The 57,671-nt window shown below is 65.0% G+C and carries 46 protein-coding genes (1 of these 46 only partly in view); 26 read left to right on the top strand and 20 right to left on the bottom strand.

Annotation, left to right across the window (positions count from 1 at the left end):
* Positions 1 to 701 carry the 5' portion of a rod shape-determining protein MreC gene (mreC, locus tag CAG31_RS05220; protein WP_085578564.1) on the bottom strand. 442 nt of this gene lie to the left of the window's left edge, so 701 of the gene's 1,143 nt are visible here — the first part of the coding sequence; it begins with the start codon at positions 699 to 701; the stop codon falls past the left edge of the window.
* A 141-nt stretch (positions 702 to 842) separates the two neighbouring features.
* Positions 843 to 1,880, bottom strand: coding sequence for a rod shape-determining protein MreB (gene mreB / locus CAG31_RS05215; protein ID WP_002555108.1), 1,038 nt, complete (start codon positions 1,878 to 1,880; stop codon positions 843 to 845).
* A gap of 211 nt (positions 1,881 to 2,091) precedes the next feature.
* Between mreB and gatC the strand changes: the two genes are divergently transcribed.
* The 6 genes from gatC (at position 2,092) to CAG31_RS05185 (ending at position 7,312) form a co-directional block, all read left to right on the top strand.
* Complete coding sequence (gene gatC, locus CAG31_RS05210) at positions 2,092 to 2,379, top strand: Asp-tRNA(Asn)/Glu-tRNA(Gln) amidotransferase subunit GatC (protein WP_020297123.1); 288 nt, start codon at positions 2,092 to 2,094, stop codon at positions 2,377 to 2,379.
* Positions 2,380 to 2,395: 16 nt separating this feature from the next.
* Complete coding sequence (gene gatA, locus CAG31_RS05205; protein ID WP_085578562.1) at positions 2,396 to 3,847, top strand: Asp-tRNA(Asn)/Glu-tRNA(Gln) amidotransferase subunit GatA; 1,452 nt, start codon at positions 2,396 to 2,398, stop codon at positions 3,845 to 3,847.
* A 10-nt stretch (positions 3,848 to 3,857) separates the two neighbouring features.
* Positions 3,858 to 5,303, top strand: a complete 1,446-nt coding sequence (gatB, locus tag CAG31_RS05200; protein WP_085578560.1) for an Asp-tRNA(Asn)/Glu-tRNA(Gln) amidotransferase subunit GatB — start codon at positions 3,858 to 3,860, stop codon at positions 5,301 to 5,303.
* A 149-nt stretch (positions 5,304 to 5,452) separates the two neighbouring features.
* Positions 5,453 to 5,827, top strand: a complete 375-nt coding sequence (locus CAG31_RS05195) for a septal ring lytic transglycosylase RlpA family protein (protein WP_085578558.1) — start codon at positions 5,453 to 5,455, stop codon at positions 5,825 to 5,827.
* Between the two features lie 46 nt (positions 5,828 to 5,873).
* Positions 5,874 to 6,935, top strand: a complete 1,062-nt coding sequence (locus tag CAG31_RS05190) for a calcium/sodium antiporter (RefSeq protein ID WP_085578556.1) — start codon at positions 5,874 to 5,876, stop codon at positions 6,933 to 6,935.
* Positions 6,932 to 7,312 (top strand): carboxymuconolactone decarboxylase family protein, encoded by a 381-nt coding sequence (locus CAG31_RS05185; RefSeq protein WP_085578554.1) that lies wholly within the window; start codon positions 6,932 to 6,934, stop codon positions 7,310 to 7,312. The genes CAG31_RS05190 and CAG31_RS05185 overlap by 4 nt, the downstream gene beginning before the upstream one ends.
* 163 nt (positions 7,313 to 7,475) lie before the next feature.
* Here CAG31_RS05185 and CAG31_RS05180 read toward each other — a convergent pair whose 3' ends face one another.
* The 5 genes from CAG31_RS05180 to kdgD all read right to left on the bottom strand — a co-directional run bounded on the left by CAG31_RS05180 (position 7,476) and on the right by kdgD (position 14,111).
* The gene (locus CAG31_RS05180; protein WP_085578552.1) at positions 7,476 to 8,417 is read right to left on the bottom strand and encodes an AEC family transporter; all 942 of its coding nucleotides are present in this window, start codon (positions 8,415 to 8,417) and stop codon (positions 7,476 to 7,478) included.
* 250 nt (positions 8,418 to 8,667) lie between these two features.
* Positions 8,668 to 10,221: a galactarate dehydratase gene (gene garD, locus CAG31_RS05175; RefSeq protein ID WP_085578550.1), complete on the bottom strand. Its 1,554-nt coding sequence runs from the start codon at positions 10,219 to 10,221 to the stop codon at positions 8,668 to 8,670.
* Between the two features lie 11 nt (positions 10,222 to 10,232).
* Positions 10,233 to 11,597 (bottom strand): MFS transporter, encoded by a 1,365-nt coding sequence (locus CAG31_RS05170; protein WP_085578548.1) that lies wholly within the window; start codon positions 11,595 to 11,597, stop codon positions 10,233 to 10,235.
* 100 nt (positions 11,598 to 11,697) lie between these two features.
* Positions 11,698 to 13,137, bottom strand: a complete 1,440-nt coding sequence (locus CAG31_RS05165; protein ID WP_085578546.1) for an aldehyde dehydrogenase family protein — start codon at positions 13,135 to 13,137, stop codon at positions 11,698 to 11,700.
* A gap of 62 nt (positions 13,138 to 13,199) precedes the next feature.
* Positions 13,200 to 14,111, bottom strand: coding sequence for a 5-dehydro-4-deoxyglucarate dehydratase (kdgD, locus tag CAG31_RS05160; protein ID WP_085578543.1), 912 nt, complete (start codon positions 14,109 to 14,111; stop codon positions 13,200 to 13,202).
* A 234-nt stretch (positions 14,112 to 14,345) separates the two neighbouring features.
* Between kdgD and CAG31_RS05155 the strand changes: the two genes are divergently transcribed.
* Positions 14,346 to 15,650 carry a phospholipase gene (locus CAG31_RS05155; RefSeq protein ID WP_085578541.1) on the top strand — a complete coding sequence of 435 codons (1,305 nt, stop codon included), beginning with the start codon at positions 14,346 to 14,348 and terminating at the stop codon, positions 15,648 to 15,650.
* An 11-nt stretch (positions 15,651 to 15,661) separates the two neighbouring features.
* Positions 15,662 to 15,853, top strand: coding sequence for a hypothetical protein (locus tag CAG31_RS05150; protein WP_085578539.1), 192 nt, complete (start codon positions 15,662 to 15,664; stop codon positions 15,851 to 15,853).
* Between the two features lie 248 nt (positions 15,854 to 16,101).
* Here CAG31_RS05150 and CAG31_RS05145 read toward each other — a convergent pair whose 3' ends face one another.
* The 4 genes from CAG31_RS05145 to CAG31_RS05130 form a co-directional block, all read right to left on the bottom strand.
* Positions 16,102 to 16,851, bottom strand: coding sequence for a FadR/GntR family transcriptional regulator (locus CAG31_RS05145; RefSeq protein WP_085578890.1), 750 nt, complete (start codon positions 16,849 to 16,851; stop codon positions 16,102 to 16,104).
* Positions 16,852 to 16,991: 140 nt separating this feature from the next.
* Positions 16,992 to 18,719 carry an ABC transporter ATP-binding protein/permease gene (locus tag CAG31_RS05140; RefSeq protein ID WP_085578537.1) on the bottom strand — a complete coding sequence of 576 codons (1,728 nt, stop codon included), beginning with the start codon at positions 18,717 to 18,719 and terminating at the stop codon, positions 16,992 to 16,994.
* A 96-nt stretch (positions 18,720 to 18,815) separates the two neighbouring features.
* On the bottom strand, positions 18,816 to 19,379 hold the full coding sequence (locus tag CAG31_RS05135) for a response regulator transcription factor (RefSeq protein WP_085578535.1): 564 nt from the start codon (positions 19,377 to 19,379) through the stop codon (positions 18,816 to 18,818).
* Positions 19,376 to 20,635, bottom strand: a complete 1,260-nt coding sequence (locus CAG31_RS05130; protein ID WP_085578533.1) for an ATP-binding protein — start codon at positions 20,633 to 20,635, stop codon at positions 19,376 to 19,378. Before CAG31_RS05130 ends, CAG31_RS05135 begins: the two co-directional genes overlap by 4 nt.
* Positions 20,636 to 20,871: 236 nt before the next feature.
* Here CAG31_RS05130 and CAG31_RS05125 point away from each other — a divergent pair, with 236 nt between their 5' ends.
* From CAG31_RS05125 to CAG31_RS05085, 9 genes are all read left to right on the top strand, one after another.
* Positions 20,872 to 21,588, top strand: coding sequence for an SIMPL domain-containing protein (locus CAG31_RS05125; protein WP_085578530.1), 717 nt, complete (start codon positions 20,872 to 20,874; stop codon positions 21,586 to 21,588).
* Positions 21,589 to 22,195: 607 nt separating this feature from the next.
* Entirely contained in the window at positions 22,196 to 23,821 is a 1,626-nt protein-coding gene (locus CAG31_RS05120; RefSeq protein WP_085578528.1) for an ABC transporter substrate-binding protein, read from the top strand.
* Positions 23,822 to 24,122: 301 nt separating this feature from the next.
* Entirely contained in the window at positions 24,123 to 25,721 is a 1,599-nt protein-coding gene (locus CAG31_RS05115; protein WP_085578526.1) for an ABC transporter substrate-binding protein, read from the top strand.
* Between the two features lie 177 nt (positions 25,722 to 25,898).
* Positions 25,899 to 27,317: an OprD family porin gene (locus tag CAG31_RS05110; RefSeq protein WP_085578524.1), complete on the top strand. Its 1,419-nt coding sequence runs from the start codon at positions 25,899 to 25,901 to the stop codon at positions 27,315 to 27,317.
* Positions 27,318 to 27,394: 77 nt separating this feature from the next.
* Positions 27,395 to 28,990, top strand: a complete 1,596-nt coding sequence (locus CAG31_RS05105) for an ABC transporter substrate-binding protein (protein WP_085578522.1) — start codon at positions 27,395 to 27,397, stop codon at positions 28,988 to 28,990.
* Positions 28,991 to 29,063: 73 nt separating this feature from the next.
* Positions 29,064 to 30,074: an ABC transporter permease subunit gene (locus CAG31_RS05100; protein ID WP_085578520.1), complete on the top strand. Its 1,011-nt coding sequence runs from the start codon at positions 29,064 to 29,066 to the stop codon at positions 30,072 to 30,074.
* Between the two features lie 11 nt (positions 30,075 to 30,085).
* The gene (locus tag CAG31_RS05095) at positions 30,086 to 31,012 is read left to right on the top strand and encodes an ABC transporter permease subunit (RefSeq protein WP_085578518.1); all 927 of its coding nucleotides are present in this window, start codon (positions 30,086 to 30,088) and stop codon (positions 31,010 to 31,012) included.
* Between the two features lie 10 nt (positions 31,013 to 31,022).
* Entirely contained in the window at positions 31,023 to 31,991 is a 969-nt protein-coding gene (locus CAG31_RS05090) for an ABC transporter ATP-binding protein (RefSeq protein ID WP_085578516.1), read from the top strand.
* Positions 31,991 to 32,971 (top strand): peptide ABC transporter ATP-binding protein, encoded by a 981-nt coding sequence (locus CAG31_RS05085; RefSeq protein WP_085578514.1) that lies wholly within the window; start codon positions 31,991 to 31,993, stop codon positions 32,969 to 32,971. The genes CAG31_RS05090 and CAG31_RS05085 overlap by 1 nt, the downstream gene beginning before the upstream one ends.
* 119 nt (positions 32,972 to 33,090) lie before the next feature.
* On the opposite strand, the gene CAG31_RS05080 is transcribed toward CAG31_RS05085, so the two are convergent.
* Together CAG31_RS05080 and CAG31_RS05075 are read right to left on the bottom strand one after the other, a co-directional pair.
* On the bottom strand, positions 33,091 to 33,351 hold the full coding sequence (locus CAG31_RS05080) for a hypothetical protein (protein WP_085578512.1): 261 nt from the start codon (positions 33,349 to 33,351) through the stop codon (positions 33,091 to 33,093).
* A 331-nt stretch (positions 33,352 to 33,682) separates the two neighbouring features.
* A complete protein-coding gene (locus CAG31_RS05075) occupies positions 33,683 to 35,266 on the bottom strand; it encodes a peptide chain release factor 3 (protein ID WP_085578509.1) in 1,584 nt (527 codons plus the stop codon).
* A 326-nt stretch (positions 35,267 to 35,592) separates the two neighbouring features.
* On the opposite strand from CAG31_RS05075, the gene CAG31_RS05070 reads away from it, so the two are divergent.
* The 5 genes from CAG31_RS05070 to CAG31_RS05050 all read left to right on the top strand — a co-directional run bounded on the left by CAG31_RS05070 (position 35,593) and on the right by CAG31_RS05050 (position 40,933).
* Positions 35,593 to 36,309 carry an ABC transporter permease gene (locus tag CAG31_RS05070; RefSeq protein WP_085578507.1) on the top strand — a complete coding sequence of 239 codons (717 nt, stop codon included), beginning with the start codon at positions 35,593 to 35,595 and terminating at the stop codon, positions 36,307 to 36,309.
* Between the two features lie 20 nt (positions 36,310 to 36,329).
* Entirely contained in the window at positions 36,330 to 37,223 is an 894-nt protein-coding gene (locus tag CAG31_RS05065) for a glycine betaine ABC transporter substrate-binding protein (protein WP_085578504.1), read from the top strand.
* A 13-nt stretch (positions 37,224 to 37,236) separates the two neighbouring features.
* Complete coding sequence (locus tag CAG31_RS05060; protein WP_085578502.1) at positions 37,237 to 37,890, top strand: ABC transporter permease; 654 nt, start codon at positions 37,237 to 37,239, stop codon at positions 37,888 to 37,890.
* Positions 37,887 to 39,041 carry a betaine/proline/choline family ABC transporter ATP-binding protein gene (locus tag CAG31_RS05055; protein WP_085578500.1) on the top strand — a complete coding sequence of 385 codons (1,155 nt, stop codon included), beginning with the start codon at positions 37,887 to 37,889 and terminating at the stop codon, positions 39,039 to 39,041. The genes CAG31_RS05060 and CAG31_RS05055 overlap by 4 nt, the downstream gene beginning before the upstream one ends.
* Positions 39,042 to 39,769: 728 nt before the next feature.
* A complete protein-coding gene (locus tag CAG31_RS05050; RefSeq protein WP_085578498.1) occupies positions 39,770 to 40,933 on the top strand; it encodes a type III PLP-dependent enzyme in 1,164 nt (387 codons plus the stop codon).
* A gap of 172 nt (positions 40,934 to 41,105) precedes the next feature.
* Here CAG31_RS05050 and CAG31_RS05045 read toward each other — a convergent pair whose 3' ends face one another.
* Both CAG31_RS05045 and CAG31_RS05040 read right to left on the bottom strand, forming a co-directional pair.
* The gene (locus CAG31_RS05045) at positions 41,106 to 41,804 is read right to left on the bottom strand and encodes a tetratricopeptide repeat protein (RefSeq protein WP_085578888.1); all 699 of its coding nucleotides are present in this window, start codon (positions 41,802 to 41,804) and stop codon (positions 41,106 to 41,108) included.
* 57 nt (positions 41,805 to 41,861) lie between these two features.
* Complete coding sequence (locus CAG31_RS05040; protein WP_085578496.1) at positions 41,862 to 42,542, bottom strand: Fe2+-dependent dioxygenase; 681 nt, start codon at positions 42,540 to 42,542, stop codon at positions 41,862 to 41,864.
* Positions 42,543 to 42,750: 208 nt separating this feature from the next.
* Here CAG31_RS05040 and CAG31_RS05035 point away from each other — a divergent pair, with 208 nt between their 5' ends.
* Positions 42,751 to 45,072, top strand: coding sequence for a TonB-dependent siderophore receptor (locus CAG31_RS05035; RefSeq protein ID WP_085578494.1), 2,322 nt, complete (start codon positions 42,751 to 42,753; stop codon positions 45,070 to 45,072).
* A 236-nt stretch (positions 45,073 to 45,308) separates the two neighbouring features.
* Positions 45,309 to 47,837, top strand: a complete 2,529-nt coding sequence (locus tag CAG31_RS05030) for a sulfite reductase flavoprotein subunit alpha (protein WP_085578492.1) — start codon at positions 45,309 to 45,311, stop codon at positions 47,835 to 47,837.
* Positions 47,838 to 47,944: 107 nt separating this feature from the next.
* Here the strand turns inward: CAG31_RS05030 and CAG31_RS05025 are convergent, their stop codons facing one another.
* The 4 genes from CAG31_RS05025 to ptsP form a co-directional block, all read right to left on the bottom strand.
* A complete protein-coding gene (locus tag CAG31_RS05025) occupies positions 47,945 to 49,486 on the bottom strand; it encodes an alkaline phosphatase (protein WP_085578490.1) in 1,542 nt (513 codons plus the stop codon).
* A gap of 153 nt (positions 49,487 to 49,639) precedes the next feature.
* The gene (locus tag CAG31_RS05020; protein WP_085578488.1) at positions 49,640 to 51,373 is read right to left on the bottom strand and encodes a PTS fructose-like transporter subunit IIB; all 1,734 of its coding nucleotides are present in this window, start codon (positions 51,371 to 51,373) and stop codon (positions 49,640 to 49,642) included.
* Positions 51,374 to 51,384: 11 nt separating this feature from the next.
* Positions 51,385 to 52,326, bottom strand: a complete 942-nt coding sequence (gene pfkB / locus CAG31_RS05015) for a 1-phosphofructokinase (RefSeq protein ID WP_085578486.1) — start codon at positions 52,324 to 52,326, stop codon at positions 51,385 to 51,387.
* Positions 52,327 to 55,188: a phosphoenolpyruvate--protein phosphotransferase gene (gene ptsP, locus CAG31_RS05010; RefSeq protein WP_085578484.1), complete on the bottom strand. Its 2,862-nt coding sequence runs from the start codon at positions 55,186 to 55,188 to the stop codon at positions 52,327 to 52,329.
* Between the two features lie 296 nt (positions 55,189 to 55,484).
* On the opposite strand from ptsP, the gene cra reads away from it, so the two are divergent.
* Complete coding sequence (gene cra, locus CAG31_RS05005) at positions 55,485 to 56,480, top strand: catabolite repressor/activator (RefSeq protein ID WP_085578482.1); 996 nt, start codon at positions 55,485 to 55,487, stop codon at positions 56,478 to 56,480.
* Between the two features lie 3 nt (positions 56,481 to 56,483).
* Complete coding sequence (locus CAG31_RS05000; RefSeq protein WP_085578480.1) at positions 56,484 to 57,260, top strand: TatD family hydrolase; 777 nt, start codon at positions 56,484 to 56,486, stop codon at positions 57,258 to 57,260.
* A gap of 1 nt (position 57,261) precedes the next feature.
* Here CAG31_RS05000 and CAG31_RS04995 read toward each other — a convergent pair whose 3' ends face one another.
* Positions 57,262 to 57,651 (bottom strand): hypothetical protein, encoded by a 390-nt coding sequence (locus CAG31_RS04995; protein WP_085578478.1) that lies wholly within the window; start codon positions 57,649 to 57,651, stop codon positions 57,262 to 57,264.
* Positions 57,652 to 57,671 lie beyond the last annotated feature (20 nt).

The following is a 57,671-nucleotide window of genomic DNA, read 5'->3' as shown; positions in this document are numbered from 1 at the left end:
GGGTAACCGGCCGGGAAACGCTGGCCCAGGCCGGAGCTGACCAGCAGGTCGCCTTCCTTGATGTCGGCGGTGTCGGCCACGTGGCGCAGTTCCAGGCGTTCCGGGTTGCCGGTGCCGCTGGCGATGGCCCGCAGGCCGTTGCGGTTCACCTGCACCGGGATGCTATGGGTGGAGTCGGTCAGCAGCAGCACGCGGGAGGTGTACGGCATCAGTTCGACCACCTGGCCCATCAGGCCGCGGGCGTCGAGCACCGGCTGGCCGAGCACCACGCCGTCGCGCTCGCCCTTGTTGATGATGATGCGGTGGGTGAACGGGTTCGGGTCCATGCCGATCAGTTCGGCGACCTCGACCTTCTCGTTGACCAGCGCGGACGAGTTCAGCAACTCGCGCAGGCGCACGTTCTGCTCGGTGAGGGCGGCCAGCTTCTGCAGGCGGCCCTGCAGCAGCAGGTTCTCGGTCTTGAGTTTTTCGTTGTCGGCGATCAGCTCGGTGCGGCTGCCGAACTGGCTGGCGACACCGTCCCAGAGCCGTCCGGGCAGGTCGGTGATCCAGTAGGCGTCCATCAGCACCAGCGACATCTGGCTGCGCGCAGGCTTGAGCAGACTGAAGCGGGCATCGACCACCATCAGCGCGACCGACAGCACGGCCAGCACCAGCAGGCGCACGCCCAATGAGGGGCCCTTGGCGAAAAGCGGTTTAATAGGCCGCTCCTTCCGGACAGATGTTCTGTTTATTCATACGGCTTCAAACCGGCCTGGATGAAAACTGACAGAAGATAAACGCCGACAGGCAGCACTGCAAAGTGCTGCCTGTGCGTTCACCCACGTATTGCGCCCGGCGACTTATTCGCTGGAGAGCAGATCCATGGTGTGCTTGTCCATCATTTCCAAAGCACGGCCACCGCCACGGGCAACGCAGGTCAGCGGGTCTTCGGCGACGATCACCGGCAGACCGGTTTCCTGGGCCAGCAGCTTGTCCAGGTCTCGCAGCAGCGCGCCGCCGCCGGTCAGCACCAGGCCACGCTCGGCGATGTCGGAAGCCAGCTCCGGAGGCGATTGCTCCAGGGCGCTTTTCACGGCCTGAACGATGGTCGCCAGCGACTCCTGCAGAGCCTCCAGCACTTCGTTGGAGTTCAGGGTGAATGCGCGTGGAACGCCTTCGGCCAGGTTACGGCCGCGGACGTCGACTTCACGGACTTCGCCGCCCGGATAGGCGGTGCCGATTTCCTGCTTGATGCGCTCGGCGGTGGATTCGCCGATCAGGCTGCCGTAGTTGCGGCGAACGTAGGTGATGATCGCTTCGTCGAAGCGGTCGCCGCCGACGCGGACGGATTCGGCGTAGACCACACCGTTCAGGGAGATCAGCGCGATCTCGGTGGTGCCGCCGCCGATGTCGACGACCATCGAGCCGCGGGCCTCTTCGACCGGCAGGCCGGCACCGATGGCAGCAGCCATCGGCTCTTCGATCAGGAACACTTCGCGGGCACCGGCGCCGAGGGCCGATTCACGGATGGCACGACGCTCGACCTGGGTGGACTTGCACGGAACGCAGATCAGCACGCGTGGGCTGGGCTGCAGGAAGCTGTTTTCGTGAACCTTGTTGATAAAGTATTGCAGCATCTTTTCGCAGACGCTGAAGTCGGCGATCACGCCGTCCTTCATCGGACGAATGGCGGCAATGTTGCCCGGCGTACGGCCGAGCATGCGCTTGGCTTCGGTGCCGACAGCCACGACACTTTTCTGGTTACCGTGTGTCCGGATGGCCACAACCGATGGCTCGTTCAGGACGATACCGCGCTCGCGCACGTAAATAAGGGTGTTGGCAGTGCCCAGGTCAATGGAAAGATCGCTGGAAAACATGCCACGCAGTTTCTTGAACATGGGAAAGGGACCCTAGGCAACGCGTGGGTAAAAAAGTGCGGCAAACTCTAACAACGACAGGGATTTTGGGCAAGGCGCCAATATGTTAAATTGGCCGCTTTTCTGCGCACCAAGCCCCACAATCGCGGCCTTATGACCGTAGAAGTGCGGTAGTGTTCCGACAATCTAACACAGGGACGCCGTCCGTCCTGTTTTCCACTGGAGAATCCCGATGGCGCTAGAACGCTCCGACGTGGAAAAAATCGCTCATCTGGCCTGCCTGGGCCTCAATGAAGCCGATCTTCCGCACATCACCTCGGCCCTCAACAGCATCCTGGGGCTGGTCGACGAAATGCAGGCCGTCGACACCGACGGCATCGAGCCGCTGGCCCACCCGCTGGAAGCCAGCCAGCGCCTGCGCGCCGACGTCGTCACCGAAAGCAATCACCGCGAGGCCTATCAGTCCATCGCACCAGCGGTCGAAAACGGCCTGTACCTGGTTCCGAAAGTCATCGACTAAAGGGAAAGAGCCTGCAATGCATCACATGACTCTGGCCGAGATCGCCCGCGGTCTGGCCGACAAGAAGTTTTCCTCCGAAGAGCTGACCAAGGCCCTGCTGGCGCGCATCGCCCAGCTCGACCCTCAGATCAACAGTTTCATCAGCCTCACCGAAGAGCTGGCGCTGGGCCAGGCGAAAGCCGCCGACGCCCGCCGCGCCAACGGTGAGAGCGGCGCCCTGCTCGGCGCGCCGATCGCCCACAAGGACCTGTTCTGCACCCAGGGCATCCGCACCAGCTGCGGCTCGAAGATGCTCGACAACTTCAAGGCCCCGTACGACGCCACCGTGGTCGCCAAGCTGGCCGCCGCCGGCACCGTGACCCTGGGCAAGACCAACATGGACGAATTCGCCATGGGTTCGGCCAACGAGTCGAGCTGGTACGGCCCGGTGAAGAACCCGTGGAACCTGGAACACGTGCCGGGCGGTTCGTCCGGCGGTTCCGCCGCCGCCGTGGCCGCGCGCCTGCTGCCGGCCGCCACCGCCACCGACACCGGCGGCTCGATCCGCCAGCCTGCCGCGTTCACCAACCTGACCGGCCTGAAGCCGACCTACGGCCGCGTTTCGCGCTGGGGCATGATCGCCTACGCGTCGAGCCTCGACCAGGGCGGCCCGCTGGCCCGCACCGCCGAAGACTGCGCGATCCTGCTGCAGGGCATGGCCGGGTTCGACCCGAACGACTCCACCAGCATCGATGAGCCGGTGCCGGACTACACCGCCGGCCTCAACGGCTCGCTGCAGGGCCTGCGCATCGGCGTGCCGAAGGAATACTTCGGCGCCGGCCTCGATCCGCGCATCGCCGAACTGATCCAGAACAGCATCCAGCAGCTGCAGAAGCTCGGTGCCGTGATCAAGGAAATCAGCCTGCCGAACATGCAGCACGCGATTCCGGCGTACTACGTGATCGCCCCGGCCGAAGCCTCCTCCAACCTGTCGCGCTTCGACGGCGTGCGCTTCGGCCACCGCTGCGAAGCCCCGAAGAACCTGGAAGACCTGTACAAGCGCTCCCGCGGCGAAGGCTTCGGCGCGGAAGTGCAGCGCCGGATCATGGTCGGCGCCTACGCGCTGTCCGCCGGCTACTACGACGCCTACTACCTGAAGGCGCAGAAGATCCGCCGCCTGGTGAAGAACGATTTCATGGCCGCGTTCAATGAAGTCGACATCATCCTCGGCCCGACCACGCCGAACCCGGCCTGGAAGCTCGGCGCCAAGAACAACGATCCGGTCGCCGCCTACCTGGAAGACTTCTACACCATCACCGCCAACCTGGCAGGCCTGCCGGGCCTGTCGATGCCGGCCGGTTTCGCCGACGGCCTGCCGGTCGGCGTGCAGTTGCTCGCTCCGTACTTCCAGGAAGGTCGCCTGTTGAACGTCGCCCACCAGTATCAGCTCAACACTGACTGGCACACCCGCACCCCAACCGGCTTCTGAGGAGACGCACATGCAATGGGAAGTCGTGATCGGGCTGGAGATTCACACCCAGCTCACCACCCGGTCGAAAATCTTTTCCGGTAGTTCCACCACCTTCGGTTCCGAACCGAACACCCAGGCCAGCCTGATCGACCTGGGCATGCCCGGCGTGCTGCCGGTGCTCAACCAGGAAGCCGTGCGCATGGCCGTGATGTTCGGCCAGGCGATCGACGCCGAGATCGGCCGGCACAACGTGTTCGCCCGCAAGAACTACTTCTATCCGGACCTGCCCAAGGGCTACCAGATCAGCCAGATGGACCTGCCGATCGTCGGCAAGGGCCACCTGGACATCGCCCTGGAGGACGGCACGGTCAAGCGCGTCGGCATCACCCGCGCCCACCTTGAGGAAGACGCCGGCAAGAGCCTGCACGAAGAGTTCGGCGGCGCCACCGGCATCGACCTGAACCGCGCCGGCACGCCGCTGCTGGAGATCGTCTCCGAGCCGGACATGCGCAGCGCCAAGGAAGCCGTGGCCTACGTCAAGGCGATCCACGCGCTGGTGCGCTACCTGGGCATCTGCGACGGCAACATGGCCGAAGGCTCGCTGCGCTGCGACTGCAACGTGTCGATCCGCCCCAAAGGCCAGGCCGAGTTCGGCACCCGCTGCGAGATCAAGAACGTCAACTCGTTCCGCTTCATCGAGAAGGCGATCAACTCCGAGATCCAGCGCCAGATCGACCTGATCGAAGACGGCGGCAAGGTGATCCAACAGACCCGCCTCTACGACCCGAACAAGGACGAGACCCGTCCGATGCGCAGCAAGGAGGAAGCCAACGACTACCGTTACTTCCCCGATCCGGACCTGCTGCCGGTGGTCATCGAGCAAGCCTACCTGGACGAGGTGCGCGCCACCCTGCCGGAACTGCCGCCGCAGAAGCGCGAGCGCTTCCAGAGCCAGTTCGGCCTGTCGGCCTACGACGCCAACGTGCTGGCCACCAGCCGCGAGCAGGCGGACTACTTCGAACAGGTCGCGGGCATCAGCGGCGACGCCAAGCTGGCGGCGAACTGGGTGATGGTCGAGCTGGGCAGCCTGCTCAACAAGCAAGGCCTGGACATCGAGCAGTCGCCGGTCTCGGCCGAGCTGCTGGGCGGCATGCTGCAGCGCATCAAGGACAACACCATCTCCGGCAAGATCGCCAAGGTGGTGTTCGAGGCGATGGCCAACGGTGAAGGCAGCGCGGACGAGATCATCGACAAGCGCGGCCTCAAGCAAGTGACCGACACCGGCGCGATCTCCGCGGTGCTGGACGAAATGCTCGCCGCCAACGCCGAGCAGGTCGAGCAGTACCGTGCGGCGGACGAAGCCAAGCGCGGCAAGATGTTCGGCTTCTTCGTCGGCCAGGCCATGAAGGCGTCCAAGGGCAAGGCCAACCCGCAGCAAGTGAACGAACTGCTCAAAAGCAAGCTCGAAGGCTGACCACAATGGAGCCGGATTCCAATCTAGGCTCCAATCCCTGTGGGAGCCCGCCTGCTGGCGATGACGGTCTGACATTCAGCCACCGGTTGTCTGTCGTTGCGCAATCGCCGGCAGGCGGGCTCCCGCAACTGTTTTCGGGAACCCTTCGAATGAAGCGCCTGCTCTTGAGTTGCGCCCTGCTTTCCCTGCTGGCCGGTTGCGCCAGCTCCGGCACCATCGACCCGCACGGGTACGACCAGACCGGCGTCGCCTCCTATTACGGCGCCAAGCACCACGGCAAACGCACCGCCAGCGGTGAGCCGTTCAACCAGAATGCCTTGACCGCCGCCCACCGCCAGTTGCCGTTCGGCACGCGGGTGAAGGTCACCAACCTGAAAAACGACAGATCCTGCGTCGTGCGCATCAACGACCGCGGCCCGCACACCCGCGGGCGCCTGATCGACCTCTCGCGCGAAGCCGCGCAGCGCCTGGGCATGATCGGCAGCGGCACCGCCCGGGTACGGGTGCAGGCCCTCGAAGACTGATGGAGCGCCGACCATTTTCGCCTTAGCCGAGCTGCCCCTGATCAGCGTGATCGAACTGCTCAGCGGACTGATCCTGCTGATCGCCGGCGCCGAACTGATGGTGCGCGCCGCCGTCCGCCTGGCCACGCGCCTGCACGTGCGCCCGCTGATCATCGGCCTGACCCTCGTCGCCCTCGGCAGCAGCGCTCCGCAGATGGCGGTCAGCCTGCAGGCCGCGCTGACGCACAACCCCGACATCGCCGTCGGCAGCGTGGTCGGCGGCAGCATCTTCAACATCCTCGTCACCCTGGGCCTGTCGGCGCTGATCATCCCGTTGCGGGTGTCGCGGCAACTGGTGCGCCTGGACATCCCGCTGATGATCGGCGCCAGCCTGCTGGTGTTCGCGCTGGCCTGGAACAAGGAACTGGGGCACATCGACGGCCTCGTGCTGCTAGGCGCCCTGGCGCTGTACCTCGGCCTGCTCAAGCGCCAGTCGCGGCACTCGGCGCGACCGCACGCCGAACACCCGCAGGATCCGCAGGCCTCATGGGCCGTCAGCGTGCTGATGATCGTCGGCGGCCTGACCCTGCTGGTGTTCGCCGGGCGCCTGTTGCTGGGCGCCGCCGTGGCGGTGGCCACCGACCTGGGCTTCTCCGAGCGGATCATCGGCCTGACCGTGGTGGCGGTCGGCACCTCGCTGCCGGAGCTCGCCACCTCGCTGATCGCCGCCCTGCGCGGGCAGCGCGACATCGCCGTGGGCAACGTGATCGGCGCCAACCTGTTCAACCTGCTGGGCGTGCTGGGCTTCACCGCGCTGGTGTCGCCGACGCCGCTGTCGGTGTCGCCCAACGCGCTGGACTTCGACCTGCCGGTGATGCTCGGCGTCGCCGTGCTGTGCCTGCCGGTGTTCTATTCCGGCTACCGGGTGACCCGCGCCGAAGGCCTGTTGCTGCTCGGCCTCTATCTGGCCTACGGGCTGCACTTGCTATCGTTCACCACCGGCATGCCGCTGGCGGGCAAGCTGGAGCGGTTGATGCTGTTTTATGTGCTGCCGACGCTGCTGGCGTTTCTGTTTTTCACGTCCGTGCGCGCCTGGCGCCGCCAACACCACAAGAGGGATGTGCCATGACCGATTCGAAGAAGACCGGGGTAGAGATCCGCCGCCAGGTGATGGGCGATGCGTTCGTCGACCGCGCCCTGGGCAACGCCACCGAATTCACCCAGCCGCTGCAGGACTTCGTCAACGAACACGCCTGGGGCGGCGTGTGGAACCGCGAAGGCCTGCCGCTCAAGACCCGCAGCCTGATCACCCTCGCCGCGCTGACGGCGCTCAAGTGCCCGCAGGAACTGAAGGGCCACGTGCGCGGCGCGCTGAACAACGGCTGCACCGTGGAGGAAATCCGCGAGGCGCTGCTGCACTGCGCGGTGTATGCCGGCGTGCCGGCGGCGATCGATGCGTTCCGGGCGGCGCAGGAAGTGATCGACACTTACCAGAAACCTGAGTGAGTTTCCCGGCGCCTGATCGGGCGCCATCGCAGGCAAGTCGAATCGTCGCACCGCAGCTCCCACAGGGTTTTGTGTTGCCAATGTGATTGCATTCACACCGCAGAACCCTGTGGGAGCTGGCTTGCCAGCGATGAGGCCCCCGAGGACACCGTCAACCCGCAGGTCAGATCCACCCGCCCCACTGCAAAAAGAAGATCCCGATGTTGGTGGTCACCGCCGCCATCAAGGTGGTCATGACGATGATCGCCGCCGCCAGCTCATGGTTGCACTGCGCCGCCCGGGCCATGACGAAACTGGCTGCGGCGGTGGGGCTGCCGAAGTACAGAAACAGAATCCCCAGCTCCGCCCCGCGAAAACCCCACAGCCAGGCGCCGAGCGTCGCCAGCACCGGCAGGCCGACCATCTTCACCAGGCTGGAGCTGAGCGCCATGTTGCCGCTCTTGCGCAGCGCCGCCAGCGACAGCGTGCCGCCGATGCAGATCAGCGCCAGCGGCAAGGTGGTCTGCGCCAGGTACTGGCCGGAGGTCTCCAGCCAGCCGGGCAAGGCAATCTTGAAGTAGGCGAACGGCGCCGCCGCGATCACGCTGATGATCAGCGGGTTGCTGACCACGCTTTTGCAGATGCTCCACGGGTCGGACTTGATCACCGGGCTGTACACCGCCAGCACGATGGTCGAGAGGGTGTTGTAGAACAGGATCACCAGCGCCGCGAGGATCGCCCCGAGGGAGATGCCGTAGTCGCCGTACATGCTCGCCGCCAGCGCCAGGCCGATGACCCCGTTGTTGCCGCGAAACGCCCCCTGGGTGTAGATGCCGCGATCCTCGCGCGGGCACTTGAGGATCGCCCAGCCCCAGGCCGCCGCGAAGCTGGCCAGCGTGGCGATGGCGAAATAGATCAGCAGCGCCGGTTGCAGGGCGGCGTGCAGGTCGGCATGGAGGATGCCCAGAAACAGCAGCGCCGGCATGGTGACGTTGAACACCAGGGCCGACGCGGTGTGGATGAAGTTGTCGTTGATCCAGTCGATGCGCTTGAGCAGCACACCCAGAAACAGCATGGCAAACACCGGCGCGGTGATGTTCAGGGTTTCGAGGAAAATGGCCAGCATGCCGGGGAACCTTGGATGGGTGTCGTTAGGGGGCTAATGATAAGCCACAAGTCCTCCGGCGTCTGTCGGTCCGCTTCGCAGACAAGCCCGCTCCCACCCGTTTTTGCGCCAGAACACAAACGGTAGGAGCCAGCCTGCTGGCGATGACGCCAGCCCAGGCGCCGCTGGCCAGGAGCGGACCGCTGCCCCCAGCATCGCCATCCATGTCCCGGTGGAAGCTGGCCTGCCCGCAATGAACGATGACACGGCCTCAGGTGATCGGCGCCGGGTTGAACAGGGTGATGTCGTTGTGCAGCTTGTGCTTCTCCGCCCAGGTCTGCTGCTTGCCGCTCGCCACCTCCAGGTAGTAATGGAACAGCTCCCAGCCCAGCTCCTCGATGGACGCACGCCCGGTGGCGATCCGCCCGGCGTCGATGTCGATCAGGTCCGGCCAGCGCTGCGCCAGCTCGGTGCGGGTCGAGACCTTCACCACCGGCGCCATGGCCAGCCCGTAAGGCGTGCCCCGACCGGTGGTGAACACATGCAGGTTCATCCCCGCCGCCAGTTGCAGCGTGCCGCAGACGAAGTCGCTGGCCGGGGTCGCGCAGAAGATCAGCCCCTTGTGCTTGAACCGCTCGCCGGGGCCGAGCACGCCGCTGATGGCGCTGCCGCCGGACTTGACGATGGAGCCCAGGGACTTCTCGACGATGTTCGACAGCCCGCCCTTCTTGTTGCCCGGCGTGGTGTTGGCGCTGCGGTCCGCCTCGCCCTTGGCCAGGTAGCGGTCGTACCAGTCCATCTCGCGCACCAGTTCCTCGGCGACGGTCTTGGTCTGCGCCCGGGAGGTGAGCAGGTAGATCGCGTCGCGCACTTCGGTGACTTCGGAGAACATCACCGTCGCCCCGGCCCGCAGCAGCAAGTCCGAAGCGTACCCCAGCGCCGGGTTGGCGGTGATGCCGGAAAACGCATCGCTGCCGCCGCACTGCATGCCGAGGATCAGCTCCGACGCCGGCACGGTTTCCCGGCGGCGCAGGTCGAGTTTCTTCAGGCGGGTCTCGGCCAGTTCCATGATCTGCTCGACCATTTCGGTGAAGCCGTGGCTGGAATCCTGCAAGCGGTACAGCCATGGCTCGCTGAGGTCCACCGAGGCGTCGTCCTCGTGCATCACCTGCCCGGCCTGCAGTTTCTCGCAGCCCAGGCTGATCACCAGCGCTTCGCCGCCCAGGTTCGGGTTGCGCGCCAGGTTGCGCACGGTGCGGATCGGGATGTACGCGTCCGTGGCGGTCATGGCCACGCCGCAACCATAACTGTGGGTCAGCGCCACCACGTCATCGACGTGGGGGTACTTGGGCAGCAGTTCCTCTTTGATCTTCTTGACCGCGTGATCCAGCACCCCGGTGACGCACTGCACCGTGGTGGTGATGCCGAGGATGTTGCGCGTGCCGACGGTGCCGTCGGCGTTGCGGTAGCCCTCGAAGGTATAGCCTTCAAGCGGCGCCTGGGCGTCCGGCACGTCGGTGGACAGCGGCAGGCTGTCCAGCGGTGGCGCGGTCGGCATGCGCAGTTGATCTTCCTTGACCCAACTGCCGCGCGGGATCGGCTGCAACGCGTAGCCGATGATCTGACCGTAACGGATCACCTGTCCGCCCTCGGGAATGTCCTCCACGGCGACCTTGTGGCTCTGCGGCACGAAATCCACCGTGACCAGGCCCTCGGCGAATTCGGTGCCGGCCGGCACGCCCTGGTCGTTGACCACGACCACGACGTTGTCCCGCTCGTGCAGGCGGATGTAGCGCGGCGAGTCGGAATGTTCAATCAACTGCATGGCGCCGCTCCTCAGGAATGCGCTTGGGACAATTTGCCGGTGGCTTCGGATCCGCCGTTGGTCGGCGGCTCCTTGAGCACCACACGCTTGATCGGGCCGACGATCACCAGGTAGCTGAACACCGCGACCAGTGCGTTGGCGCCGACGAACACCAGCGCCCACTTGAACGAGCCGGTGGAGCTGATGATGTAGCCGATGACGATCGGCGTGGTGATCGAGGCGATGTTGCCGAAGGTGTTGAACAGGCCGCCGCTCAGGCCGGCGATCTGCTTGGGCGAAGTGTCGGAGACCACCGCCCAGCCCAGCGCGCCGACGCCCTTGCCGAAGAATGCCAGGGCCATGAAGCCGACCACCATCCATTCCACCTCGACGTAGTTGCAGGCCACGATGCTGCTCGACACCAGCAGGCCGGCGATGATCGGCGCCTTGCGGGCGAAGGTCAGCGAATGGCCCTTGCGCAGCAGCCAGTCGGAGATCACCCCGCCGAGCACGCCGCCGATGAAGCCGCAGATCGCCGGCAACGAGGCGATGAAACCGGCCTTGAGGATGGTCATGCCGCGTTCCTGCACCAGGTACACCGGGAACCAGGTCAGGAAGAAGTAGGTGATGCCGTTGATGCAGTACTGGCCCAGGTACACGCCCAGCATCATGCGGTTGGTCAGCAACTGGCGGATGTAGTCCCATTTCGGCCCGTCGGCCCGCTTGCCCTGCTTCTGGTCCATGTCGACCATGCCGCCGTTGTCGGCGATGAACTTCACTTCCGCCTCGTTGGCCATCGGGTGCTGGCGCGGGCTGTGGATGATTTTCAGCCAGACCAGCGAGAACGCGATGCCCAGGATACCCATGACGATGAACACGTGTTCCCAGCCGAAGGTGAACACGATCCAGCCCATCAGCGGCGCGAACAGCACGGTGGCGAAATACTGCGCCGAGTTGAAGATCGCCGACGCGGTGCCGCGCTCGGCCGTCGGGAACCACGCCGCGACGATGCGCGCGTTGCCGGGGAACGACGGCGCCTCGGCCAGCCCCACCAGAAAGCGCAGCATGAACAGCGCCACCACGGCGGTGGACAGGCCGAACTCACCGACGAAGCCTTGCAGCACGGTGAACAGCGACCAGGTGAAGATGCTCAGGGCGTAGACCTTTTTCGAGCCGAAGCGGTCGAGCAGCCAGCCGCCGGGAATCTGGCCGGCCACATAGGCCCAGCCGAACGCGGAGAAGATGTAGCCGAGGGTGACCGCGTCGATGCCCAGATCCTTTTGCAGGCTGGAGCCGGCGATCGCGATGGTGGCCCGGTCGGCGTAGTTGATCGTGGTCACCAGAAACAGCATGAGCAGGATCAGATAGCGGACGTGAGTCGGCTTGGAGGATTGCATGCAGATGTACTCCCACTGATTGTTTTTATGCGCGGGTGAATCTTTTCTTTGGTCTGTCTTGTGGGAGCCGGCAAGCCGGCTCCCACCGGTATTGCCTGTATCAGGAACCGATGTAGCTGGTCTTCACGACCGTGTAGAACTCTTGCGCGTAACGGCCTTGCTCACGTGAGCCATAGGATGAACCCTTACGGCCCCCGAACGGAACGTGGTAGTCCACGCCGGCGGTCGGCAGGTTGACCATCACCATCCCGGCCTGGGAGTGGCGCTTGAAGTGGTTGGCGTACTTGAGCGAGGTGGTGGCGATGCCCGCCGAAAGGCCGAACTCGGTGTCGTTGGCCATGGCCAGCGCCGCCTCGTAGTCGGCCACGCGGACGATGTTGGCCACCGGGCCGAAGATCTCTTCGCGGCTGACGCGCATCGACGCGTCGCTGTCGGCGAACAGCGTCGGCGCCAGGAAGTAGCCCTCGGTGTCGCAGGTCACCAGGCCGCCGCCGCTGACCAGCCGAGCCCCTTCGGACTGGCCGATGTCGATGTACTTCAGGTCCTGCTCAAGCTGGGCCTGGGACACCACAGGACCGATGTCGGTGCCGGTCTTCAGCGCATGGCCGACCTTGATCGACTTCATGCGTTCGGCCATCGCCTCTACGAACTTGTCGTGGATGCCCTCGGTGACGATCAGGCGGCTGGAGGCCGTGCAGCGCTGGCCGGTGGAGTAGAACGCGCTCTGCACCGACAGCTCGACCGCCTGCTTGAGGTCGGCGTCGTCGAGGATGATCTGCGGGTTCTTGCCGCCCATCTCCAGTTGCACCTTGGCCTGGCGCGACACGCAGTTGACCGCGATCTGGCGGCCCACGCCCACGGAACCGGTGAAGCTGATGCCGTCGACCTTCGGGCTGTTGACCAGCGCTTCGCCGACGACGCGGCCGCTGCCCATCACCAGGTTGAACACCCCGGCGGGGAAACCTGCGCGGGAGATGATTTCGGCCAGGGCCCAGGCGCAGCCCGGCACCAGGTCGGCCGGCTTGAGCACCACGCAGTTGCCGTAGGCCAGGGCCGGGGCGATCTTCCAGGCCGGGATGGCGATCGGGAAGTTCCACGGAGTGATCAGGCCGACCACGCCCAGGGCTTCGCGGGTGACTTCGACGTTGACGCCCGGACGCACCGACGGCACATAGTCGCCGGACAGGCGCAGGCACTCGCCGGCGAAGAACTTGAAGATATTGCCGGCGCGGCTGACTTCGCCGATGGCTTCGGGCAGGGTCTTGCCCTCTTCCCGGGCCAGCAGGATGCCCAGCTCTTCGCGGCGGGCGAGGATCTCGCTGCCGACCTTGTCCAGCGCATCGTGGCGGGCCTGGATGCCCGAGACCGACCAGGCCGGGAACGCGGCGCGGGCCGCGTCGATGGCGGCGTGGACCTGGGTCACGTCAGCCTTGGCGTAGTCGCCGATGGCGTCGCTCAGTTCGGACGGGTTGATGTTGACCGAGTAGTCGGTGCCGGCGACCCACTCGCCGTTGATGTAGTTGTCGTAGCGCTTTGTCACGAGTCGTTCTCCTCACGCAAAAGGCCGCTGATCGCTCAGCGGCCCCGATTCAGTCGCGGATGTTATTGCGCACCTTGCTTGTCGATCAGCGCGGCGAGCATTTCGTACTCTTCGCCGGTCAGGTCGGTCAGCGGCGCGCGCACAGGACCTGCGTCGTAGCCGGCGATCCTGGCGCCGGCCTTGACGATGCTCACGGCGTAGCCGGCCTTGCGGTTGCGGATGTCCAGGTACGGCAGGAAGAAATCGTCGATGAGCTTGCCGACGGTGGCGTGATCCTCACGGGCGATGGCGTGGTAGAAGTCCATCGCGGTCTTGGGGATGAAGTTGAACACCGCCGACGAGTAGACCGGCACGCCCAGTGCCTTGTAGGCCGCGGCATAGACTTCGGCGGTCGGCAGGCCGCCCAGGTAGCTGAAGCGGTCGCCGAGGCGGCGGCGGATCGACACCATCAGTTCGATGTCGCCCAGGCCGTCCTTGTAGCCGATCAGGTTCGGGCAGCGTTCGGCCAGGCGTTCCAGCAGCGGCGCGTTCAGGCGGCAGACGTTGCGGTTGTAGACCACCACGCCGATGTTCACGGATTTGCACACGGCCTCGACATGGGCGGCGACGCCGTCCTGGCTGGCTTCGGTCAGGTAGTGCGGCAGCAGCAGCAAGCCCTTGGCGCCCAGGCGCTCGGCCTCTTGCGCGTATTCGATGGCCTGGCGGGTCGAGCCGCCGACGCCGGCCAGGATCGGCACACTGCTTGAGCAGGTGTCGACGGCGGTCTTGATGATTTCCGAGTATTCGCTGGCGGCCAGGGAGAAGAACTCACCGGTGCCGCCGGCGGCGAACAGGGCCGAAGCGCCATACGGTGCCAGCCATTCCAGGCGTTTGATGTAGCCCGCGCGGTTGAAATCGCCCTGGGCGTTGAAATCGGTGACCGGGAACGACAGCAGGCCGGCGGAGAGGATGGACTTCAGTTCTTGTGGATTCATTGTTCGAACACCCTGTAGCAACGTTTTTTGTGAGTGGACTGTTCAGCCTTGGCCGAAGTTGTAGGTCATCGTACAACTTAAAAGACAACCGTCAACTGCATTTCATCGCTGTGGGGCATTTTTTGTCGGACAAGATCGTTTCTTGACGTGGGAGGTTTCTCGGCTAGGCTCGTTTTAACTGTATATCCATACAGCTAAATAAGAACCGACCGACGACATATCAAGGAGAAAGAAATGTCCGGACTCGTACCGAAACCGCAGGAAAGACCCACGCCGACCGTGGCCCGTCTCGACGACCTGTTCACCGAACACGGTATCCCCTTCCACCCTGACGAGCCGCACCTGCTGCTGCACATCGCCGATGCCCACAGCGACGTCGCAGCGTCCCACGCCGCCGCAGGCAAAGCCCTCAAAGGCAAGCCACCGCTGAGGTTCGAGGGCGCCGAACACACCGCCATCGGCGACGGCACCCGGCTGCGCTTCTCGGAAAACGCCGAACCGGTGCCCGCTCACAGCGTGCCGCTGCACTTGCCCAACGGCCTGGCCCTCACCTACGGCCAAGTGATCTCGCTGGGCGGCGACTTCTACGGCGTGGCGGATCGGCCGATCAATGAAGGCGCCAGCGCAGCGGAGCGTCAGCAGCGCTTCAGCGCCGCGTTCGACACCCTCGCCGTGACCTCGGCCTCCCGGGCCGAGGCGGCGCAGATCCTGGCGGTGATGCAGAAGGAAATCGACGCGGTCAAACAGGCGATCAAGGACGGCAAGCCGCCCCACGAAGCCTACGACGCATTGGGAGATACGTTGTCGGAAGAGTGGAACAAGATCACCGGCGGCGGCAGCTTCATTTCGGCGCTGATTCCGCTGGGACGCTACCTGAAACTGGCCGCGAACAACGCCGACCACTTCGCCGAATGGGCCAAGGCCGCCTACATCGCCGGGCACACCGTCGCGTTGCAGGCCGCTGCGGCGGCTCACGCAGGCCAAGATGAACGACAGCTGGAACGGGCCTACGCAATGAACGCGTTCGCCGACCATTACCTCACCGACCTGTTCTCCGCCGGCCACCTGCGGGTGCCGCGCAAGGCCATGGCCGCCGTGGTGACGCCGAGCGACCTGGGCTCGCTGGTCAGCCGCTTCATGCACGACGAAGACAGCCGGTTCGGCCTCAAGGTGCGCAACAGCCGCGGCGAGCAATGGCGCGCCTTCGGCGACAAGCGCTACTTCGCGGCCGCCGACAACGACAATCGTCAGCAGGTCAACCAGGCGGTGCAGGCGTCGGCGGACGAGGTCTTCGCCGCCTACGCCAGCGGCAGCGTGCCGGCCGCCTCCGGTTTCGCCGCGCTGCAACGGCTCCCCGACCTGACGGCGGTGCTGGACCTGAAGAGCAACTACTCGCCGCTGTTCCGCCTGGAGAACGGCAAGGTGCTGCGGCGCAAGGACGTGAACAACCTCAACGACACCGCCACCGTCGACGACTGGTGGGGCTGGAGCACTTACCTGCTGCTCAAGAACTATCAACCGACCGGCAACACGAATTGAGGCACGCTGCGATGACGATCAGATTGAAACTGGAACTGGCTTCGGGCCAATCGATGCAAGGGGCGCCGCTGGAACTGCTGGCCGATGGACGGCCGGTGGCACGGGGGGTTGTGGATAAACAGGGGGATGCGGTGTTCGAGACCGGGCCTGTGAAAGGGGCATTGGCGGTCCGGGTGGACCGTTCGATCCTGCCGGCAGGCTGATGCCTTTGCGCTGAAGGCACCGGCCTATCGCGAGCAGGCTCGCTCCCACCGGGGTCGGTGCGCAACCCAAAACTGTGTGAGCCAGCCCTCTGGCGATGGCGGTCTGTCTGGCGCATCGAGGTCGGATGGGCCGCCGTCATCGCAAGCAAGCTTGCTCCCACAGGGTTCTGCAGTGACCACAGATTCTGCATCCACCCAAGCTTCACTGTGGGAGCCAGCCTGCTGGCGATGGCGGTGGGGCTGCCCCGTCAGTTGCCCTGCGCCTGCGCCTCCTCGTGGGCCTGGCGCAGCCGCTCGCGGCTGTTGGTCAGGTGCAGGCGCATGGCCGCCCGGGCGGCGTCGGCGTCCTGGCGGGCGATCGCTTCATAGATCTCTTCGTGCTCGCGGCTCAGGCGATTCATGTAGTGCTGCTGATCGTCGTGGGCCAGGCGCGCGGAGTTCAGGCGGGTGCGCGGAATGATGCTGGTGCCCAGGTGGGTCATGATGTCGGTGAAGTAGCGGTTGCCGGTGGCCAGTGCGATCTGCAGATGGAACTGGAAGTCCGAGGCCACCGCATCGCTGGCGTGGGCCACGCTTTCGTTCAGGGCATCGAGGGCGGCGCGCATGGCCGCCAGTTGCTCGGGATTGCGGCGCTGGGCGGCCAGGCCGGCGGATTCGACTTCCAGGCTGATGCGAAACTCCAGGATCGCCAGCACGTCACGCAAGGTGACCACCGTGGCCGGGTCGATGCGAAAGCCGCTCGGGCTCGGCGTGTCGAGCACAAAGGTGCCGATGCCGTGGCGGGTCTCCACCTGGCCTGCGGCCTGCAAGCGGGAAATCGCCTCGCGCACCACCGTGCGGCTGACGCCATGGGCCTCCATGATCGCCGACTCGGTGGGCAACTTGTCGCCGCGCTTGAGCAGGCCGTCGCGGATCTGCTCGGTCAGCACCGTCACCAGTTCCTGGGCCAGGCTGCGGCGCTTGCGCGGAAGGCGCGGGGTGTCGATCGGGGTTTGCATGGTCTGCGTCTGGTCTCGAAGTTCGGCTTGGCGGGCATCATAGCGCAAGCGGGTTGTACGATCACTGCTGGCTCGCATTGCCCCTGCGGGAGCCGGCCTCCCGGCGATGGCGTCGGCCGCTCCCACGGGGGCTTCGCTGCCTAGGCGGTGACGGCCTGCTCAACGAGATGGCCGCTGTCGATCCGCACATGCCTTGGGTGGAAACGCTTGAGGCTGCTGCGGTGACCGACGCTGACGATGCTCAGCCCCGGCAAGCGGTCGATCAGCGCCTGGTACAGGTTCGCTTCGTCTTCTTCGTCCATCGCCGACGTGGCCTCGTCCATATACAGCCACTGCGGCGCGTACAGCAGCGCACGGGCGAAGGCCAGACGTTGCTGCTCGCCCGGCGAAAGCATGCGCTGCCAGTGGTTGGCCTCGTCCAGCCGCGCCGCCAGGTGCGGCAGGCGGCAGATGTCCAGCACCTCCTGATAGCGCTCCGGCGCATAGGTGTCGCCCGGTTGCGGATAGCTCAGCGCATCGCGCAGGGTGCCGATCGGCAGGTAGGGTTTCTGCGGCAGGAACAGATAGCGCGCCGCCGGCAGACGGATACTCCCGTGCCCCGTCGGCCAAAGGTGCCCCATCGCCCGCAGCAGGGTGGACTTGCCGCTGCCGGAGCGACCGCTGAGCATCACCCGCTCGCCGGCGTCGACCGTCATGTCGGCGCTGGTCAGCAGGTGACGGCCGTCGGCCAGGTCCAGCCCGAGGTTGTGCACTTTCAGTTCACTGCCCTGGTTCTGCACGTCGATGGCCGGCGCACGCTCTTCGTTGTCGGTCATCGCCTGACGGAAGCTCAGCAGACGGTCACAGGTGGCGCGCCAGGCGGCCAGGTCCGCATACGCGCTGATGAACCAACTGAAGTTCTCCTGCACGTTGCCGAAGGCCGAGTTGATCTGCATCAGCTCACCCAGCTCGATCTTGCCCGCCAGATAACGCGGCGCGGCGACGATGAACGGGAAGATGATCGCGATCTGGCCGTAGCCGGAGGTGAAGAACGTCAGGCGCTTGGACACCCGCATGATGTCCCAGAAATTGTGCCAGACCAGACCGAAACGGTTGCTCAACCGACGGTTCTCATTGGGCTCGCCGTTGTACAGGGCGATGCTCTCGGCGTTCTCGCGCACCCGTACCATGGAGAAACGCAGGTCGGCCTCGAAGCGTTGTTGTTGGTTGTTCAGGCCGATCAGGCGACGGCCGATCAGGTGCGTCAGCCAACTGCCGACGGCGGCGTACAGCAGTGCGCACCAGAACATGTAGCCGGGGATCTCGACGCCGAACACTTCGATGCTGCCGGACACGCCCCACAGAATGATCGAGAACGACACCAGGCTGACCACGGTGCGGATCAGCCCCAGGCCCAGGCTCAGGGTGTTGGCGGTGAAGGTATTGAGGTCTTCGGAAATCCGTTGGTCAGGGTTGTCGGTGTAGCCGCCCTGCTCCAAGTGGTAATAGTTCTTGTGGCCGAGCCAGCGCTTGAAGTGGTTTTCGGTCAGCCAGGCCCGCCAACGGATCGTCAGCATCTGCGTCAGGTACAGCCGATACACGGCGCCGAGGATCGCCACTGTGGCAATCCCGCAGAAATACAGGATCAACTGCCAGAACGCCGCCTCATCCTTTTTCTGCAGGGCGTTGTAGAAATCCTTGTACCAACTGTTGATCCACACCGAAATCGCCACGCTGAACAGCGACAGCGCGATCACGGCGATCAGCAGCGTCCACGCCTTGCCCTTCTCTTCGCTGCGCCAGTAAGGCGTGGTCATCGCCCACACTTTGCGGAAAAACTGCCCGCGCACGGCATCGTTGACCGCGGAATATTCAGCGTTCTGATTCATGGATAAGGCTCGATAGAGAAAAGAACAGACACGCACCGATCATAGTAGATCGGTGCGTTTCATCGCGAGCGGCGGCGATGGCCGTTCAGCGCAGGTTCAGCGACGGACCGGGCGCTTCTGCAGCTTGCGCTGCAAGGTGCGGCGGTGCATGCCCAGGGCGCGGGCGGTGGCGGAGATGTTGCCTTCGTGCTCGGTCAGCACGCGCTGGATGTGCTCCCATTGCAGGCGATCCACCGACATCGGGTTTTCCGGCACCAGGCTGTCGAGGTCGGCGTGTTCGGACAGCAGCGCCGCCAGCACGTCATCGGCGTCCGCCGGTTTGCACAGGTAGTTGCAGGCGCCGCGTTTGATCGCCTCGACCGCCGTGGCGATGCTCGAGTAGCCGGTGAGGATCACCACGCGCATCTCCGGATCCAGCTCCAGCAGCTTGGGCAGCAGCACCAGACCGGAGTCGCCGTCCATCTTCAGGTCCAGCGCGGCGTAGTCCGGCAGGTCCTGCTGGGCGAGGGCCAGGCCCTCTTCGGCGGAGCCGGCGGTGCTGACGCGAAAGCCGCGGCGGGCCATGGCGCGGGCCATCACCCGGGTGAAGGTCGCGTCGTCGTCGACCAGCAGCAGATGCGGCAGCTCTTCGCCTTCGGTTTGGATTTCTTCGTCACTCATAGTTGGTCTCCTCGGGCGCCGTGGGGCAAGCGCAGCTCGGTGAGCGTGCCGCCTTCCTCATGACTATAGAGTTTCACGGAGCCGCCGGCGCGGGTCACGCTGGCCTTGCTCAAGAACAGGCCCAGGCCGAAGCCCTTGCCCTTGGTGGTAAAAAACGGTTTGCCGATCTGCTCGGCGATGGCCAGCGGCACGCCGGCGCCGTGGTCGCGGATACTGATGGTCAGGTCTTCGGCGGTCCAGTCCAGGGTCACCTGAAGGTTTTCCGGACAGGCGTCGGCGGCGTTGTTGAGCAGGTTCAGCAGCGCCTGGGTCAGGTCCGGCGGCGGCGCGATGCGCGGCAGCGTGCCCTGGCCCAGGCGCTGGAAACGGTAGCTGGCTTCGGGGCGCATCAGGTGCCAGCGGTTCAGGGCTTCGTCCAGCCAGTCGGTGACGTCCTGCATCTGCACCGCCATCCGCCGGTTGGCCTCGGCGGCGCGCACCAGTTGCTGCAGGGTCTCCTTGCACAGCTTGACCTGATCCTTGAGCACTTTCAGGTCGTCCTGAAGCATCGGGTCGTGATGGTCCTGCTGCATCTCGTTGAGCAGCACGCTCATGGTCGCCAGCGGCGTGCCCAGCTCATGGGCCGCGCCGGCCGCCTGGGTCGCGACGGCCAGCAGCTGCTGATCGCGCAGGCCTTCTTCGCGGCGGATCGCGCGCAGTTCTTCCTGGCGGCGCAGCTCTTCGGCCATCCGCGCGGCAAAGAACGTGATGACGGCGGCGGCCAGGGCGAAGCTCAGCCACATGCCGTAGATCTGCAGGTTCTCCCGGGCGACCGGCAGGGTCTCCAGCGGATAGAAATGGGTCAGCATCAAGGTGTACAGGGCCAGGGCGATGCCGGACAGGATCACCGAGTAGCGCCATGGCAGCGTCACCGCCGCGATGGTCAACGGCACCAGGTAATAGGACACGAACGGGTTGGTCGAACCGCCGGAGAAATACAGCAAGGCGCTGTGGATAAACAGGTCGCAGGCCAGCTGCAGCGCATACTCAAGCTCGGTGACCGGCCACGAGGTGCGCAGGCGCACGGCGGTGAACGTGCACAGCAGAATCGAACAGCCCAGGGTCATCACCAGTTGCACCCACGGCAACGGCAACAGTTGCAGCCAGTAGGCCAGGCCCACGGAGCCGGCCTGGGCGGCGAGCACCAGAATGCGGATGAACGTCAGGCGCCAGAGGTTCTGGCGGGTGGCGGAAGTCAGTTGTACGGGGGCGAGCATGAGCTCTCCTGATGAGCGCTCCAGGCGGATCGCACGGAGTATACCGAAGCGGCGCGCCTGAGAGTCGAAAGTGCGGCAAACGACCACATGGCGCAAACGGGAAATTGATCTAGGGCAAGTGGAGCGGGCCATCTGTATAGAAGTTGTAACTGGGCGAACCGCGCCGACAGGGCTAGAGTCTGATGGTTTCACGCAGGCCCCCGAACCAACGCCTGCGCCCCCATCAAGGAGCCTTCATGCACACATTCCGCCGCAGCGCCGCCCTTCTCGCCCTGACCGTCGGCAGCGTCGCCAGCCTTCCGGCCCTGGCCGCCGACGAGCTGCACTACAACCAGATTTCCCTGCGCGCCGAAGTCAGCCAGGAAGTGGCCCGCGACCTGATGATCGTGACCCTCTACACCGAAGAGCAGAACACCGACCCGGCCAAGCTCGCCGCCGACGTCAGCACCACCATGAACAAGGCGCTGGCCCAGGCCAAGCAGGTCAAGGACGTCACCCTGCGCCAGGGCAGCCGCAACAGCTACCCGATCTACGACACCAAGGGCCAGAAGATCACCGGCTGGCGCGAGCGCGCCGAACTGCGCCTGGAAAGCGCCGACTTCGCCGCCCTGTCCAAGCTCACCGGCGAACTGCTGGGCGAGCTGAAGATGGGCGGCATGGACTTCGCCATTGCCGACGCCACCCGCAAGGCCAGCGAAGACAAGCTGCTCAAGGAAGCCGTGAGCGCGTTCAAGGCCCGCGCCCAACTGGCCACCGATGCACTGGGCGGCAAGGGCTACAAGATCGTCAACCTGAACCTCAACAGCAACGGCTACCCGCAGCCGTACCTGCGCGCGCCGATGATGATGAAGGCGGCCGGCATGGACGCAGCGCCGGTGACCCCGGAAGTCGAAGCCGGCACCAGCCAGGTCGGCATGACGGCGGACGGGTCGATTGAAGTGCTGATGCAGTGATCTGATCCGTGAACGGAAACCGGCGATCGGCAGCGACCGCCGGTTTTTTTGTGCCTGCCGACCGCGCCAATGCGCACGGTCGGCAGTGTCTTCACTGACGCCATCGCCAGCAGGCTGGCTCCCACATGATCTGCATCGCGCACAAGTTCCCGTGGGAGCCAGCCTGCTGGCGATGGCGTCCGACAGGGCGCCCAATGACCCATACACCACAGAAACCCGGCGCTACCAAAAGAAGCACCAGTTGCACCTGGTGAAACTCCGCCCTTCCCTGCGATCCAGACGCCTTGCGTCCGATACGCGCCGGCCTGCCCCGAAGCGTCCCGCAAACCGCCGGTATAAATAGGTAACACCCGGCCCCATTGCGGAGCGGCTGCACCCGCCAATGCACCGTTTTAGAGCGCCCCGTGCACCGTAAAAACCACCCGCAAACGGTCAAATGCGTCAAAACTTACACCAATGCGACATTAAGGTACGTTCGTGCCACCGTTTGACGCCTGCCGTCGCTCTGCATCTTGCATTGGGTATGGGGCCTGCATAAGTATCCGCAGGCACGACTCACGAGGTCGTACCTCAATATCAAAAAATGACAACAAATCATGAGGCCAACATGCTTAAACACGCGGTCATTCCGTTTTTAGTCGGCGCAGGCATGCTTGCCTCCGCACCTTTCGCTTCCGCTGCGACTAACCTGGTGTTCTGCTCCGAAGGCAGCCCGGCCGGTTTCGACCCAGGCCAATACACCACCGGAACCGACTTCGACGCCTCGGCCGAGACCATGTTCAACCGCCTGACCCAGTTCGAGCGCGGCGGCACCGCCGTGATTCCTGGCCTGGCGACCAAATGGGACATTTCCGACGACGGCCTGACCTACACCTTCCACCTGCGTGAAGGCGTCAAGTTCCACACCACCCCGTATTTCAAGCCGACTCGTGAGTTCAACGCGGACGACGTGCTGTTCACCTTCAACCGCATGATCAACAAGGACGACCCTTTCCGTAAGGCGTATCCGACCGAATTCCCGTACTTCACCGACATGGGGATGGACACCAACATCACCAAGGTCGAGAAAGTCGACGACCACACCGTCAAGTTCACCCTCAAGGAAGTGGACGCCGCGTTCATCCAGAACCTGGCGATGAGCTTCGCCTCGATCCAGTCCGGCGAATACGCCGCCCAGCTGCTCAAGGAAGGCAAGGCCGCCGACATCAACCAGAAACCGGTCGGCACCGGCCCGTTCGTGTTCAAGAGCTACCAGAAAGACTCGAACATCCGCTACACCGGCAACAAGGACTACTGGAAACCGGATGACGTGAAGATCGACAACCTGATCTTCGCCATCACCACCGACCCGTCGGTGCGCATCCAGAAGTTGAAGAAGAACGAGTGCCAGATCACCCTCTTCCCACGTCCGGCCGACCTGGCCGCGCTGAAGGCCGATCCGGCGTTGAAGATGCCTGACCAGGCCGGCTTCAACCTGGGCTACATCGCCTACAACGTGATGGACAAGGTCAAGGGCAGCAACGACGCGAACCCGCTGGCCAACCTCAAGGTCCGTCAGGCGCTGGACATGGCGGTCAACAAGCCGCAGATCATCGACTCCGTTTACCAGGGCGCCGGTCAACTGGCCGTCAACGCCATGCCGCCGACCCAGTGGTCCTACGACACCACCATCAAGGACGCCAAGTACGATCCAGAGAAAGCCAAGGAGCTGCTCAAGGAAGCCGGCGTCAAGGAAGGCACCGAGATCGTCCTGTGGGCGATGCCGGTACAGCGTCCGTACAACCCGAACGCCAAGCTGATGGCCGAAATGCTCCAGTCCGACTGGAAGAAGATCGGCCTGAACGTGAAGATCGTCAGCTACGAGTGGGGCGAGTACATCAAGCGCTCCAAGGGCGGCGAGAACCAGGCGATGATCATCGGCTGGAGCGGCGACAACGGTGACCCCGACAACTGGCTGAACGTGCTGTTCGGCTGCGACTCGCTCAGCGGCAACAACTTCTCCAAATGGTGCGACAAGAAGTTTGACGGCCTCGTGAAGGAAGCCAAGCGCACCACCGACCAGGCCAAGCGCACCGAACTGTACAAACAGGCGCAACACGTCCTCAAAGATGCTGTGCCAATGACACCTATCGCTCACTCGACGGTGTATCAACCCATGCGCGCCAACGTGCAGGACTTCAAGATCAGCCCATTCGGCTTGAACTCCTTCTACGGCGTCAGCGTCAGCAAGTAAGAAACGGCAGCGGCGACGTATTCAGCGTCGCCGCTGCTTTTTTCTGCCGAGAAGCCAGGAATTTGCCTACATCCGTTTCCACTGGGTCTGACCATAGTGGTTTAGGACGCGTTGCCTTTTCCTACGAGTCTTTAGGACTCAGCGCATTTACTGCCAGCCCCACGGCCCCTACCGTCGGGTGCTGACCAGTGATCGCGCGGGCCATCGGTTTGTTGCCCGTACTGGTTTGAGCCCGATGCGGCCGCCAGATCCCCGGACGGGATCGCGCGCATCGGAACACACGACAATAAGAGGGAGCGTCATGCGCCATTCCTTGGTTTTTTCCGCATTGCTGGGCGCCGGCCTGTTGGCCGCCTCATCCGCCAGCCTCGCCGCCGGCAACAGCCTGGTGTTCTGCTCCGAAGGCAGCCCGGCCGGCTTCGACACCGCGCAGTACACGACGGCCACCGACAACGACGCCGCCGAGCCGCTGTACAACCGCCTCGCCGAATTCGAGAAAGGCGCGACCAACGTCGTACCTGGCCTGGCGACCCGTTGGGAAATCTCCGAAGATGGCCTGAAATACACCTTCCACCTGCGTGAAGGCGTGAAATTTCATACAACGCCGTACTTCAAGCCCACCCGCAATTTCAACGCCGACGACGTGCTGTTCACCTTCAACCGCATGCTCGATCCGCAGCAGCCTTTCCGTAAGGCTTATCCGACAGAATTCCCGTACTTCAACGGGATGAGCCTGAACAAGAACATCGCCAAGGTCGAGAAGACCGGGCCGCTGACCGTGGTCATGACACTCAACACCGTCGACGCCGCGTTCATCCAGAACATCGCCATGAGCTTCGCCGCCATCCTGTCCGCCGAGTACGCCGACAAGCTGCTGGCCGAAGGCAAGCCGAGCGACATCAACCAGAAGCCGGTCGGCACCGGGCCGTACGTGTTCAAGAGCTACCAGAAAGACTCGAACATCCGCTACACCGGCAACAAGCACTACTGGGATCCGAGCCGGGTCAAGCTCGACAACCTGATCTTCGCGATCAACACCGATGCCTCGGTGCGGGTGCAGAAGCTCAAGGCCAACGAGTGCCAGGTCACCCTGCATCCGCGCCCGGCCGACGTCGAAGCGCTGAAGAACGATCCCAAGCTGCAACTGATCACCAAGCCGGGCTTCAACCTCGGCTACATCGCCTACAACACCCGCCACAAGCCGTTCGACCAGCTCGAAGTGCGCCAGGCGCTGGACATGGCAGTGAACAAGCCGGCGATCCTCAACGCCGTGTACCAGGGCGCCGGCCAACTGGCGGTCAACGCCATGCCGCCGACCCAGTGGTCCTACGACGATTCGATCAAGGACGCCGCCTACGACCCGGAAAAGGCCAAGGCACTGCTCAAGGCCGCCGGCGTCAAGGAAGGCACCGAGATCACCCTGTGGGCGATGCCCGTGCAGCGCCCCTACAACCCCAACGCCAAGCTGATGGCCGAGATGCTCCAGGCCGACTGGGCGAAGATCGGCCTGAAGGTCAAGATCGTCAGCTACGAATGGGGCGAGTACATCAAGCGCACCAAGAACGGCGAGCACGACATCAGCCTGATCGGCTGGACCGGCGACAACGGCGACCCCGACAACTGGCTCGGCACGCTGTACAGCTGCGACGCCATCGGCGGCAACAACTACTCCATGTGGTGCGATCCGGCCTACGACAAGCTGATCAAGGAAGCCAAGGTCGTCACCGACCGCGACCAGCGCACCGTGCTCTACAAACAGGCCCAGCAGTTGCTCAAGCAGCAAGTGCCGATCACACCTGTCGCCCACTCGACGGTCAACCAGCCGTTGAGCGCCAAAGTCGAAGGATTCAAGGTCAGCCCCTTCGGCCGCAACGTGTTCTCGGGTGTCAGCATCGATTAAACACAAAACCGAATAGCCGCAACGCTGGGGGGGCCGTCTACCCCCTCACGCAAGCGTTTTGCCGAAATTCGCCGTTCAGGCTTTCTGCAAACGTTTGCGATGTGTGAATGAGTTCTAAACCAATAACCGGCCAAACCAAAAAGGCCGGCATAAAAAGAAAGTAAAGGAGCTTCACCCATGAAACTGAGCAGCACCGCGATACTGGCCTTGGCCATCAGCAGCATCACCGCCACGGCTTATGCGGAAACCCAGAGCCAGGCGTTCACCCCGGTGACCGTCAACGAGAAGAGCGCCCAGGCCGAAGCCACCGGCTTCCTCGAAGGCCAGTCGATCAGCGGCACGACCCGCAACTGGTACGCCAACGAGCAACTCAAGCGCGGGGCGAAATTCCGCTACAACAAGGACGGCGCGCTGCAAGAGACCGACCGCCGTATCAACTGGGTCCAAGGCACCATCGTCAAGTACAACTCCGGCTTCACCGAAGGCACCGTGGGCTTCAGCACCGAACTCGCCGCCTACAACGCCATTGCCCTGGAACGTGACCGCAAGGATCTCGCCTCCGCCAACGGCGGCGCTCCGATCCCGGGCGTCGGCGGCCGCGGCAACAACCGTACCCTGACCAAGAACGGCGGCGACGCCGAAGGCCAGTGGAGCAAGCTGGGCCTGGCCAACGTCAAGGCACGCATCTCCAACACGACCCTGACCGCCGGTCGCCAGAACTTCAGCAGCCCGCAGGTCGATGTCATCGGCAACCGTCCGCTGCCTTCCAGCTTCCAGGGCGTGTCGATCCACAGCGAAGAACTGAACAACCTGACGTTCGACGCCGCGACCTTCGACCGCGTATCGCCGCGTAGCGAACAGAGCCTGAGCAAGTTCCGCACCGAATACGCCGATACCCTGGTCGAGATCGATCACGTCAACACCCTGGGCGTGTCCTACCAGCCATTCGCCAGCCTGAAGACCAGCCTCTGGGCGACCCAGGCTGAAGACATCTGGAAGCAGTACTACTTCGGCGCCACCCACGAGCTGGGCGACAGCTCCCTCCTGGCCCTGACCACCGGCCTGAACTACTACAAGACCGTGGACGAAGGCAAAGCCAAGCTGGGCGAGATCGACAACGACACCTACTCCCTGTCCCTGGGGCTGACTCACCAGGCCCACAGCCTGACGTTCTCCTACCAGCAAGTGAACGGCAACGAGTACTTCGACTACCTGCACGAAACCAACGGCATCTACCTGGCCAACTCCCTGCTCTCGGACTTCAACGGTCCGAACGAAAAATCGTTCCAGGTCGCCTACGGCCTGAACATGGCGGAGTACGGCGTACCGGGCCTGAAGTTCAACATCTACAGCGCCCGCGGCTGGGGCATCGACGGCACCCACTACAAGGGCGGCGCCTACGACAGCGTTCTGGCCATGAACGGCGAGACCCACTACGAATACGGCATCGGCGGTACCTACGCCGTGCAGAGCGGCCCGCTGAAGGCGACCACCGTCCGCGCGACCTACACCGCCCACCGCGCCAGCGACAACCAACTGGACGGCAGCATCAACGAGTTCCGCCTGGTGACCACCGTTCCGTTCAACATCCTGTAAAACCGCACGCCGACGGCTGACTCATGAAGGGTCGGCCGTCCGGCTTTTTGTCTTCAACCGATTGCAGAGGGTTCTTGATGAAAATGCTTCCCCTACGTGCGGCCGTCGCGGCCGCGTTGCTGAGCGTCGCTGTCGGCGTGTCGGCCAAACCCTTGGTGGTCTGCACCGAAGCCAGTCCGGAAGGCTTCGATGTGGTTCAGTACACGACTGCAGTCACCGCGGATGCGGGGGCCGAGACCGTCTTCAACCGGCTGGCGGACTTCAAGCCGGGCACCACCGAGGTGGTGCCTGCCCTGGCCGAATCCTGGGACATCAGCGAGGACGGCCTGACCTACACGTTCCACCTGCGCAAAGGCGTCAAGTTCCACACCACCGAATACTTCAAGCCGACCCGCGACATGAACGCCGACGACGTGCTCTGGAGCTTCCAGCGTCAGCTGGACCCGAACCACCCGTGGCACAAACTGTCGAGCGTGGGCTTCCCGTACTTTGAAAGCATGGGCTTCAAAGAACTGCTCAAGAACGTCGAGAAAGTCGACGACAACACGGTCAAGTTCACCCTGACCCGCCGCGAAGCGCCGTTCCTGGCCGACCTGGCCATGGCGTTCGCCTCGATCTACCCGGCCGAATACGCCGACCAGCTGCTCAAGTCCGGCAAGACCGGCGACCTGAACAGCAAACCGATCGGCACCGGCCCGTTCGTCTTCCAGCGCTACAACAAGGACGCGCAGGTGCGGTTCAAGGCCAACCCGGACTACTTCCGCGGCAAGCCGCCGGCCGATGCCCTGATCCTGGCCGTCACCACCGACAACAACGTGCGCCTGCAGAAGCTCAAGGCCAACGAATGCCAGGTCGCGCTGTATCCCAAGCCCGATGACATTCCAAGCATCAAGAAGGACGACAAGCTGAAAGTCTCCGAACTGGATGCGATGACCGTGTCGTACATCGCCTTGAACACCCAGCACAAATACATGAGCGACGTGCGGGTGCGCAAAGCGATCGACATCGCCTTCGACAAGGAAGCCTATGTCGATGCGCTGTTCGGCAAGGGCAACGCGACCGTGGCGGTCAACCCTTACCCGTCGACCCTGCTGGGCTACAACCATGAACTGAAGAACCCGCCCCGCGACCTCGACAAGGCCCGCGCCCTGCTCAAGGAAGCCGGCGTGCCGGAAGGCACCGTGTTCACCCTGTTCACCCGCAACGGCGGCGGCCCGACCAACCCGAACCCGATGCTCGGCGCGCAGATGATGCAGGCCGACCTTGCCAAGATCGGCCTCAAGATCGACATCCGCGTGATGGAATGGGGCGAAATGCTCAAACGCGCCAAAAGCGGCGAGCACGACATGGTCTCAGCCGGATGGGCGGGCGACAACGGCGACCCGGACAACTTCCTGACGCCTATGCTCAGTTGCGAGGCCGCCAAGAACGGCGAAAACTACTCGCGCTGGTGCAACGAAAAATTCCAGGCGCTGTTGGACGAAGCACGGGCTAAAGTAGATCCGGCCGAACGGGCCAAGCTGTACGAACAGGCCCAGGTGCTGTTCAACCAGGACCAACCCTGGATCAGCATGGCCCACACCCGGATGTTCACGGCGATGCGCAACAACGTAGAGGGCTACTACATCAGCCCTCTGACCACCAATAACTTCGCCACCACCCAGGTGAAGTAGATAAGAGACTCCCGGCCTCCCTGAACCCAGGGTCGCCGGGCACGCCTAACCGGCTGATGAGGTACCACACAAGATGTTTAGTTTTATTGCCCGCCGACTGGGATTGCTGATCCCCACGTTTTTCGGCATCACCTTACTGACGTTCGCGTTGATCCGCATGATTCCCGGCGACCCCGTGGAAGTGATGATGGGCGAACGTCGGGTCGACCCCGAAATGCACGCTCAGGCAATGGAACGCCTCGGTCTGAACAAGCCGCTGTACGTCCAGTACCTGGACTACGTCGGGAAGCTCGCCCACGGCGATCTCGGTGAATCCCTGCGCACCCGGGAAAGCGTCTGGACCGAGTTCACGCAGCTGTTTCCGGCCACCTTCGAACTGTCGATGGCGGCCCTGCTCTTCGCCGGCGTCTTCGGCCTGCTGGCCGGCGTGATCGCCGCGCTCAAGCGAGGCTCCCTGTTCGACCACGGCGTGATGGGCATCTCCCTGACGGGCTACTCGATGCCCATCTTCTGGTGGGGCCTGATCCTCATCATGTTCTTCTCGGTCAGCCTGGGCTGGACACCGGTCTCCGGCCAGAACGACCTGCTGATCGACGTGGAGCGCAAGACCCACTTCATGCTGATCGACACCTGGCTCAGCGATGAACCGGGCGCCCTGCTCGACTACCTGCATCACCTGATCCTGCCCGCCATCGTGCTGGGCACCATTCCGCTGGCGGTGATCGCCCGGATGACCCGTTCGTCGATGCTCGAAGTGCTGCGCGAAGACTACATCCGCACCGCCAAGGCCAAGGGCCTGTCGCCGGCGCGCGTGGTGTTCGTCCACGGCCTGCGCAACGCGCTGATCCCGGTGCTGACCGTGGTCGGCCTGCAAGTCGGCACCCTGCTGGCCGGCGCCGTGCTGACCGAGACGATCTTCTCCTGGCCCGGCATCGGCAAATGGCTGATCGAAGCCATCGGCGCCCGGGACTACCCGGTCGTGCAGAACGGCATCCTGCTGATTGCCTGCATTGTGATTCTGGTCAACTTCGTGGTGGACATCCTCTACGGCTTCGCCAACCCACGCATCCGTCACCAGCGCTGAGGTCAATACCCATGAGCACTCAAACTTCCTCAGTCGCCACCGCCGCTTCCGCCGTGGACCAAAGCCTGCTGTACCCGTCGCCCTACAAGGAATTCTGGCAAGCGTTCGCCAAGAACAAGGGCGCGGTCGCCGGCCTGATGTTCTTCGCCCTGATCGTGTTCTGCGCGATCTTTGCCCCGTGGGTGGCGCCGCACAACCCGAGCGAACAGTACCGCGACTTCCTGCTGACCCCGCCGGTCTGGCTCGAAGGCGGGCAATGGCAATTCCTGCTCGGCACCGACGAGCTGGGCCGCGACCTGCTCTCGCGCCTGATCCAGGGCTCGCGCCTGTCGCTGCTGATCGGCCTGTCCTCGGTGGTGATGTCGCTGATCCCGGGCATCCTCATGGGGCTGCTGGCCGGTTTCTTCCCCAAGATCCTCGGCCCGACCATCATGCGCCTGATGGACATCATGTTGGCCCTGCCGTCGCTGCTGCTGGCCGTGGCCATCGTCGCCATCCTCGGCCCAGGCCTGATCAACACCGTGATCGCCATCGCCGTGGTGTCCCTGCCGTCCTACGTGCGCCTGACCCGCGCCGCCGTGATGGGCGAGCTGAACCGCGACTACGTGACCGCCGCGCGCCTGGCCGGCGCCGGCCTGCCGCGCCTGATGTTCATCACCGTGCTGCCCAACTGCATGGCACCGCTGATCGTCCAGGCGACCCTGAGCTTCTCCTCGGCGATCCTCGACGCCGCCGCCCTGGGCTTCCTGGGCCTGGGCGTACAGCCGCCGACCCCTGAGTGGGGCACCATGCTGGCTTCGGCCCGCGACTACATCGAACGCGCCTGGTGGGTAGTGAGTCTGCCTGGCTTGACCATTTTGCTCAGCGTGCTGGCAATCAACTTGATGGGCGACGGCCTGCGCGACGCGCTGGACCCGAAACTCAAGAACGCCGCCTGAGGAGATTCCCATGTCACTGTTAGAAATCAAGAATCTCAACGTCCGTTTCGGCGACAAGAACGCCACCCCGGTGGTCGACGGCCTGGACCTGAAAGTGGACAAGGGCGAAGTGCTGGCCATCGTCGGCGAGTCCGGTTCCGGCAAGTCCGTGACCATGATGGCGCTGATGGGCCTGATCGAGCACCCGGGGATCGTCACCGCCGACGCCCTGAGCTTCGACGGCAAGGACATGCTCAAGCTGAGCAACCGCCAGCGCCGGCAGATCGTCGGCAAGGACCTGTCGATGGTCTTCCAGGATCCGATGACCGCGCTCAACCCGAGCTACACCGTCGGCTTCCAGATCGAGGAGGTGCTGCGCCTGCACCTGAAGATGTCCGGCAAGGCCGCCCGCAAGCGCGCCATCGAACTGCTGGAAAAGGTCGAGATCCCGGCCGCCGCCAGCCGCATGGACGCCTACCCGCACCAGCTGTCCGGCGGCATGAGCCAGCGGGTGGCCATCGCCATGGCGATCGCCGGCGAACCCAAGCTGCTGATCGCCGACGAACCGACCACCGCGCTGGACGTGACGATCCAGGCGCAGATCATGGACCTGCTGCTGGCCTTGCAGAAAGAGCAGAACATGGGCCTGGTGCTGATCACCCACGACCTCGCCGTCGTGGCCGAAACCGCCCAGCGCGTGTGCGTGATGTACGCCGGGCAAGCGGTGGAGGTCGGCCAGGTGCCGCAGCTGTTCGACATCCCGGCGCACCCGTACAGCGAAGCGCTGCTCAAGGCGATCCCGGAGCACAGCCTGGGCGCCGAGCGCCTGGCGACCCTGCCGGGCATCGTGCCGGGCCGCTACGACCGTCCGCAGGGCTGCCTGCTGTCGCCGCGCTGCCCTTACGTGCAAGAGAGCTGCCGCGCGCAGCGCCCTGCCCTTGACCCGAAAACCCACAGCCTCGCCCGCTGCTTCTACCCGCTGAACCAGGAGGTGGCGTAATGGCCGTCGTACTTACCGCCCGTGACCTGACCCGTCACTACGAGGTCTCCCGCGGCCTGTTCAAGGGCCATGCGACCGTGCGCGCCCTCAACGGCGTGTCGTTCGAGCTGGAGGCCGGCAAGACCCTCGCCGTGGTGGGCGAGTCGGGCTGCGGCAAATCCACCCTGGCCCGGGCCCTGACCCTGATCGAGGAGCCGTCGTCCGGTTCCCTGAAGATCGCCGGCCAAGAAGTCGCCGGCGCCGACAAGGCCCAGCGCAAGCAACTGCGCAAAGACGTGCAGATGGTGTTCCAGAGCCCCTACGCGTCGCTGAACCCGCGCCAGAAGATCGGCGACCAGCTGGCCGAGCCGCTGCTGATCAACACCAACCTGTCGGCCACCGAACGTCGCGAGAAAGTCCAGGCGATGATGAAACAGGTCGGCCTGCGCCCCGAGCACTACCAGCGCTATCCGCACATGTTCTCCGGCGGCCAGCGCCAGCGGATCGCCCTCGCCCGGGCGATGATGCTGCAACCGAAGGTGCTGGTGGCGGACGAACCGACGTCGGCGCTGGACGTGTCGATCCAGGCCCAGGTGCTGAACCTGTTCATGGACCTGCAGCAGGAATTCAACACCGCCTACGTGTTCATCTCCCACAACCTGGCGGTGGTGCGCCACGTCGCCGACCAGGTGCTGGTGATGTACCTCGGCCGTCCGGTGGAGATGGGCCCGAAAGAGGACATCTACACCCGTCCCCTGCACCCGTACACCCAGGCGCTGCTGTCGGCAACCCCGGCCATCCATCCGGATCCGGACAAGCCGAAGATCAAGATCGCCGGCGAACTGCCCAACCCGCTGAACCCGCCGCCCGGCTGCGCGTTCCACAAGCGTTGCCCGTACGCCACCGAGCGCTGCAGCAGCGAAGTGCCGGAACTGCGCCAGCTCGACACCCGGCAGGTGGCCTGCCACTACGCCGAACAGTTCCTCGACGGCGCGGCCTGAGCCAAACGAACTGAGGGAGCGGGCCGGCCCGCTCCCTCAGGGGATCAAGCGTTCAACAAACCCCTCTTCCCCCGATTGCGCATCAGTCGGGGGAGAAGGGGTTTTCTTTTGCCGGCGACCTACGTCTGGCTGTCACCGTCATCCGGATCATCGGTGTCCGGCTCGTCGGTGGTCGAGTCATCGTCATCGGCACTACCGCCCTGGCCCTGGTCACCCGGTTCGGATTCGGACTTGGCCAGCATCAGGCCGCTGTGCCCCACCTGCCCGCTGAACGCCTGGGTATCGTGATCCTCGCATTCGGCCCAGGCCGTCGCCGTGCCGAGGGACAGCATCACCATCACTTTCAACAGCAGCAATACGCGTAGCAACCTGCTCTTCATAGCCGATTCCATCCCTTTTCAGGTGAAACAACAGTGCCGGACTGGCGCTCTGTGAAATCTAGTTCCGGTCAGCCGGGTTCTCCATATGGGACGCTGACGGCCCCGGCTAAATTGCCCTGATGCCGAAGACCGCTTTGAAATAAGCGTTATGCCAAATGGCTCTTATCCCCGCGCATGTGCGAGCGAGCCTGCTCGCGATGGCGGTCATCCCGTCGCTCAAGGGGCGCCTGACATACCGTTATCGCGAGCAGGCTCGCTACCACAGGGAACCGGCAGGCAACAAAAAACCCCGCTGCTTTCGCAACGGGGTTTCGGGTGCATCGCTCAGCGCTTAGTGGTGCTCACGGGTAGCGCGGAATTTCACGTCTGGCCAGCGCTCTTCCATCAGCGCCAGGTTGACCCGGGTCGGGGCGAGGTAGGTCAGGTGACCGCCGCCGTCTATGGCCAGGTTTTCCACCGCCTTGTTGGAGAATTCCTCCAGCTTCTTCTTGTCGCTGCAATCGATCCAGCGCGCGGAGTACACGGTGATCGGCTCGTAGGAGCACTCGACCTTGTATTCCTCTTTCAGGCGGCTGGCGACCACATCGAACTGCAGCACACCCACGGCGCCGAGGATGATGTCGTTGGTGCGCTCCGGGAAGAACACCTGGGTCGCGCCTTCTTCGGCCAGTTGCTGCAGACCTTGGCGCAGCTGCTTGGATTTCAGCGGATCGCGCAGGCGCACGCGGCGGAACAGTTCCGGGGCGAAGTGCGGGATGCCGGTGAAGCCCAGCGCTTCACCTTCGCTGAAGGTGTCGCCGATCTGGATGGTGCCGTGGTTGTGCAGGCCGATGATGTCGCCGGCGTAGGCCTCTTCCAGTTGCTCGCGCTCGGAGGAGAAGAACGTCAGGGCGTCGCCGATGCGCACGTCCTTGCCGGTGCGCACGTGGCGCATCTTCATGCCTTTTTCGTACTTGCCCGAGCAGATGCGCATGAACGCGATGCGGTCGCGGTGCTTGGGATCCATGTTCGCCTGGATCTTGAAGATGAAGCCCGAGAACTTCTCTTCGACCGGCTCCACGGTGCGCTCGTTGGCGACCCGGGCCAGCGGGCGCGGCGCCCAGTCGACCACGGCGTCGAGGACGTGGTCGACGCCGAAGTTGCCCAGGGCCGTACCGAAGAACACCGGGGTCAGCTGGCCGTCGAGGAATTCCTGCTGGTCGAACTCGTGGCAGGCGCCCTGCACCAGTTCGAGCTGCTCCAGGAAACGATCGTACTCGTCGCCCAGGTGCGCGCGGGCTTCCGGCGAGTCAAGCTTCTCGATGATCTTGGTTTCGGTGCGCTCGTGGCCGTGGCCCGGGGTGTAGACGATGATGTAGTCGCCGGCCAGGTGGTACACGCCCTTGAAGTCGCGGTAGCAGCCGATCGGCCAGGTGATCGGCGCGGCCTTGATCTTGAGGACGGCTTCGATCTCGTCGAGCAGTTCGATCGGGTCGCGGATGTCACGGTCGAGTTTGTTGATGAAGCTGACGATCGGGGTGTCGCGCAGACGGCAGACGTCCATCAGGGCGATGGTGCGCGGCTCCACGCCCTTACCGCCGTCGAGCACCATCAGCGCCGAGTCCACCGCGGTCAGGGTGCGGTAGGTGTCTTCGGAGAAGTCTTCGTGGCCCGGGGTGTCGAGCAGGTTGATCATGTGTTCGCGGTATGGGAACTGCATGACCGACGTGGTGATGGAAATGCCCCGCTGCTTCTCCATCTCCATCCAGTCGGATGTCGCATGGCGATCGGATTTGCGGGACTTCACCGTACCGGCCACCGCAATCGCCTTGCCCATCAGCAAGAGCTTTTCGGTGATGGTGGTTTTACCGGCATCGGGGTGGGAAATAATGGCGAAAGTGCGGCGTTTCGCGACTTCGGCGGCCTGTCTGGTCATGGGAAATCGCCTGGCGGTGATTCAAAAAGGGCGGCGATTATAGCCCAACTCGCTTCAATATCCGAACCGTTGAGCGCATCCGAAATGGCCAAATGCTGTCTCGCCGGGGAACCTTTCAAAGCGCGCGCACGTCCACTCCCCTGTCACGCCCTCTCGCGAGGGCCTGAGAATCCGGCAAGTCGGCCCTGCGGGGCCGCGCTCATGGCTCGCTTGCGGCACGTCTAGGCGTGCCGGAAAACAGCCGCTTCTCGCGACCGCCGCTCCGGCAGCCAGGTATGGCATTGCCGCACGGGACAGCGGTCGCCGACTGGAAAAGGAGTCCGCCTGTGGCTATCCGCTATGGCAAAGGGCTGACGGGAGGTGCGGTGGTGATCGCCCTCCTGGCCCTGCTGATCCACTGGATCGGCACCGACACGATCCAACGCTACCGCGACGATCTGCTGTTCTACCTGCAAGCCCACCTGGTGCTTGTCCTCGCGTCCATGCTGGCCGCCCTGGCCGTGGGCATCCCCTCCGGCATCCTCCTCAGCCGCCCGGCCATGCTCGGCCGCGCCGAACGCTTCATGCAAGGCTTCAACATCGGCAACACCGTGCCGCCGCTGGCGGTTCTCGCCATCGCCCTGGGGATTCTCGGCATCGGCAGCGGCCCAGCGATCTTCGCCCTGTTCCTGGCCTCCCTGCTGCCCATCGTGCGCAACACCTACGAAGGCCTGAAAAACGTCCAGGGCTCATTGAAGGAAGCAGCGGTCGGCATCGGCATGACTCCGCGCCAGGTGCTGTGGCAGGTCGAGCTGCCCAACGCCGTGCCGATCATCGTCGGCGGCGTACGGGTGGCGCTGGCGATCAACGTCGGCACCGCGCCGCTGGCGTTCCTGATCGGCGCCAACAGCCTCGGCAGCCTGATCTTCCCCGGCATCGCCCTGAACAATCAGCCGCAACTGCTGCTCGGCGCCGCGTGCACCGCGCTGCTGGCCCTGCTGCTCGACGGCGCGGTCACCCTCGCCAGCCGCCTCTGGCTGGAACGTGGTCTGCGCCCGTCCTAAGGCTCCCGGAAGGAAAACCCATGAAACGACTTAGCTTTTTCCTAGGCTGTGCCCTGCTGTTCGCAGGATTTGCCCAAGCCGCCGACAAACCGGCGATCCGCATCGGCGCCCGGGTGTTCACCGAACAGACCCTGCTGGCGGAAATCACTTCGCAATACCTGCGCAGCAAAGGCTACGACGCGCAGATCACCGGCGGCCTGGGCAGCAACCTGGCCCGCAGCGCCCACGAAAGCGGGCAACTGGACCTGCTCTGGGAGTACACCGGTGTGTCGCTGGTGGCCTACAACCATGTCACCGAAACACTCGACAGCGAACAGTCCTACGCACGGGTGAAAGAACTCGACGCGAAAAAAGGACTGGTCTGGCTCGCGCCGTCGAAATTCAGCAACACCTACGCCCTCGCCCTGCCGAAAAAAGTGGCCGAGGAATATCCGCAGATCAGCAACATCAGTCAATTGAACGAGGTGCTGCGCGCCGAGGCCAAGACCCATCATCTGGTGGCGTTGGACACCGAGTTCGCCAACCGCTCCGACGGCCTGGCGGGCATGGTCAAACGCTACGGCATGAACCTGACCCGCCAAAACATCCGGCAGATGGATGCCGGCCTCGTCTATACGGCGTTGCGCAACGGCCAGGTGTTCGCCGGGCTGGTCTACACCACCGACGGGCGCCTCAACGCGTTCGGCCTGAAGCTGCTGGAAGACGACAAGCATTACTTCCCGGACTACACCGCCGCCCCCGTGGTGCGTCAGGCCTACCTCGACGCCCATCCGCAACTGGCGGAACAACTCAAGCCGCTGGCCGAACTGTTCGACGACGAAACCATGCGCCAGCTCAACGCGCGGGTCGATGTCGATCACGAGAGCCCATCGAAAGTGGCCGCCGATTTCCTGCGCCGGCACCCACTGAACTGAAGGAGGAAAAGCCATGGAATTCTTCAACGCCTTTTCCCATCTCGACTGGCAGCAGGTGCTGCACCTGACCTGGCAGCACATCACCCTGGTCGGGGTCGCCGTCAGCCTGGCGATTCTGTTCGGCGTGCCGCTGGGCATCCTGATGACGCGCTTTCCGAGCCTCGCCGGCCCCCTGCAGGCCAGCGCCACGGTGCTGCTGACCGTGCCGTCGATTGCGCTGTTCGGCCTGCTGCTGCCGTTCTATTCGAAGTTCGGCCAGGGCCTCGGGCCGCTGCCCGCCATCACCGCCGTGTTCCTTTATTCACTGCTGCCGATCATGCGCAACACCTACCTGGCCCTGACCGGCGTGGAGCCCGGCATCCGCGAAGCCGCACGGGGCATCGGCATGACCTTCGGCCAGCGCCTGCGCATGGTCGAACTGCCGATCGCGGTGCCGGTGATCCTCGCCGGCGTACGCACCGCCGTGGTGATGAACATCGGCGTGATGACCATCGCCGCCACCATCGGCGCCGGCGGCCTCGGCGTGCTGATCCTCGCCTCCATCAGCCGCAGCGACATGCCGATGCTGATCGTCGGCGCGCTGCTGGTCAGCCTGCTGGCGATTTTCGCCGACCTCATTCTGCAGTGGCTGCAACGTTCGCTGACTCCAAAAGGACTCCTCAAATGATCGAACTTCAAAACCTCAGCAAGACCTTCCAAAGCAACGGCAAAGATGTGAAAGCCGTGGACTCGGTAAGCCTGACCGTCAATGAAGGTGAAATCTGCGTGTTCCTCGGGCCATCGGGTTGCGGCAAAAGCACCACCCTGAAAATGATCAACCGCCTGATCAAACCGACCTCGGGCAAGATCCTGATCAACGGCGAGGACACCACCGCCCTCGATGAAGTGACCCTGCGCCGCAACATCGGCTACGTGATCCAGCAGATCGGCCTGTTCCCGAACATGACCATCGAGGAAAACATCGTGGTGGTACCGAAGCTGCTCGGCTGGGACAAACAGAAATGCCACGACCGCGCCCGCGAACTGATGAACATGATCAAGCTGGAACCCAAGCAGTACCTGCACCGCTACCCCCGCGAGCTGTCCGGCGGGCAGCAGCAGCGGATCGGCGTGATCCGCGCGCTGGCGGCGGATGCGCCGGTGCTGCTGATGGACGAGCCGTTCGGCGCGGTCGACCCGATCAACCGGGAGATGATCCAGAACGAGTTCTTCGAGATGCAGCGGGCGCTGAACAAGACCGTGATCATGGTCAGCCACGACATCGACGAAGCGATCAAGCTGGGCGACAAGATCGCCATCTTCCGTGCCGGCAAGCTGTTGCAGATCGACCATCCCGACACGTTGCTCGCGCACCCGGCGGACGACTTCGTCAGCCACTTCGTCGGCCAGGACAGCACCCTCAAGCGCCTGCTGCTGGTGAAGGCCGAAGACGCCGCGGACAACGCGCCGTCGGTGAGCCCCGAGACCCCGGTGGCCGAGGCGCTGGAACTGATGGACGAACTCGACCGCCGCTACGTCGTGGTCACCTGCGCCCAGAACAAGGCGCTGGGCTATGTGCGCCGCCGCGACCTGCACCGCCAGGCCGGCGCCTGCGGGCAGTTCCTGCGCGAGTTCAACGCCACGGCGGCCTACGACGAGCACCTGCGGATCCTGCTGTCGCGCATGTACGAGTTCAACCGTGCATGGCTGCCGGTGCTCGACGCCGAGCGGGTGTTCCTCGGCGAGGTGACGCAGGAGTCGATTGCGGCGTACCTGAGCTCGGGCCGTTCGCGGGGGATGAAGACCCACATCGTGTCGCCGGCCGAAGCGCTCGCCTGACCCGGCCATCACCGGGAAACCTGCCCGCGAAGGTGTCCGTGAGGACGCCTTCGCGGGCAAGCCCGCTCCCGCAAGGCTATTCGGTGGCCAGAGATTCTCCCTTCACCCTGGTTCTCTTTGGGAACCAGGGTGCTGATGGTGGGGTGAGTCAAGGCGCCGCAGGGCCGGATCAGCCCAGTCGCCCCTAGGCCCTGTACATTTTTCGACCAGCACAGCGACCGGAAAGAAATATCAACACCACGTCCTCGAAGTCCCCCTAAAGAATCCCTCCCGAACCGACCAAATCCCCTTTCGGAAAACCTTCTCGCGGCCAACGTCGCCGAAGTTGCAGCCATCGTACTTATCGACGATCTGGCGCGCAAAAGCTTCGAACATGCAGGTATTTTTAACACTTCGATATTTTCATGGAACATCTGGCCGTCATCTCGGTCGGCTACAAAGAGTGCTGCGGACGACGTACGTCAGAAGCGTGCAAAAACGCGACATTTTTAGTTGATCTCAGCCCCCCCACGCCCTAAAGTTCGCGCCGAACGTCCATGCTGGAAACGATCCATCCGGCTCAAGTACTGACGACGAGACAGCAAGGCCAAGGGAAAGAAAGCTGCATTTCCCATGGCCTTTTTGCTTTCGGCGACATGCCTTGGGAAGTAGGCGAACCAAAGTGGGGATACGGAGGACGTTCATTGCACCCATTGTTTTCACGAGTTTGCCCATAGGAGCTCCCAGGTATGTCGATCCAGGTCGAAGACTATTTCGCGCGCGAAACCTTTCAGAAGATGAAGGCGTTCGCCGACAAGCAGGAAACCCCGTTCGTGGTGATCGACACCGCGATGATCGCCCAGGCCTACGATGACCTGCGCGCCGGTTTCGAATTCGCCAAGGTCTACTACGCGGTCAAGGCCAACCCGGCCGTCGAGATCATCGACGTGCTCAAGGAAAAGGGTTCGAGCTTCGACATCGCCTCCATCTACGAGCTGGACAAGGTGCTGGGCCGCGGCGTGCGCCCGGACCAGATCAGCTACGGCAACACCATCAAGAAGTCCAAGGACATCCGCTACTTCTATGAGAAGGGCGTGCGTCTGTTCGCCACCGACTCGGAAGCCGACCTGCGCAACATCGCCAAGGCCGCGCCGGGCGCCAAAGTGTACGTACGCATCCTGACCGAAGGCTCGACCACCGCCGACTGGCCGCTGTCGCGCAAGTTCGGCTGCCAGACCGACATGGCCATGGACCTGCTGATCCTCGCCCGCGACCTGGGCCTGGTGCCTTACGGCATCTCGTTCCACGTCGGCTCGCAGCAGCGCGACATCAGCGTGTGGGACGCCGCCATCGCCAAGGTCAAGGTGATCTTCGAACGCCTGAAGGAAGAAGACGGCATCCACCTGAAGCTGATCAACATGGGCGGCGGCTTCCCGGCCAACTACATCACCCGCACCAACAGCCTGGAGACCTACGCCGAGGAAATCATCCGCTTCCTCAAGGAAGACTTCGGCGACGACCTGCCGGAAATCATCCTGGAGCCGGGCCGCTCGCTGATCGCCAACGCCGGCATCCTGGTCAGTGAAGTGGTGCTGGTGGCGCGCAAGTCGCGCACCGCCGTCGAGCGCTGGGTGTACACCGACGTGGGCAAGTTCTCCGGCCTGATCGAAACCATGGACGAAGCCATCAAGTTCCCGATCTGGACCGAGAAGAAAGGCGAGATGGAAGAAGTGGTCATCGCCGGCCCCACCTGCGACAGCGCCGACATCATGTACGAGAACTACAAGTACGGCCTGCCGCTGAACCTGGCCATCGGCGACCGCCTGTACTGGCTGTCGACCGGCGCGTACACCACCAGCTACAGCGCGGTGGAGTTCAACGGCTTCCCGCCGCTGAAGTCGTTCTACGTGTAAAGGCAGCGGTCCGTATCAAGCTGCAAGCGCCAAGCGAAAGCCCATGACACGTCATGGGCTTTTTTGTTTGGCACTTCTCCGGTAGGCGCGAGCCAGCTCGCGATGGCGTCGTGTCAGGCTCCAGCATCTGCAATGACCCACCGTTTTCGCGAGCAGGCTCGCTCCCACAGGGTCAGGCAGTCAGCTCGTTTTGGCGCGTCCGGTAGGTGTCTGCGATGGCTTGAATCCGGGGATCACTCGCCCCGGCCAGCGCTTCGCTCGCCACCCGCAGAAATTTCAGATTGCCGCCGACCCGCGCTTTTTCCAGCCAGACCAGTGCCTCCTCGACTCGCCCCTGATCCGCCAGCACTGCTGCATGACTGAACTGCCCACGAAAATCCCCGGCCTCGGCCGAGCGGCGATACCACTCATGCGCCGCCGCCACATCCTGCGCACATGCCTGCCCTTGCTCCAGATAGCGTCCCAACAGGTTCATGGATTTGGCATGCCCCCGTTCAGCGGCGCACCGATACAGTTCCAGCGCTTGCCCCTGGTCCTCGTCCATGCCGCGTCCGGTGGCGAGCAGATTGGCGAGGTTGTACATCGCCCAGTCCAGTCCGGCGTCCGCCGCGATCCGGTAATGCCGTGCAGCCAGCGCAGCGTCCGCCGCGCAACCCCAACCGTGCTCATGGCAACGGCCGACCATATTGCGCGCCATCGCATGGCCTTGCCCTGCCGCGATCCCGAACCAACGCAGTGCCAGCGGCAGGTCCTGGGCGATACCGTGGCCGTCGAGCAGGATCTGCCCGAGCAATGCCTGCGCCTCCAGCACGCCTTCGCCCGCCGCCAGCAGAATCGCCTGGGCGGCGCGGGCCGGGCTCTCTTCGAGCATGGCGTTGAGCCGGTCGCCGTCGAGGGCTTCCTCGCGGCGCAAGCGGAAGTCCGTCACTTACACCTCGACCCAACGGCGCAGCAGGTTGTGGTAGGTGCCGGTGAGGCGGATCAGCGAAGGGTGGTCGGGCATGTCCTGGGTGAGCTGGCGGATCGCGCCGTCCATCTCGAACAGCAAGGCGCGCTGGCTGTCCTCGCGCACCAGGCTCTGCGTCCAGAAGAACGACGCATAGCGCGCGCCGCGGGTGACGGCGTTGACCTTGTGCAGGCTGGTGCCGGGGTACAGCACCATATCGCCGGCGGGCAGCTTGACCCGCTGGGTGCCGTAGGTGTCCTGGACCTCCAGTTCGCCGCCGTCGTAGTCCTCAGGCTCGCTGAAGAACAGCGTGGCCGACAGGTCCGTGCGCACCCGCTCGATGCTGCCCTTGGGCTGGCGCACCGCATTGTCGATGTGGAAGCCGAAGCTGCCGCCGGCGGTGTAGCAGTTGAGCAACGGCGGGAACACCTTGTGCGGCAGCGCGGCGGACATGAACAGCGGGTTCTTCCACAACCGGTCGAGCATGGCCGCGCCGATTTCCTTGGCCAGCGGATGGCCTTCGGGCAGTTGCAGGTTGTGCTTGGCCTTGGCCGATTGGTAGCCGGCGGTGATCTTGCCGTCGGCCCAGTCGGCCTGCTCCAACGCCTCACGGATGCGCTGCACTTCGTCCTTTTCGAACAGTCCGGGGATGTGCAGCAGCATGGCGATGTCACCTGATGGCAAAGAGGCGGCAATGGTATTGATTCTTATTGGCTGTGTAAAACCCGCGTGACGAATGAACCGGCAAAAACCGTAAGGCTAAATTGTAAAGAATGTAAATTCAGTGCGAATGGCAATGTTTCGCAATTGATACGAATACTTGTTTACCCTATATTCCGCGACCTCAAATCCTTGGGGAGGGGAATCTTCAATGTCACGTCGACAAGTACAAATGCCGGTCAGCTCACCACGTTTGCTCGCTTCTGCCATTGGCGTGGCGATCACCGCCAGCTCCGCAGGCCACGTGGCATTCGCCGCCGAAAAGACCGACAGCAAGCCTTCCGGCAATGCCATCGCCCTGGACGCCACGTCCATCACCGGCGAAAACCAGAGTTCGACTTCCTACCAGGTCGAGAAAGCCTCCTCGCCCAAGTACACCGCGCCGCTGGTCGACACACCGCGCTCGGTGACCGTGATTCCGCAACAAGTCCTCAAGGACACCGGCGCCCTGAACATGCAGGACGCGCTGCGCACCGTGCCGGGCATCACCTTCGGCGCCGGTGAAGGCGGCAACCCTCAGGGCGACCGTCCGTTCATCCGCGGCTTCGACGCCCAAGGCGACACCTACCTGGACGGCGTGCGCGACACCGGCTCCCAGAGCCGCGAAATCTTCGCCGTGGAAAACATCGAAGTCAGCAAGGGCCCGAACTCGGCCATCGGCGGGCGCGGCGCCGCCGGCGGCAGCATCAACCTGGTGAGCAAGAAGGCGCACCTGGGCAACTCGTTCGACGGCGGCTTCACCTGGGGCTCCGACCAGACCCAGCGCTACACCCTGGACGGCAACTACCAGTTCAGCGACACCGCCGCCGGCCGCCTGAACCTGATGAGCCACGAAAGCAACGTCGCCGGCCGCGACAAGGTCGACTACGACCGTTGGGGCATCGCGCCGTCCCTGGCCTTCGGCCTGGGCACCGACACCCGCGTCAACCTCGACTACTACCACCTCGAGAGCAACGACACCCCGGATTCGGGCATCCCGTACACCATCCCGAAAGCCGGTTCCGCCGCACGCACCAAGTCCGATCCGGACAAGCCCTACGCCGGCGGCGACCACAGCAACTTCTACGGTCTGGACCGCGATTTCCGCAAGGGCCGCACCGACACCGCGACCTTCGCCATCGAGCATGACCTGAACGACTCGCTGACGATCAAGAACACCCTGCGCCACGGCACCAGCATGCAGGACTACATCCTGACCCAGCCGGACGACAGCAAGGGCAACGTCAACAACGGCAGCGTCTGGCGCCGCGCCAACACCCGCGTGAGCAACACCGAGACCACCACCAACCAGACCGACCTGTTCGGCACGTTCTACCTGGGCGGCTTCAAGAACAGCTTCTCCACCGGCGTCGAGTACACCCGCGAGGAAAGCAGCAAGTCCTCGTACAACGTCAACACCGACACCACCCCGCGCACCACCAACGTGCCGTCCAGCACCAACTGCACCCCGGCGATGATCGGCGCACCGAGCGGCTACAACTGCACCTCGCTGTCCAACCCGAACCCGAACGACCCGTGGAACGGCGCCATCTCGCGCAACTACGCCGGCACCGACACCCAGTCCGACACCTACGCGCTGTACGTGTTCGACACCCTGGAGCTGACCGAGCAGTGGCTGGTCAACATGGGCCTGCGCTACGACCACTTCGAGACCGGCTACAAGACCTACAACAACGCAGGCCGCACCACCTCCAAGGGTGATGACACCAGCGAGTTCGTCACCGGCCAGTTCGGCGTCGTCTACAAGCCGGCCGAGAACGGCAGCATCTATGCGTCCTACGCCACCTCCGCCACGCCGCCGGGCAACACCCTGGGCGAAGGCATGGAAGGCAACCCGCTGGCCGGCACGCCGGACCGCAACGGCAACCTGCTCAAGAGCGACATGGAGCCGGAAACCACCAAGAACTACGAAATCGGCACCAAGTGGGACCTGCTGAACGATCGCCTGTCGCTGACCGCCGACATCTTCCGCACCGAGAAGGAGAACGCCCGCGTCCAGGTCGACACCACCTCGTACGAAAACGCCGGCAAGACCCGCGTGCAGGGCATCGAACTGTCGGCCAGCGGCAAGATCACCGACAAGTGGCAAGTGTTCGCCGGCTACGCCTACATGGACAGCGAGCAGATCGACGGCGGCCCGATGGGCAAGGCCAACGACGGCAACGAACTGCCCAACACACCGAAGAACAGCGCCAGCCTGTGGACCACCTATCAGGTCACGCCGAAGCTGACCGTCGGCGGCGGCGCGTTCTATGTGGACGACGTGTTCGGCAGCGTGGCCAACACCACCATGGTCGATTCCTACGTGCGCTATGACGCGATGGCCGCCTACAAGCTGAGCAAGAACGTCGACCTGCAGCTGAACGTGCAGAACCTGACCAACGAGACCTACTACGACAAGGCCTTCTCGACCCACTTCGCCAATCAGGCGGCGGGCCGTACGGCACTGTTGAGCACCAACTTCCACTTCTGACGGCTGCAAGACCCGTAGGAGCGAGCCTGCTCGCGATGGCGATCGATCAGCGACATCGATGCTGACTGACCCACCGCTTTCGCGAGCAGGCTCGCTCCCACAAGGAAGACGTGGAAACGCAAATGCCCCGTTCATTCGATTGAACGGGGCATTTGTGCGTAATCAAAGAACGCTTCTCGAAGCCCACGGCATAATGCGCGCCGTGACGACATTTTCGAACGGACAAGGCGAATGACGTGTTGAAGAAGACCCTGTTCCAGGTGCACTGGTTTTTTGGCATCAGCGCAGGCCTGGTGCTGGCCCTGATGGGCATCACCGGTGCGGCCTATTCCTTTCAGGACGAAATCCTGCGGGCGCTGAACCCTTCGGTGCTGCAGGTGGAAAAACAGGTGGCCGGCGTCCTTCCGCCCGCCGAGCTGGTGGAACGCATCGAGGGCGCGTCGGGCAAGAAGGTCTCGATGCTGTGGGTCGAGACCGACAGCGGCACCGCCGCACGCGTGTACTTCACCCCGCCCAAGGGCGAGCGCCGCGGCGAAATGCGCTACTTCGACCCCTACACCGCCGAGTTCATGGGCGATGCCGTCGGCCAGGACTTCTTCGGCCTGATGCTGCAGCTGCACCGCTTTCTGGCCATGGGCGACACCGGCCGCAACATCACCGGCGCCTGCACCCTGATCCTGGTGTTCTTCTGCCTGTCCGGCCTGTACCTGCGCTGGCCGCGCCAGTGGAACAGCTGGCGCGTGTGGCTGACCCTGGACTGGAACAAGAAAGGCCGCAACTTCAACTGGGACCTGCACTCGGTGGCCGGCACCTGGTGCCTGCTGGTGTACCTGCTGCTGGCGCTGACCGGGCTGTCCTGGTCCTACGAGTGGTACAACAAAGGCCTGACCCGCCTGCTGTCGGACGCCCCGCAGAACGAGCGCGTGCGCGGCGGCCGCGGCCCGGCCCCCGAAGGCCCGGCGCCGACCGCCGACTACGCGGCGATGTGGAGCAGCATCTACAGCGCCGCCGGCCCCGGCCTGGCCGCCTACAACATCCGCATGCCGCCGGTGGCCGGCCAGCCGGCCACCGTGTTCTACCTGCTGGAGAGCTCACCCCATGAGCGCGCCCTCAACCAGATCACCCTCGACCCGGCCACCGGCATCGTCAAACGGGTCGACCGCTACGCGGACAAGAGCTTCAAGGCACAGCTGCTGACCAGCATCTACGCCCTGCACGTGGGCAGCTATTTCGGCCTCGCCGGGCGGATCATCGTGACCGTCGCCGCCGTGCTCATGCCGCTGTTCTTCATCACCGGCTGGCTGCTGTACCTGGACCGCCGGCGCAAGAAAAAGCAGGTCAGGGACGCCCGCCAAGGCATCGGGCAACCGACCGGCGACGCGCCGACATGGCTGATCGGCTTCGCCAGCCAGAGCGGGTTCGCCGAACAGCTGGCCTGGCAGACCGCCGGCCAGTTGCAGGCCGCCGGGCTGCCGGTGAAGGTGCAGCCGCTGGCGCACGTCAGCGAACAGGACCTGCGCGAGTCGGACAACGCCCTGTTCGTGGTCAGCACCTTCGGCGACGGCCAGGCGCCGGACAGCGCCCGGGGCTTCGAACGCAAGGTGCTGGGCAACGCCCCCGCCCTCGACCGCCTGAACTACGCCGTGCTCGGCCTCGGCGACCGCCAGTACGAACACTTCTGCGGCTTCGCCCGGCGCCTGCACCGCTGGCTGGGCGAGCACGGCGGCAAGACCTTGTTCGCCCCGGTGGAAGTCGACGGCGGCGACCCTTACGCCCTGCGCCACTGGCAGACGCAACTGGGCCTGATCACCGGGCAGGCCCCGGTCGACACCTGGCAGGCCCCGGACTACGAGAACTGGACGCTGGCGCGCCGCGAGCTGATGAACGCCGACAGCAGCGGCGCCCCGGTCTTCCTGCTGGGCCTGACAGCACCGGGCATCGGCAGTTGGCTGGCCGGTGACCTGGTGGAAGTGCTGCCGCGCAACTGCCCGTGGGCCATCGAGCACTTCCTCGACGGCCTGGGCATCCGCGGCGAAAGCACCGTCAAGGTCAACGGCCTCGAAGAACCGCTGGAGCTGGCCCTGGCCAGCCGCCAGTTGCCCGAACACCGGGCGCACCTGGTGGGCCTGCACGCCCAGGCGCTGATCGATGCGACGGTGCCGCTGCCGATGCGCGAGTACTCGATCGCCTCGATCGCCGCCGACGGCGTGCTGGAGCTGATCGTGCGCCAGGAACTGCGCAGCGACGGCAGCCTGGGCATCGGCTCCGGCTGGCTGACCGAGCATGCCCCGGTGGGCGGCAGCATCAGCCTGCGGGTGCGGCGCAACAGCGGTTTCCACCTGCCCAATGCGCCGGTGCCGATGATTCTGCTGGGCAACGGCACCGGGCTGGCCGGGCTGCGCAGCCTGATCAAGGCCAGGATCGCCGATGGCCAGCAACGCCAGTGGCTGCTGTTCGGCGAGCGTAACCGCGCGCACGATTTCCTCTGCCGCGCGGAGCTGGAGGAGTGGTTGGTCAACGGCGATCTGGCGCGGCTGGATCTGGCCTTCTCGCGGGATCAGGCCGAAAAGATTTACGTGCAGGATCGCCTGCGCGAATCGGCCGGCGAGCTGAAGAAATGGCTGGCGGACGGCGCGGTGATCTACATCTGCGGCAGCCTCAAGGGCATGGCCTCGGGCGTCGACGAAGCGCTCAACGACATCCTCGGCGCCGCCGAAGTCGAACGCCTGATCGAACAGGGCCGCTATCGCCGCGACGTCTACTGACACATCCCCACTGTGGGAGCGAGCCTGCTGGCGATGGCGCCGGGCCTGTCGACTCACCGTTGACTGACCCATCGCCAGCAGGCTCGCTTCTACAGGTGCCGCAGGGGTCAGGCCGGCTGCAGCTTCTGCTCGAACACCGCCACCCCGTTCAGATCCCGCAGCACCACGCTCATCTCGCCGCTGCGGCCGTCGATGTTCACCTCACCGAAAAACTGGAAGCCGGCGAACGGCGAGGCGTTCTGCGTCGGCGGCGCCTTCTGGAACACCACTTCGGGACCGAAGGTCTTGTCCAGCGCATTGGGCCCGAAGCTGCCGGCGTTCAACGGCCCCGCGACAAACTCCCAGAACGGCTCGAAGTCCTGGAACGCGGCGCGGTCCGGGTGGTAGTGATGGGCGGCGCAATAATGCACGTCCGCCGTCAGGAACACGAAGTTGCGCACCTGCTGCGCCCGCAGGAAACCGAGCAGTTCGGCGATCTCCAGCTCGCGCCCCTGGGCCGGGCCGGGGTCGCCGTTGGCCACCGCTTCCCAGCGCGGCACGCCGGGGCTGACTTCGCCGTCCGGCACGCCGAGGCCGATGGGCATGTCGGCGGCGATGACTTTCCATTGCGCTTTCGAACTCTTGAGTCCGCGCTTGAGCCAGTCCAACTGCTCACGCCCCAGGAACGGCTTGGCCGCGCCGAGGTTGTCGTCGTTGACCCCGCGGCAACTGCGCATGTCGAGCACGAACACCTCCAGCATCGGCCCGTATCTCAGCCGGCGGTAGATCCGCCCGCCGCCGTCGGCAGCCTGCAGGCGCATCGGCGCGTACTCGAGCCAGGCGCGGCGGGCGCGGCCCACCAGCGTGTGGATGTCCTTTTCCTGGTAGCGCTCGTCGAGCTGCTTGCCCGGCGACCAGTTGTTCACCACTTCATGGTCGTCCCACTGCCAGATCTGCGGCACCTCGGCGTTGAACCGGCGGACGTTCTCATCCATCAGGTTGTAGCGGTAGTTGCCGCGGTATTCGTCGAGGGTTTCGGCGACCTTGCTCTTGGCTTCGCTGGTGAGGTTGCGCCAGAGGCGGCCGCCTTCGACGGTCAGTTGCGCCGGCACCGGGCCGTCGGCGTAGATGGTGTCGCCGCTGTGGATGAAGAAGTCCGGCAGGCGCAGGCGCATGGCTTCGTAGATGCGCATGCCGCCGATGTCCGGGTTGATGCCGAAGCCCTGGCCGACGGTGTCGCCGCTCCAGACGAAACGAATGTCACGCCGGCCCGACGGTGCGCTGCGCAGGTGGCCCAGCCACGGTTCGCTGGCGACCCCGGTGCGGGCGTCTTCGAAGTGCACGCGATAGAAGATCGCCTGGTGGGCGGGCAGGCCGGTGAGCTCGACCCGGGCGGTGAAGTCGGTGCCGGCATCGGCCAGCGCCGATACGACGCGGCGCGGATTGGCGAAGCGGCTGCGGGTGTCCCATTCCACCACCATCTTCGCCGGGCGGTCGGTGCGGCTCCAGATCATGGCCCGGTCGCCCAGCAGATCGCCGGACTGCACGCCGTCGGTGAGTTTCGGCCGGTCCTTGACCGAGGCGATCACGGCCGGCGCCATCCCCGGCACCAGCAATCCGGCGCCGACGACCTGCATGACCCGTCGGCGACCGAGGTCGAATTCGCTCATGGTGTTCTCCCTGAAAAAGGAAAACTAAAGCACCGCTTCATGACCCCGGAGTGACACCCGATGCCTTTCGGCAGGCGATCAGGCCTGTGGGAGCCAGCCTGCTGGCGATGAAGGCAGGTACCGCTATCACAGCCAGCCCCGCTCCCCGGGCGATCACGCGGCGCTGGGCTCCACGGCCAGCTCCACCGACTCCGGCCGCTTGACCAGCGCGTACGCCAACGCCGTCAGCACACTCCCCGCGACAATCGCCAGCAGATACAGCAACGCATGGTTGATCGCGTTCGGAATCGCCATCACGAACAGCCCGCCGTGGGGCGCCATCAGCTTGCAGCCGAAGTACATCGACAACGCACCGGTCAGCGCGCCGCCGGCGATGCTCGCGGGGATGACCCGCAGCGGATCCTTGGCCGCGAACGGGATCGCCCCCTCGGAAATGAAGCACAGCCCCAGCACCAGCGCCGCCTTGCCGGCCTCGCGTTCGGTCTGGGCGAACTTGCGCCGGGCGAGGAACGTCGCGAGGCCGAGGCCGATCGGCGGCACCATGCCGGCGGCCATGGTCGCGGCCATCGGCGCGTAGCTCTGAGACGCCAGCAGCCCCACCGAAAACGCATACGCGGCCTTGTTGATCGGCCCGCCGAGGTCGACGCACATCATGCCGCCCAGCAGCACGCCCAGCAGGATCGCGTTGGTGGTGCCCATGCTGTCGAGAAAGTGCGTGAGCGCCGCCAGCATGCCCGCCACCGGTTTGCCGACCACGTAGATCATCACCAGCCCGGTGAACAGGCTGGCGAACAACGGGATGATCAGGATCGGCTTCAAGGCCTCGAGGCTTTGCGGCAACGCCACATAGCGGCTGATCGCTTTGGCCGTGTAGCCGGCGATGAACCCGGCGACGATCCCGCCGATGAACCCGGCCCCGAGGGTGCTCGCCAGCAGACCGCCGATCATCCCCGGCGCCAGGCCCGGACGGTCGGCGATGGAATAGGCGATATAGCCGGCCAGCAACGGCACCATCAGCTTGAACGCCGTCTCGCCGCCGATCTGCATCAGCGCCGCCGCCAGCGTGCCCTCCTCCTTGAACGCGGTGATGCCGAACACGAACGACAGCGCGATCATCAGGCCGCCCGCCACCACCATCGGCAGCATGAACGACACACCGGTCAGCAGGTGTTTGTAGACGCCGGTCTTCTCTTGTTTCGGCGCAGCCTTTGCGTCGCCCGCGGCGCTCTCCTGCTTGCCCTCGGCCAAGGCTTTCTTCAGCGTGGCTTCGGACTGCTTGAGGGCGATGCCGGTACCGCAGCGGTAGATCCGCTTGCCGGCGAAACGCTCGGTGGCGACTTCGATGTCCGCCGCGAGCAGCACCACGTCCGCCTCGGCGATGGCCGCTGCGCTGAGCGGGTTGCGGGCGCCGACCGAGCCCTGGGTCTCGACCTGCAGCTCATAGCCCAGGCGCTTGGCGGCCTGCTGCAAGGCTTCGGCGGCCATGAACGTGTGGGCGACGCCGGTCGGGCATGCCGTGACGGCCACCAGGCGCGGAGCGCCCGCTGCCGCAGGCACGGCTTCGGCGTGATCGGCGACGTGCACGGCGGCCTCGACGGCCCCGCGCCGCAGCACCGCTTCGACATCCTGCAACGCCTGCGACGGCGCGATGCGGAACACCCGCTTGCCGATGAACCGGGTCATGTCCACCGGCCCCGTGGCGACCAGCAGCACCCACTCGGCCGCCTCGAGGGTGGCGGCCGACATCCGGCGTTCCGGGTGCGTGGCATCCACCACCTCGACACTGGTGCTCCAGCCCTGGCGCTGGGCCGCCGCCTCCAGCAGGCGGGCGCACAGCACGCTGGTGACCATGCCGTTCGGGCAGGCCGTGACAATGGCTAACTTCATGACAAACCCTCTTATTGTTCTGTCAGGGGACGCACGCGCACGCCCTGTTCGAGCGGCGCCAAGCGCGCCGCATCGTGGATGCCGAAACCGATCTGGGTCACCGCCAGCGCGGCGATCGCCGTGGCGGTGCGCAGGGTCTGCTCGGGCGTATCGGCGCTGAGCAGGCCGTGAAGCATGCCGGCCAGCAGCGAGTCGCCCGCCCCCACCGTGCTGGCCACGCGGACCTTCGGCGGCGTGGCGTGCAGGGCCGCACCGACCGCGAACCAGCTCACGCCCTCGGCCCCGTGGGAAATCACCACATGCTCGACGCCCTGGGCGTGCAGGCGGTTGGCCGCCTGCGCCTGGGCCTCGTGGGACAGCACATCGCAACCCAGCGCATCGGCCAACTCTTCGGCGTTGGGCTTGATCAGCCACGGGTTGGCCTTGAGCGCCGTGCGCAACGCTTCGCCGCTGGTGTCCAGCGCGACCTTCAGGCCCAAACCGTTCAGGCGCTCGATCAGCTCGCGCAACCACTGTGCGCTCACCCCGCGCGGCAGGCTGCCGGCCACCACCACCGCATCGTGCCCCGGCGCGATCTGCACCAGACGGTCGAGCAAGGCTTGCTGCGCCACGGCGCCGACCACCGGCCCCGGCCCGTTGATGTCCGTGATGCGACCGTCGTGCTCGGCCAGTTTGAGGTTGCTGCGGGTCTCGCCCGGCACGCGGATGAAGGCGTCGACGAACCCGCGCCGGGCGAACAGGTTCTCGAACGCTTGCAGGTTCTCCTCGCCGAGGAACCCGCTGACCGTCAGCTGATGCCCAAGATCCGCCAGCACTTGGGCGACGTTCACCCCTTTGCCGGCGGCGTGGCTGTGCATCTCGTCGCTGCGGTTGACTTGGCCGGCCTCAAGGCGCGGCAAGCGCACCGTCAAGTCGAGGGCCGGGTTGAGGGTCAGGGTCAGGATCTTGGCCATTTACAGAGCCTCCACTAATGCGCGCACATCCTGTGCGCTGCCCACGGCAAGCGCTTGCCGGGCGACGGTTTGCGCCTGGGTCAGGGTCAGTTCACGGATGCGCGCCTTGACTTCGGCGACGCTGCGGGCGGCCACGCTCAGTTCATCCACACCGAGGCCGACCAGCACCGGCACCGCCAGCGGATCGGCCGCCAGCTCGCCGCACACGCCGACCCATTTGCCGTGGGCATGGGCGGCGCGCACGGTGATGTCGATCAGGTGCAGCACCGCCGGGTGCAGGCCGTCGGCCTGGGCCGAAAGGGTCGGGTGGCCGCGGTCGATGGCCAGGGTGTACTGGGTCAGGTCGTTGGTGCCGACGCTGAAGAAATCCACCTCACGGGCCAGCACCGGCGCCAGCAGCGCGGCGGAGGGCACTTCGATCATGATCCCCAGTTGCAGGTCGGCCACCGGGATTTCCCGGCGCAGACGCTCGGTCATGTCCCGGGCCTGACGCCACTCCTCGACGCTGCCGACCATGGGGAACATGATCCTCAGCGGACGGTTGTCGGCCGAACGCAGCAAGGCGCGCAGCTGCGCTTCCATGATCTGCGGACGCTGGAGGGTCAGGCGGATGCCGCGCACGCCGAGGAACGGGTTTTCCTCCTTGGCGATCGGCCAATAGGGCAACGGCTTGTCACCGCCGACGTCCAGGGTGCGCACCACCAGCGGCCGACCGGCGAGGCCGTCGAGGACGCGGCGGTACTCGGCTTCTTGGGTGGCCTCGTCGGGCGCTTGCGGGTGGGCCATGAAGATCAGCTCGGTGCGCAGCAGGCCGATGCCTTCGGCGCCCTGCTCCACCGCGCTGGCGACGCCGGCGCTTTCGCCGATGTTGGCGAACACCTCCACTGCGTGGCCGTCGGCGGTGAGCGCCGGTTGATGGCGCTGTTCGGCGGCGGCCTTCAGACGTTGCTCGCGGCTGTCGCGCTCTTCGGCGGCCCGTTGCAGGGTCGCGGCGTCGGCGTCCACGTGCAGGCGGCCGCGCTGCCCGTCGAGCAGCAGCGGCGTGCCCGGCGCCAGCAACAGCACCGCAGCGCCGGCGCCGACCAGCGCCGGAATGCCCAGCGCCCGGGCCACAATGGCGCTGTGGGCGGTGGCCCCACCGCGCACGGTGAGGATCCCCGCCACCCGCGCCGGATCGAGCCGCGCCACGTCGGAGGGGCCGACCTCTTCCATCACCAGAATGTAAGGTTGCGCGGGCTCGCTCAGGGTCTGCACGCCGCACAGTTGCGCCAGCACCCGCCGACCGATGTCGCGCAGGTCGGCGGCGCGCTCGGCGAGCAAGGCGTCCTGCAGCGACTCCTGTTGCTTCGCCGCCGCCTCGATCACCGCCATCCACGCCGCCTCGGCGCTTTCGCCCTGCTTGAGGCGGGTGTCGACTTCGTCGGTGAGCTCCGGGTCGTCGAGCATTTCCAGGTGGGTGATGAAGATCTCGCGGATGGCCTTGGCCTGGCTGCGCTCGATCAAGCCCTGGATGTCGTGGCGCACTTCGCTCAGCGCTTGCTGGAGACGCTCGCGCTCGACGGCGGCGGACTCGCCGCGCAGCGGGTAATCGATGGCCTGTTGCACCTGAATGTGCGCCGGCCCCATGGCGATGCCGGGGGCGGCGGCGATGGCTTGCAGCAGGCTGCCGGAGGCCGGCGCGACAAGCACCTCGGCCACCTCGGCGAGCGCCTCCTGCGCAGGGGCGACCGCCGGCAGCGGCTCGACCTCTTCGCCCAGCCCTTCTTCAATGGCCGCCAGCAGCGCCGGCAAGGCATCGGCGGCGATGGCCGGTTCGGCGATCAGTTCCAGCACCTGGCCGCGACGGGCGCCGAGGCTGAGCAGCTTGCTCAGGCTTTTCACCGACACGGCGCTGTCCTGGCCGTCGACGAGACGGATGCGGATCTCGCCCTCAAAATTCTTCGCCAGTTGCGCCAGCACCTTCGCCGGCCGTGCATGCAGGCCATGGGCATTGGCCAGGGCGATGCGCGCGCTCGGCCAGTCGACCGGCAGCTCGCCGCCCAGCACCTCCAACACTTTGCGGCTGCTGGTGGCGCGGCCCAGCTCATGGCCGCGCCCCTCGATCAGCAGCGCGCACAGGCGTTCGAGCAGCGCCTGGTGGGCCTCGCCCAGGCTGGCCAGGCAGAACAGCCCGTTGAGGGGCTGGCCGAGGTAGCGCATCGGCTTGTCCGGGGTGACGAAGGACAGGCCCGGGCGCTTCACGGTCTGCTCGCTGTGCAACCACCACAGGCCGTCGCCCAGCGGCAGCGCTTCGACCTGCTGCAGCACGCCGGCGAAGCCGTTGCTCACGCAATCGGCCTGGCGCAGCAAGCGCGCACCGCGCCAGACCAGTTCTTCGAAATCGTCGGCGGACACGCTAAGGCCGATCATCTGCGCATCCAGCGCCAGCTCCTGGGGCGCGCCCTGCAGCAGCTTCAGCAACGCCTCGGGCGAGCCGGCGCGGCGCAGCGCCTGGCCCAGGTCGGTCTCCCCCAGGGCGCGGGTCAACAGTTGCAGCAGACGCAGGTGCTCATCGGACTTGGCCGCGATGCCGATGGCCAGGTAGACGATCTGGCCGTCGCCCCAATCCACGCCGTCGGGGAACTGCATCAGCCGCACGCCGGTGGCGAACACTTGATCGCGGGTCTCCGGGGTGCCGTGGGGAATGGCGATGCCTTGCCCGAGAAAGGTCGAGCCCTGGGCCTCCCGGGCCTGCAGCCCGGCCAGGTAACCGTCGGCCACCAATCCATCGGCCACCAGGCGGTCAGCCAGCAGTTGCAGGGCGGCGGACTTATCCACAGCCGACCGGCCCATGGAAATCTGCTCTACAGTGAGCTCGAGCATGCGTTCTCCTTTTTGGCATCGGGAGGTGCCAGGTATTGTTGTGGATAGTTTCAGCTTAGCGCCTGCACTTTTCAGGGGCAGTTTTGGCGGATTCGCGGCAGCTGCGGCCAAAGGCGACTAAAGTGCAGAAAATACGCCTGCTGAAACGTTTAATCTAGATTGATCGGCACGTTACTCGATAATGTCCCATCCTTGAAGGCCAACCGTCGGCTGCGCTGCGACAATGGTCGCCTCCCCGAATCGGGTAGGATTGGCGAAAATGTCGGGGCACGCTGGAAAAAACAAGGAAATCCCGGGTGAAACTCAGTGATATCGCGCGGCTGGCCGGAGTGTCCGTGACCACCGCCAGCTACGTCATCAACGGCAAGGCCGAACAGCAACGCATCAGCAACGCCACCGTCGAGCGGGTGCGGGCGGTGGTCGATCAGCACGGCTTTACCCCCAACCCCCAGGCGGCCGGGCTGCGCAGCCGGCACACCCGCACCTTGGGCTTCATCCTGCCGGACCTGGAAAACCCCAGTTACGCGCGGATCGCCAAGCTGCTGGAACAAGGCGCCCGGGCCCGTGGCTACCAGTTGCTGATCGCCAGCTCCGACGATGCGCCGGACAGCGAACGGCAACTGCTGCAACTGTTCCGCGCCCGCCGCTGCGATGCGCTGATCGTCGCCAGTTGCCTGCCGGCCGGCGACGACAGCTATCGCCAATTGCAGGCCAAGGGCCTGCCGATCATTGCCATCGACCGGGTGATGGATCCTGCGCACTTCTGCTCGGTGATCAGCGACGACCGCGAGGCCAGCCTGCACCTGACCCAAAGCCTGCTCGACCCGCAACCCAAGCAGATCGTCCTGCTCGGCGCCCGTCCCGAACTGAGCATCAGCCAGGAGCGGGCCGCCGGGTTCAGGCAGGCGCTGGCCGGGTTCAAGGGCGACGTCCTCATCGAGCATGCCGAGTCGTTCAGCCGTGACTGCGGCAGGCAACTGATGGAAGAACTCCTGCAACGGCTGGGGCATTTGCCGGACGCACTGGTGACTACGTCCTACGTGCTGCTGCAGGGCGTGTTCGATGCGCTGCACGACTTCCCGCTCAAGAACCGCCCGCTGCGCCTGGGCACCTTCGGCGACACGCAACTGCTGGACTTCCTGCCGCTGCCGGTCAACGCCATGGCCCAGCAGCACCAGCTGATCGCCGACAAGGCCCTGGCCCTGGCGTTGGCCGCCGTCGAGCAATCGGACTACGAGCCCGGCGTGCAGGCCATCGCCCGCACCTTCAAGCAGCGCATCCGCCGGGACTGAACCGTGGAGCTGATCGACAGCCACACCCATCTGGACTTTCCCGACTTCGACGCCGACCGCACGGCGTTGATGGCCGAGAGCCGCGCCCTCGGAGTGCGGCGGATGGTGGTGCTGGGGGTATATGAAGGCAATTGGCAACGGGTGTGGGACCTGGTGCAGGGCGACGCCGACCTGTACGCGGCGTTCGGCCTGCATCCGGTGTATCTCGACCGACACCGCCCGCAAGACGTGCAGGCCCTCGGCGACTGGCTGACGCGGCTGCGCGGCCATCGGCAATTGTGCGCGGTGGGCGAGATCGGCCTGGACTACTTCATCGAAACCCTCGACCGCGAGCGCCAGCAGGCGCTGTTCGAGGCTCAGCTGCAACTGGCGGCGGACTTCGGGCTGCCCGCGCTGATCCACGTGCGGCGCAGCCATGCGGCGGTGATCGCCACGCTCAAGCGCTTCAGGCTCAAGCGCGCCGGCATCATCCACGCCTTCGCCGGCAGCCGCGAAGAGGCGCGGGAGTACATCAAGCTGGGGTTCCGGCTGGGCCTGGGCGGCGCGCCGACCTGGCCCCAGGCGCTGCGCCTGCACCGGGTGCTGGCGGATCTGCCGCTCGATTCGGTGGTGCTGGAGACCGACTCGCCGGACATGGCCCCCGCCATGTTCCCCGGCGTGCGCAACACCCCCGCGCATCTGCCGGCGATCTGCGCGGCGCTGGCCGCCCTGATGGCCGTCAGCCCCGAACGGCTGGCTGACGCCAGCACCGCCAATGCCTGCGAGGTGTTCGGCTGGTAGATCAGTCGCCGTGGGCCTTGGCGGCGTCGAGGATCAGCGTCAGGCGCTGCCGGTGGCGGAAGTAACGCGTGACGGCGAAGTACACGAACACCGTGATCAACGACGCGTTCAACTGTTCGGTGACGCTGAGCAGCCCCACCCACTCCATCACCAGCGCCACCAGCAGCGCGGTGCACACCGTCACCCGCGCGCTGGCGCGCAACAGCCCCAGCGAGTCGAGGGACCTGAACCGTTTGATCTGCTGCGGGCAACGCAGCTCCAGCCGTTGCTCGCAATGAGGGCAGGTGAAGGCTTCGTTGATCGAAAGGGCATTGAGTTGCCAGGGTTTCAGCACCAGGGTGGTCTGACAATGGGCGCAACGGCCTTGGACTCCCAAGGTGGCGACGGACATTAACGGGCTCCTCCAAGCGG

Origin of the sequence: Pseudomonas sp. R25(2017), from assembly GCF_002112565.1 — a bacterium.
GTDB classification, from domain to species: Bacteria; Pseudomonadota; Gammaproteobacteria; order Pseudomonadales; family Pseudomonadaceae; genus Aquipseudomonas; species Aquipseudomonas ekonensis.
This window is presented reverse-complemented; position numbering and strand designations above follow the sequence as displayed.

What these genes read in the sequence shown, in the direction of transcription:
- mreB (WP_002555108.1), bottom strand. Translation starts at nt 1,880, where the DNA reads ATGTTCAAGAAACTGCGTGGCATGTTTTCCAGCGATCTTTCCATTGAC.
- gatC (WP_020297123.1), top strand. Translation starts at nt 2,092, where the DNA reads ATGGCGCTAGAACGCTCCGACGTGGAAAAAATCGCTCATCTGGCCTGC.
- gatA (WP_085578562.1), top strand. Translation starts at nt 2,396, where the DNA reads ATGCATCACATGACTCTGGCCGAGATCGCCCGCGGTCTGGCCGACAAG.
- gatB (WP_085578560.1), top strand. Translation starts at nt 3,858, where the DNA reads ATGCAATGGGAAGTCGTGATCGGGCTGGAGATTCACACCCAGCTCACC.
- CAG31_RS05195 (WP_085578558.1), top strand. Translation starts at nt 5,453, where the DNA reads ATGAAGCGCCTGCTCTTGAGTTGCGCCCTGCTTTCCCTGCTGGCCGGT.
- CAG31_RS05185 (WP_085578554.1), top strand. Translation starts at nt 6,932, where the DNA reads ATGACCGATTCGAAGAAGACCGGGGTAGAGATCCGCCGCCAGGTGATG.
- CAG31_RS05180 (WP_085578552.1), bottom strand. Translation starts at nt 8,417, where the DNA reads ATGCTGGCCATTTTCCTCGAAACCCTGAACATCACCGCGCCGGTGTTT.
- garD (WP_085578550.1), bottom strand. Translation starts at nt 10,221, where the DNA reads ATGCAGTTGATTGAACATTCCGACTCGCCGCGCTACATCCGCCTGCAC.
- CAG31_RS05170 (WP_085578548.1), bottom strand. Translation starts at nt 11,597, where the DNA reads ATGCAATCCTCCAAGCCGACTCACGTCCGCTATCTGATCCTGCTCATG.
- kdgD (WP_085578543.1), bottom strand. Translation starts at nt 14,111, where the DNA reads ATGAATCCACAAGAACTGAAGTCCATCCTCTCCGCCGGCCTGCTGTCG.
- CAG31_RS05155 (WP_085578541.1), top strand. Translation starts at nt 14,346, where the DNA reads ATGTCCGGACTCGTACCGAAACCGCAGGAAAGACCCACGCCGACCGTG.
- CAG31_RS05150 (WP_085578539.1), top strand. Translation starts at nt 15,662, where the DNA reads ATGACGATCAGATTGAAACTGGAACTGGCTTCGGGCCAATCGATGCAA.
- CAG31_RS05145 (WP_085578890.1), bottom strand. Translation starts at nt 16,851, where the DNA reads ATGCAAACCCCGATCGACACCCCGCGCCTTCCGCGCAAGCGCCGCAGC.
- CAG31_RS05140 (WP_085578537.1), bottom strand. Translation starts at nt 18,719, where the DNA reads ATGAATCAGAACGCTGAATATTCCGCGGTCAACGATGCCGTGCGCGGG.
- CAG31_RS05135 (WP_085578535.1), bottom strand. Translation starts at nt 19,379, where the DNA reads ATGAGTGACGAAGAAATCCAAACCGAAGGCGAAGAGCTGCCGCATCTG.
- CAG31_RS05130 (WP_085578533.1), bottom strand. Translation starts at nt 20,635, where the DNA reads ATGCTCGCCCCCGTACAACTGACTTCCGCCACCCGCCAGAACCTCTGG.
- CAG31_RS05125 (WP_085578530.1), top strand. Translation starts at nt 20,872, where the DNA reads ATGCACACATTCCGCCGCAGCGCCGCCCTTCTCGCCCTGACCGTCGGC.
- CAG31_RS05120 (WP_085578528.1), top strand. Translation starts at nt 22,196, where the DNA reads ATGCTTAAACACGCGGTCATTCCGTTTTTAGTCGGCGCAGGCATGCTT.
- CAG31_RS05115 (WP_085578526.1), top strand. Translation starts at nt 24,123, where the DNA reads ATGCGCCATTCCTTGGTTTTTTCCGCATTGCTGGGCGCCGGCCTGTTG.
- CAG31_RS05110 (WP_085578524.1), top strand. Translation starts at nt 25,899, where the DNA reads ATGAAACTGAGCAGCACCGCGATACTGGCCTTGGCCATCAGCAGCATC.
- CAG31_RS05105 (WP_085578522.1), top strand. Translation starts at nt 27,395, where the DNA reads ATGAAAATGCTTCCCCTACGTGCGGCCGTCGCGGCCGCGTTGCTGAGC.
- CAG31_RS05100 (WP_085578520.1), top strand. Translation starts at nt 29,064, where the DNA reads ATGTTTAGTTTTATTGCCCGCCGACTGGGATTGCTGATCCCCACGTTT.
- CAG31_RS05095 (WP_085578518.1), top strand. Translation starts at nt 30,086, where the DNA reads ATGAGCACTCAAACTTCCTCAGTCGCCACCGCCGCTTCCGCCGTGGAC.
- CAG31_RS05090 (WP_085578516.1), top strand. Translation starts at nt 31,023, where the DNA reads ATGTCACTGTTAGAAATCAAGAATCTCAACGTCCGTTTCGGCGACAAG.
- CAG31_RS05085 (WP_085578514.1), top strand. Translation starts at nt 31,991, where the DNA reads ATGGCCGTCGTACTTACCGCCCGTGACCTGACCCGTCACTACGAGGTC.
- CAG31_RS05080 (WP_085578512.1), bottom strand. Translation starts at nt 33,351, where the DNA reads ATGAAGAGCAGGTTGCTACGCGTATTGCTGCTGTTGAAAGTGATGGTG.
- CAG31_RS05075 (WP_085578509.1), bottom strand. Translation starts at nt 35,266, where the DNA reads ATGACCAGACAGGCCGCCGAAGTCGCGAAACGCCGCACTTTCGCCATT.
- CAG31_RS05065 (WP_085578504.1), top strand. Translation starts at nt 36,330, where the DNA reads ATGAAACGACTTAGCTTTTTCCTAGGCTGTGCCCTGCTGTTCGCAGGA.
- CAG31_RS05060 (WP_085578502.1), top strand. Translation starts at nt 37,237, where the DNA reads ATGGAATTCTTCAACGCCTTTTCCCATCTCGACTGGCAGCAGGTGCTG.
- CAG31_RS05055 (WP_085578500.1), top strand. Translation starts at nt 37,887, where the DNA reads ATGATCGAACTTCAAAACCTCAGCAAGACCTTCCAAAGCAACGGCAAA.
- CAG31_RS05050 (WP_085578498.1), top strand. Translation starts at nt 39,770, where the DNA reads ATGTCGATCCAGGTCGAAGACTATTTCGCGCGCGAAACCTTTCAGAAG.
- CAG31_RS05045 (WP_085578888.1), bottom strand. Translation starts at nt 41,804, where the DNA reads ATGCTCGAAGAGAGCCCGGCCCGCGCCGCCCAGGCGATTCTGCTGGCG.
- CAG31_RS05040 (WP_085578496.1), bottom strand. Translation starts at nt 42,542, where the DNA reads ATGCTGCTGCACATCCCCGGACTGTTCGAAAAGGACGAAGTGCAGCGC.
- CAG31_RS05035 (WP_085578494.1), top strand. Translation starts at nt 42,751, where the DNA reads ATGTCACGTCGACAAGTACAAATGCCGGTCAGCTCACCACGTTTGCTC.
- CAG31_RS05025 (WP_085578490.1), bottom strand. Translation starts at nt 49,486, where the DNA reads ATGAGCGAATTCGACCTCGGTCGCCGACGGGTCATGCAGGTCGTCGGC.
- CAG31_RS05020 (WP_085578488.1), bottom strand. Translation starts at nt 51,373, where the DNA reads ATGAAGTTAGCCATTGTCACGGCCTGCCCGAACGGCATGGTCACCAGC.
- pfkB (WP_085578486.1), bottom strand. Translation starts at nt 52,326, where the DNA reads ATGGCCAAGATCCTGACCCTGACCCTCAACCCGGCCCTCGACTTGACG.
- ptsP (WP_085578484.1), bottom strand. Translation starts at nt 55,188, where the DNA reads ATGCTCGAGCTCACTGTAGAGCAGATTTCCATGGGCCGGTCGGCTGTG.
- CAG31_RS04995 (WP_085578478.1), bottom strand. Translation starts at nt 57,651, where the DNA reads ATGTCCGTCGCCACCTTGGGAGTCCAAGGCCGTTGCGCCCATTGTCAG.